The sequence below is a fragment of the Mycobacterium sp. ZZG genome, assembly GCF_054786995.1.
Map to the genome: position 1 here is coordinate 1 of NZ_JBTBFV010000012.1, position 56,631 is coordinate 56,631.

Sequence of the window (56,631 nt, forward strand, 5' to 3'; positions counted from 1 at the left end):
GGCCGGCGGCGCCGCCGGAGCGGGCGGCAGGCCGAACGGAGCCGCGGGCGCCGGGGCGGGTGCGGGGGGCGCCGGGGCGGGTGCGGGGGGCGCCGCGGGCGGGAGGTCTTTGATGCAGAACACCGCGCACTCGGGCGCTCGCTGCTGTGGCTGCTGAATCCACGGCGGCACCCATGCCGGCGGCGGTGGGGCCACCGGTTCGGGCAACGCCTGCGGCGCCGGTCCGGGCAGCGGGCCGAGGCTTTGGCCCGGCACGAAGCCCGGCACGTTCTGGTTGATCTGGCTGGCCACATCGGTGCGGCTCATCAGGGGGATCAATGCCAGCGGATCGTTGGCGGGCAGGCCGGTCGCGTTGAGCGGAAGGCCCGGGCCGATGCCCTCTCGCCGGTCGAGGTGGCTGTTGGTGGTGGCCGCGGTGCTCAGCTCGGGAACCTCACCGGTGATCGGCGGTAGGTCGACCGGAACGACGCCGGTCGCGTATGCCGCGGCCCAGCTCAGCACGTTCTGGGCGTAGGCCATCGAGTTGTTGTAGCGCAGGATCGCGGCGATGACGTCGGGCTGATTGCGCAGGTTCATGTTGCCGCTGCACAGGTAGCGGGCCGCGGCCAGTGAGGCGTCGTACAGATTCTGGACGTCGGCCTTACCGTCGCCGTCACCATCGGAGGCATACCGTGACCACGTTCCGGGCAGGAACTGCATCGGCCCCATGGCCCGGGCGTAGATCACGCGATCGGCCGACCGGCTCTGCACGATGACCTCGTTGCCGGGCAGTGTGCCGTCCAGCGCGGGCCCGTAAATCGGCCGCACCGCGGTGCCGCGGGCGTCGGTGGCGCCGCCGTAGGCGTGCATCGACTCGATGCGCCCGATGCCGGCCAGCAAGTTCCAGCTCAGCCCGCAGCCGGGGTAGGCCGCCGCCATCATGGTCTCGGCGTTGCGGTAGGCGGCCAGCGCCGTCGACGGAATGCGAAGTGTGCCAGGCGAAGTGACGACCAGTGGCGGCGGGGGAGCCGACGAGCTGTTGGCCACGGTGCGCAACGGGGCCGGGGTCTTGGTGACAGCGACGACCGACGGGCCGGAACGGTCCGGTGCCGACGGGGCGACCGCGGCCAGTGGCATCACCGCCGAGTCGCGGCCGGGCTGGGTCGCCTGGGGAGCAGACGCGCCGACGGCTCCGGCGAGCACCAGTGGTGTGAGTACCGCGGCGACGCCGAATGCCGGCATCCGGACGAACTGCCCCGCGCGCCGCCGGGCCGCTGTGAGGGCCGGTCCTCCCCCTATGTGCACTCGACCGTCCTAGCTGTCAGATCACCTGTGAATCAAGTCACCATACCTATTGGGCAACGTTGGTGTTACAGCAATGGGCGTGAGTGTCTCAGCCGGATTTCTTGGTCCTGCGTTCACCTGCGTCTTGTTTGCCGCTCTCGGGTCTGCCGGCGTCGGCGCGGGCGTGCAGATCCTGGATCAGCTCGCGGATCTCCTCCAGTTCGCGGCGCAGGTAGTCGCGGGTGGCGACCTCGCCGACGGCCAACCGCAGCGCCGCGAGCTCGCGGGCCAGGAACTCGGTGTCGGCCTTGGTCTGTTCGGCGCGTCGGCGATCCTCCTCCAGAGCGACCCGGTCGCGGTTCTCCTGGCGGTTCTGGGCGAGCAGGATCAGCGGCGCCGCATAAGCCGCCTGGGTGGAGAAGGCCAGGTTGAGGAGGATGAACGGGTACGGGTCCCATTGCCAGGCGAACGCGCCGAGGTTGAGCAGGATCCACACGATCACGACGATGGTCTGGATCGCGAGATAGCGGCCGGTGCCCAGGAACCGGGCGATCCGTTCGCTGAACCGGCCCACGGCCTCGACGTCCAGCCGGGGCGCCAGGCTCCGCGAGATCCTGGGGGTGTCCAGGCGCTGACGCGACGATGCGTCGCTCATGTGGCCTTCTCGGCGGTCACGATCACGGGCTCGGCCTCTCGTTCACGCCAGTCGTCGGGCAGCAGATGGTCCAGGACGTCGTCGACCGACACGGCCCCCAGCAGGTGGTTCTCCTCGTCCACCACCGGGCCGCACACCAGGTTGTAGGCCGCGAAATACCGGGTCACCGCGCCGAGCGAGTCCTCCGGGCCCAGCGTCGGCAGATCGGTGTCGATGATGCCGCTGACCAGCGCGGCGGGCGGCTCGCGGAGCAGCCGCTGGAGGTGCACGCACCCCAGGTAGCGTCCGGTCGGGGTGGCGGTCGGCGGCCGCACCACGAACACCAACGACGCCAGCGCCGGGGTCAGATCCGGGTCGCGGACCCGCGCCAGCGCCTCGGCGACGGTGGTGTCCGGGGCGAGTGCCACCGGTTCGGAGGTCATCAGACCGCCCGCGGTGTTCGGTGAGTGGCTCAGCAGCCGGCGGACGTCCTCGGAGTCCTCCGGATCCATCCGGCGCAGGAACTGTTCGGCGTCGGCGGGCGTCATCGTGCCCAGCAGATCGGCGGCGTCGTCGGGGTCCATCGCCTCGAGCACGTCGGCCGCCCGGTCGGTCTTGAGTTGGCGGAGCAGGGCCACCTGCTGGTCCACCGGCAGTTCCTGCAGCACATCGGCGAGGCGCTCGTCGTCGAAGGCATTGATCACCTCGTAGCGCCGCTTGGCGGGCAGTTCCCGGATCGCGTCGGCCACCTCGACGGCGCGCTGGCCCTCGAACTGCTCCAGCAGCTGGGCCACTCCCTGATCGGGCATCGCCAGACCGGACGGGGTGAGGCCCTGCACGTTCTGCCAGTCGACGGTGTAGACGTTGCTCCGCCGGCCCAGCCGGCGCTGCTGGCGCACCGCGACCTTGGTGACCATCCAGTCGCGGGTGCGGGTCTGTTCGATGGCGAGGTCGACGACCACGACGTCCACCCCGGCCAGTTCCGGCAGGTCCGGATCGTCGACGCGGACCCGGGTCTCGATCACCTGCCCGAGCACCAGCACCTCACCGGGCCGCTGGGAGAAGCGCCGCAGCGAGACGTTGCCCGTCGACAGTGTGACCGCGCCCGGCTCGATGGCCGTGACGCGCAAGATCGGCACGAAAATTCTTCTGCGGGTGAGCAATTCGATGACGAGGCCGAGCACACGGGGTTGTTGGCGTACGACGCTGATGCCGACGACCACGTCACGGACACGGCCGATGGATTCGCCGTCGGGTCCGAGTACGACCATGCCCGCGAGACGAGCCGCATAGACCCTGTTGACCGACGCCATGGTTGTAAAGGGTAGAGAGTGTTGTTGTGGAAAACCGGTATCGACCCCGTCGGACGTGCCTGTCCGTGCCGGGCAGCAGCGCGAAGATGATCCAGAAGGCCAAGACCCTTCCCGCCGATCAGGTGTTCCTCGACCTTGAGGACGCCGTCGCCCCGGAGGCCAAGGCGCAGGCGCGCGAGCAGGTTGCCGCGGCGCTGGCCGAGCCGGGGTGGTCCGGAGCGCTGCGCGGGGTGCGCGTCAACGACTGGACCACCCCGTGGACGCATGCCGACATCATCGAGGTGGTCGCCAGGGCTGGGACCGCGCTGGACGTCGTGGTGCTGCCCAAGGTGACCGACGTGTCACACGTGTACGCCCTCGATCTCCTGCTCGGCCAGCTGGAGGCCACGCACGATCTGCCATTGGGGCACATCGGTATCGAGGCCCAGATCGAGGACGCCAAGGGGCTGACGAACGTCGACCTCATCGCCGCGGCACCCCGGGTCCAGGCCCTGGTGCTCGGTCCCGCTGATCTGATGGCGAGCCTGAACATGCGGACTCTGGAAGTCGGGGAGCAGCCCGAAGGGTACGGCGAGGGCGACGCCTATCACCACGTGTTGATGCGGATCCTGGTGGCGGCACGCGCCAACGGCATCGCCGCCATCGACGGCCCGTATCTGAAGGTGCGGGACGTCGAAGCGTTCCGGCGGGTCGCGGGCCGCTCGGCGGCGCTGGGCTACGACGGCAAGTGGGTGCTGCATCCCGACCAGATCGAGGCGGGCAACGAAATCTACAGCCCCCGTCAGGAGGCCTACGACCATGCCGAATTGATCCTGGAAGCCTACGAGTGGCACACCTCGAAGGCCGGCGGCGCCAGGGGAGCGGCGATGCTCGGCGACGAGATGATCGACGAGGCCAGCCGCAAGATGGCGCTGGTGATCGCGGGCAAGGGCAGGGCCGCGGGTATGCAGCGCAAGGGCGAGAGGTTCCAGCCGCCGAGCTAAGTGGTCCCGCGGGTCAGGAGCCCGAGCCGATGATGGCCAGGGTGGCGATGCCGCTGATCAGAAGGGTGAGCACACCGACGACGATGCCGGCGATCGCCAGCCCGTTGCCGTCCTGGTGGGTCTGCTTGATCTGGCCCATCGCCACGATGCCGAGCACGATCCCGACGATGGACCCCAGGCAACAGAACAGGCCGACGCACGAGGCCACCAGGGAGCCGATCGCCATGGTGTTGGTGCCCTGCGGGGGCGGCGGCCCGTAACCGAACTCGGCCCCGGTCCACCCGCCGGCGGGCGGATATCCGCCGGGTACGGCGCCGTACGGCGGCGGCGGGTAGGACGGGCCACCGAAATCCGGGGGCGGGTATCCCGGTGGGGCGTAGCCGGGGCCCGGGTAGGGCGCGGGCGGGCCGGCGTCGGGGTAGGGCGGCGGGTAACCGGCGGGCGGCGGATAGTCCGGCGCCGCGAAACCCCCGGGCGGCGGGTAGCCGGTGGTCGGCGTGTACGCCGGAGGCTGGTCGTACCCCGAGACCGGCGGCGGGTTGTATGCCGGCGGGTAGTTCTGCGGCTGCTCGGCCGCGGTGCCCTGGGTGTGCTCGATCGGAGGCGCTTCATAACCGGCCGAGGAAGGTTCGGACCCTCCCGTGGGGGAGTCGGACGATTCGCTACGGCCTGCGTCGTTGTCCGAATTTGTCATGCTGATCAACCTAGCCTAGCCGTGGGAAACCCGAGGTGAGCGCCGCGGCGGCACCTTCCGGGGGTGCCGCTCGTTGATCAGGGGACTAGCGTTACGTGGGCGTAGCGAAGGAGTGACGAGATGACCAGCCCGTTTCAGCCAGGACAGAATCCCGCTGCGGCGCCCGGCGGCCCGGCCACGGGACGTGGTCGCCCGGTAGGCCTTCCGACCCCGCCCAAGGGTTGGCCGATCGGTTCGTATCCCACCTATGCGGAGGCGCAGCGCGCCGTGGACTACCTGTCCGACCAAGAGTTTCCGGTCCAGCAGGTCACCATCGTCGGCGTGGACCTGATGCAGGTCGAGCGCGTCACAGGACGGTTGACGTGGCCGAAGGTGCTCGGCGGCGGGGTGCTCACCGGCGCCTGGCTGGGCCTGTTCATCGGTTTGATTCTCGGGTTCTTCAGCCCCAACCCGTGGAGTGCGCTCGTCACCGGGTTGATCGCCGGTGTGTTCTTCGGCCTGATCACCTCGGCGATCCCGTATGCGATGGCGCGCGGGACAAGAGATTTCAGTTCGACGCTGCAGCTGGTGGCCGGACGCTACGACGTGCTCTGCGACCCGCAGAACGCCGAGCGCGGCCGGGATCTGCTCGCCCGCCTGACCATCTGACTCCTGCGTCGTGCACCGCGGCGGCCTGCGGTGACGATGTTGCACTCGGCGACGCGTTGGCCCTAGTTTTGCCCCGCGGGACAATCCCGTCGCAGGGGCGGGTATCGGTGTGATGCCCGGGCCCGTGCGGTGAGAGGGAGCCGATGGCTGAGATCGTTTTGGACGGGGTGACCAAGAGTTACCCCGACGGCACGGCGGCTGTGCGCGACCTGTCGATCACGGTCGCCGACGGCGAATTCGTGATCCTGGTCGGGCCGTCGGGTTGCGGTAAGTCCACCACGCTCAACATGATCGCCGGACTCGAAGAGATCACCTCTGGCGAGTTGCGTATCGACGGTGAGCGGGTCAACGAGCGGTCGGTCAAAGACCGCGACATCGCGATGGTGTTCCAGTCGTATGCTCTCTACCCGCACATGACGGTGGGCGAGAACATCGCGTTCCCGCTGACCCTGGCCAAGCTGAACAGGTACGAGATCGCGCAGAAGGTCGAGCAGACGGCGAAAACCCTTGACCTGACTGCCGTGCTGGACCGTAAGCCGAGCCAGCTCTCGGGGGGTCAGCGCCAGCGGGTCGCGATGGGGCGCGCCATCGTACGGAATCCCAAGGCCTTCCTGCTGGACGAGCCGTTGTCGAATCTCGATGCGAAGCTGAGGGGGCAGATGCGCACCGAGATCGCGCGTCTGCAGAAGCGGCTCGGGACGACGACGCTCTATGTGACCCATGACCAGACCGAGGCCATGACGCTCGGTGACCGGGTGGTGGTGATGTCGAGTGGCGCTGTGCAGCAGATCGGCACCCCCGAGGAGTTGTACCGCTCACCTGTCAACCTTTTCGTGGCGGGGTTCATCGGTTCCCCGGCGATGAACTTCTTCCCGGCCGCGCTGACCGAGCTCGGTATCCGGTTGCCTTTCGGTGAGATCCCGTTGACCGGAGCCGTCTACGAGCGGCTCAGGGATCACCGCTTCGCCGATGACCTGATCGCGGGGATCCGTCCGGAACACCTCGAGGACGCGGCCGTCATCGACGCCTATGCCAAGATCGGCGCCCTGGTGTTCGAGGTCACCGTCGAGATGGTGGAGACGCTGGGCGCCGACAAGTACGTCTACTTCGGGGTAGACGGCCCCGCGGCGCAGGCGGTGCAGCTGGCCGAGGTCGCCGCGGAGTCGGCGGCCGGTGAGAACGAGTTCGTCGCACGGTTTCCGGTGCATTCGGCGGCCAAGCCCGGGTCGACCGTGCAGCTGGCGTTGAATCCGGCCAACGTGCAGCTGTTCGATCCCCGTACCGGAAGCAACCTGTCCCTGCCGGAAGTGCGCGCATGACCGAGGTTCTCGACCTGGTTCGTGCGCATGTGCGGGATCACTTCGCCCGCAACGGCATCACCGCCGAGCCGGGCATTGCCAGCGTCACCTTCCTCGGCACCGAACGCATCGACGTGCTGCGCTTCGCCGGGCCGGGAGACGCTGCGGTGCAGTATGTTTCGCTGGGGTGCTCGCGGCATCCGATGGTCGACCCGACCGACATGGTGGCCGATCCGGTGCAGGGTCCCCGTGCGGAGGTCGTGGTCGCGTTGCGCGGCCCCTCGCCTGCCGGGTTGTCGCGCTCGGTCGCGATCGTCGCGGCGGCCCCCGCGGTCGAGGGTCTGGTTCTGGCGCCGGACGCGCTGGTCGACCTCGAGACGCCGTTGTGGGAAGGTGCGCCGTTCACGGCATTTCTGTTGGGCCACAGCGATATCGACGACGTCGTGTTGCCCGAGCCGTTGTCGCCGGTGACGCTGCTCTCGGCGGTGCCGATCACCCCGACGGAGGCGGCGTGGGTGCGACTCAAGGGTGCGGAGGCGATGAGGGAGGCGTGGGTGCAGGACGGGGTCGATCCGACGGACCCACGGCGGCGAGCCGCCAATCCAACCTGAGCGGCGAGCCGCCAATCCAACCTGAGCGGCGAGCCGCCCCTGATTCGGCCGAGATTGCAGTCAGCGCGGGATCACCGCGAGATTCTGCGCGTGGAATGCGATTTCGACGAGAATCAGAGCCAGTTGTTGCGCCGGAAGTTGCGGTACAGCAGCACGCACACCGTGGCCATCACCAGCAGGATCATCGGATAGCCGAATTCCCAGTGCAATTCAGGCATCGCATCGAAGTTCATGCCGTAGATGCCGGCCATCGCGGTGGGTACGGCGGCGATGGCGACCCAGGCCGAGATCTTGCGCATGTCGACGTTCTGCTGCATCGCGACTTTACCGAGCGCGGCCTGCACCATCGAGCTCAGCATCTCGTCGAAGCTGGCGATGCGGTCGGCGGCTTTGATGGTGTGGTCGAGGACGTCGCGCATGTAGCGGCGGATCTCGGCGTCGACCAGGTCGGCGTGGTCGCTGCCGATGCTCTGCAGATCGGTGGCCAGCGGGCTGACGGCCCGCCGCAGTTCGACGACCTCACGTTTGAGCAGGTAGATGCTCTCGATGTCGGTGCGCGCCTGCGGCGAGAAGATGTCCTCTTCCATGGCGTCGATGTCGTTCTCGATCAGATCGGTCACGTCGAGGTAGGTGTCGACGACCTGATCGGCGATCGCGTGCATCACCGCGTGCGGGCCGAGCCTCAGATTCGCCGGTGAGCTCTCCAGGCGTTTGCGCACCCCCGCGAGCCCGCCGTGTTCACCGTGGCGCACGGTGACGACGTAGTCCTTGCCGACGAAGATCATGACCTCGCCGGTCTCGACGATCTCCCGGGCCTTGGCCATCGAGTCGTGCTCGACATAGGTGACGGTCTTGAGGACCAAAAACAGCATGTCGTCGTAGCGCTCGAGTTTCGGGCGCTGGTGGGCGTGTACGGCGTCCTCGACGGCCAGTTCGTGCAGGCCGAAGACGTCGGCGACGGTCTGCATCTGTTGTTCGTCGGGTTCGTGCAGACCGATCCAGACGAAGGCCGCTTTCCCTTCGGCTTCGAGGTCGTGCACCTTGGCCAGCGCGGCGGCGTGGGTGTACTTGCCGGGCAACCGCTGGCCTTCGGAGTAGACGCCGCAGTCGACCATCGCCTGCGAAACCGGGAGGTGGATTCGTCTCGCGTCCGGACCGTCCTGACCTGCACCGCGCGCCTTGCCGGTAGGACGGCCCATCGACGGCGGCAACGCACGGAACGCCGGCATGTGCGACCTCCCCTCGTCAGGGCGCAGGGCTCGGACCTGCCCTTCGGGCACCGGCGAGAATCGTACGCGCCGGTGCTGCGCCGTCGGCCTCACCGCGGGGGAACCCGTTCCGGTGAGTTCACGGGGTGGACTACCCTGACGCCCGTGTCGGAATCAGTGGGATCGGTCGAGCGCACGCCGCAGGTCGTCATCGAGGACAGCGAGATCTTCGAGGCTCACGAGGGCGGCAAGCTCTCGGTCGAACTGAAGTCGCCGCTGGACACCCAGCGGGCGCTGTCGATCGCATACACCCCGGGTGTGGCCCAGGTCAGCCGGGCGATCGCGGCGGACAAGACGCTGGCCGCGAAGTACACGTGGGCGAACCGGCTGGTCGCGGTCGTCAGTGACGGCAGCGCGGTGCTGGGACTCGGGGACATCGGTGCGGCGGCGTCGCTGCCGGTGATGGAGGGCAAGAGCGCCCTGTTCAAGACGTTCGGCGGGCTGGACTCGATCCCGATCGTGCTGGACACCAACGATCCCGACGAGATCGTCGAGACGCTGATCCGGCTGCGGCCCAGCTTCGGCGCGGTGAATCTGGAGGACATCTCCGCCCCGCGCTGTTTCGAGATCGAGCGGCGTGTCATCGAGGCCCTGGATTGCCCGGTGATGCACGACGACCAGCACGGCACCGCGATCGTGGTGCTCGCCGCGCTGCACGGTGCGGCGAAGGTGCTCGACCGCGACATGAATACGCTGCGCGTGGTGATCTCCGGTGCCGGCGCCGCCGGGGTGGCGTGCGCGAACATTCTGCTGGCCAAGGGCATCGCCGACGTCACGGTGCTCGATTCCAAGGGGATCGTCCACACCGGCCGTGATGACCTGAACCCGTTCAAGGCCGCGCTTGCCGAGCGCACCAACCCGGCCGGCCGTACCGGGGGGATCGCCGAGGCGCTCGACGGCGCCGACATGTTCCTTGGTCTGTCGGCGGGTCTGGTCCCGGAGAACATCATCGCGACGATGGCGCCCAACGGGATCGTGTTCGCACTGTCGAATCCCGATCCCGAGATCCATCCGGACGCAGCCCGCAAATACGCGGCCGTGGTGGCGACCGGCCGCAGCGATTTCCCGAACCAGATCAACAACGTGCTGGCTTTCCCCGGGGTGTTCCGTGGGGCGCTGGATGCCGGCGCCCGGCGCATCACCGAGAAGATGAAGGTCGCTGCGGCCGAGGCGATCTTCTCGGTCGTCGGCGACGATCTCGCCGTCGACCATATCGTCCCGAGCGCGCTGGATCCGCGGGTGGGCCCCGCGGTGGCCGCCGCGGTTGCCGCCGCCTCTGAGGACTAGTCGACTGAGCCGCAACAGTTTTCGGGGCCCCTTGCTGCGGCTGGCGGCCGTGGTGATGGCCGGTGGGATACTGGCCGGGTGCGGTGGCCAGTCGTCGCCCCCGTCGATCCCGGTCGGCTCGCCGGCCGATCCGGAATCGCAGCTGATCGCCCACCTGTATGCGGCGGCGCTGCGTTATTACGGGAACCCGGCACACGTGACGGTGGCCGATGACCCGCTCGAATCGCTCGACCGGGACGAGGTGCAGGTGGCTCCCGGGTTCACCGGAACGCTGCTGGCGCGGTTCGCGCCCGACTCCGCGGCGCGGTCGGATGTGCAGGTCTACCGCACTCTGTTGTCGGTGCTGCCCGAGGGGGTCGCCGCCGGCGACTACACCACCTCGGCCGAGGACAAGCCGGCCGTGGCGGTCACCGAACAGACGGCGGACGACTGGGGCGGTCGCGACGTCGGCGCGATGGCCCGCCGCTGCGAGGGAATCTCGCTCGGCGCGGTCGCCGCGGTGCCGCACCCGTCGACGGTGGGGACGTGCTCCTTGGCACCGGCGCGGTCCTTCGCCGACGACGACGCCATGTTCGCCGCGCTCCGGGCCGGGGAGATCGACGCGGCGTGGACGACGACGGCGGCTCCCGATGTGCCCTCGCAGGTCGTGGTGCTGTCGGACAAGACGGCGTTGATCCGCGCCGAGAACCTGGTCCCGCTGTATCGGCGCAACGAGCTGACCGAGTCTCAGGTGCTGGCACTCAACGAGATCGCCGGTGTGCTGGACACCGGTTCGCTGGCGGACATGCGACGCATGGTCGCCGAGGGCACCGACCCGGGTCTGGTGGCCGGGCAGTGGCTCGACGCCCACCCACTCGGCATCGGCAACTGAGCCTGGCCCTCACCGCGACCGTGCGTGTCTGCGGCGGACACGCCGTCGAGATCAGGCACTTTCCGCACGCTCGTCGCGCCGGCTCCGCACGCTCGAGAGGGCGAGCGGGCTACTTCGTCTTCGGTGTCAGCCGGGCCACGGCCTTGGGGAACAGGCTCTGGTATCCGGCGCCGACGACGCGGATGACGATCTCGAACATCTTCGCGTCGTTGCCCACCAAAATGCGGGCCTTGTTCTTGCGCACGCCGTCGAGGATGATCTTGGCGGCTTTCTCCGGGGTCGTGCTGGCGAGTTTCTTGTCGAAGGTCTTGGCCAGTTCCTCGGCGTCGAGCCCCTCGGCGGCGGTGGCGTTGCGTGCGATCGCGGTCTTGATGCCGCCGGGGTGCACACACGACACCTTGACCGGATGTCCGGCCAGTGCCATCTCCTGACGCAGTGCTTCGGTGAAGCCGCGAACGGCGAACTTCGCGGAGTTGTACGCCGCCTGGCCGGGCACCGAGAACAGGCCGAAGACGCTCGAGACGTTGACGACGTGTCCGTCGCCGGAGGCGATCAGGTGCGGCAGGAACGCCTTGGTGCCGTTGACCACACCCCAGTAGTCGACGTCCATCACCCGTTCCATGTCCTTGAACTGGCTGACCTCGATGTCGCCGGTGAACGCGATGCCGGCGTTGTTGTAGATCTGGTTGACCTTGCCGAAGTGCTCGGCGACGCTGTCGGCGTAGAGCAGGAACGCTTCGCGTTCGCTCACATTGAGGCGGTCGGCCTTCACCTGGGCGCCGATCGCCTTGAGCCGCTCCTCGGTGACCGCCAGGCCCTCGGTGTCGACGTCGCTGATCGCCACGTGCGCGCCGGAGCGCCCCAGTTCGATCGCCAGCGCCTGACCGATACCCGATCCGGCGCCGGTCACGACGACGACCTTTCCGGCAAAGCCCTCCATGTCAACTCCCTCGTGGTGTTCTACGCGTGTTGAGTTGGTGCGAGCTTACCGGTACCGCGGGTACCGATGCGGAATGGGTCACGGCGGTAATGACCGGAGCCGTCGCGACGACAGTCCGGGTATGAAGTTGACCTACCCGGCCGTCGCAGCGCTGTGCGCGTCGGCCGCCGCGGCCGCGACGCTCACCGCGGCCCCGGTCCACGCCGACACCGCGAACGACGTCTTCCTGTCGACGTTGCAGCACTACCGCCTCGGCGACATCGATCCGGCCACCGCGATGCGAGTCGGCCAGTCGGTGTGCCCGATGCTCGCCGAACCGGGGCAGAACGCGGCGAATGTGGCGGCCGACGTCGCCGACGCGCTCGGGCGCCCGCTGGGGCCCGCGACCATGTTCACCGGCTTGGCCATTCAGATCTTCTGCCCGCGCGCGGTCAATGCGCTCACCGACGGTGTGCCGTTCTCGTTCTTCCGCTGAGAGAACATCGGCGGCCCGTCCGGCCGCGCCCGCAGCCGACCGTGACCGTGCGCAAAGTGCGCACGATCCACGGCGTGTCGGCTGCAAACACGCACGCTCGCCGGAAGAAGCGCGCCGGGGCAGGAGGCGGCCCTCGGTCCTTACGCGAACGCTTCGTCGATGATCTCCTGCTGCTCGACTGCGTGCACCTTCGACGAACCCGACGACGGCGCCGACATCGCGCGCCGTGAGATCCGCTTGATGCCGGCGAACTTCTCCGGCAGCACCTCGGGCAGCGTCAACCCCAGCGTCGGCCAGGCGCCCTGGTTGGCAGGCTCCTCCTGCACCCAGAACTTCTCCTCGATGTTCGGGTACCGGTCCAGAGTCTCGGCCAGCCGTCGCTTCGGCAGTGGTGCCAGCTGCTCCAGGCGCACGATCGCCACGTCGTCGCGCTCCTGCTTGGCCTTGCGGGCCGCCAGCTCGTAGTACAGCTTTCCGCTGGTCAGCAGCAGCCGCTTGACCTTCGACCGGTCGCCGGTGCCCTCGGTGTAGGTGGGCTCCTCCAGCACCGACCGGAACTTGGCCTCGGTGAAGTCCCGCAGGTCGCTGACGGCGGCCTTGTTACGCAGCATCGACTTCGGCGTGAACACGATCAGCGGGCGGCGGATCCCGTCCAGGCCGTGGCGGCGCAGCAGGTGGAAGTAGTTCGCCGGTGTCGAGGGCACCGCGATCGTCATCGACCCTTCGGCCCACAGCTGCAGGAACCGCTCGATGCGGCCCGACGTGTGGTCAGGTCCCTGGCCCTCGTGGCCGTGCGGCAGGAGCAGCACCACGTCGGAGAGCTGGCCCCACTTGGCCTCGCCGGAGGAGATGAACTCGTCGATGATCGACTGCGCACCGTTGACGAAGTCGCCGAACTGGGCCTCCCACAGCACCAGCGCGTCGGGGTTGCCGACGGAGTAGCCGTACTCGAAACCGACGGCCGCGTACTCCGACAGCGCCGAGTCGTAGACCATGAACCGGCCGCCCGTCGGGTTGCCGTCGGCATCGACGGTCAGCAGCTCCAGCGGCGTGAACTCCCGGCCGGTCTTGCGGTCGATGATCACCGAGTGACGCTGGGTGAACGTGCCGCGCCGCGTGTCCTGGCCGGTCAGCCGGATGGTCTTGCCCTCGGCCAGGAACGAGCCCAGCGCCAGCAGCTCGGCGAACGCCCAGTCGACCTTGCCCTCGTAGGCCATCTCCCGGCGCTTCTCCAGCACCGGCTTGACGCGCGGATGCACGTTGAAGTCGTCGCCGAACGCCAGGTGCGCGTCACCGATGCGGGCCAGCAGGGACTTGTCGACGGCCGTGGTCATGCCGGCGGGCACCATCTGGTCGGACTCCACGGACTCACTCGGAGCGATCGTGTGTTTCTCCAGCTCACGGACCTCGTTGAACACCCGCTCGAGCTGGCCCTGGTAGTCGCGCAGCGCGTCTTCGGCTTCCTTCATCGAGATGTCGCCGCGGCCGATCAGCGCCTCGGTGTAGGACTTGCGGACACCGCGCTTGGTGTCGATCACGTCGTACATGTTCGGCTGGGTCATCGACGGGTCGTCGCCCTCGTTGTGGCCACGCCTGCGGTAGCACAACATGTCGATGACGACGTCCTTCTTGAACTTCTGCCGGAAATCGACGGCCAGCTTGGCCACCCACACCGCGGCTTCGGGGTCGTCGCCGTTGACGTGGAAGATCGGCGCGCCGATCATCTTCGCGACGTCCGTGCAGTACTCCGAGGAGCGGGAGTCGCTCGGCGAGGTGGTGAAGCCGATCTGGTTGTTGACGATGATGTGGAGCGTGCCGCCGGTGCGGTAGCCGCGTAGCAGCGCCAGGTTCAGCGTCTCGGCGACCACGCCCTGCCCGGCGAACGCGGCGTCGCCGTGCAGCATCATCGGCACGACCGAGAACTGCTCGGTGCCGTCGACCTCCTCGCCGACGTTCATCAGGTCCTGCTTGGCGCGGACGATGCCCTCCAGCACCGGGGCGACGGCTTCGAGGTGGCTGGGGTTGGCCACCAGCGAGACGTCGATGTCGTTGTCTCCGAACATCTGGATGTAGGTGCCGTTGGCGCCGAGGTGGTACTTCACATCGCCGGAGCCGTGCGCCTGCGACGGGTTCAGGTTGCCCTCGAACTCGGTGAAGATCTGGGAGTACGGCTTGCCGACGATGTTGGCCAGCACGTTGAGCCGGCCGCGGTGCGGCATCCCGATCACGACCTCGTCGAGTCCGTGCTCGGCACACTGGTCGATGGCCGCATCCATCATCGGGATGACGGTTTCGGCGCCCTCTAGCGAGAACCGTTTCTGCCCAACGTATTTGGTCTGCAGGAAGGTCTCGAACGCCTCGGCGGCGTTGAGCTTGCTCAGGATGTACTTCTGCTCGGCAACCGTCGGCTTCTCGTGCTTGACCTCGATGCGCTCCTGCAACCACTGCTGCTGCTCGGGCTCGAGGATGTGGGTGTACTCCACGCCGATGTGGCGGCAGTAGGCGTCCCGCAGCAGGCCGAGGATGTCGCGCAGCTTCTTGTGGGTCGCCCCGGCGAAGCCGTTCACCTTGAACTCGCGGTCGAGGTCCCACAGGGTCAGGCCGTGAGTGTTGACGTCGAGGTCGGGGTGGCTGCGGAATCGGGTCTTGTCCAGCCGCAGCGGGTCGATGTCGGCCATCAGGTGGCCGCGGTTGCGGTAGGCCGCGATCAGCTCGATGACGCGGGCGTTCTTGTCCTCGATGGAGTCCGGGTTGTCGATACGCCAGCGGACGGGCTCGTAGGGGATGCCCAGAGCGCGGAAGATCTCGTCGTAGAACTCGTCGTCGAGCAGCAGCTGGTGGATCGTGCGCAGGAAGTCGCCCGATTCGGCGCCCTGGATGATGCGGTGGTCGTAGGTCGACGTCAGCGTCATCAGCTTGCCGACGCCCAGCTCGGCGATGCGCTCCTCGCTCGCGCCCTGGAACTCGGCCGGGTACTCCATCGCGCCCGCGCCGATGATCGCACCCTGGCCCTGCATCAGGCGCGGCACCGAGTGCACGGTGCCGATGGTGCCGGGGTTGGTCAGCGAAATCGTCACGCCCGCAAAGTCTTCGGCGGTGAGCTTGCCGTCGCGGGCACGCCGCACGACGTCCTCGTAGGCGGCGATGAACTGCCCGAAGTGCATATTCTCGGTGTTCTTGATCGCGGCGACGACCAGGGAGCGCTTACCGTCCTTGCCCTGCAGGTCGATGGCCAGGCCCAGGTTGGTGTGCGCGGGTGTGACGGCAGTCGGCTTGCCGTCGGTCTCGGCGAAATGCCGATTCATGTTCGGGAACTTCTTGACCGCCTGCACGATCGCGTAGCCCAGCAGGTGGGTGAACGAGATCTTGCCGCCGCGCGTGCGCTTGAGGTGGTTGTTGATGACGATGCGGTTGTCGATCATCGCCTTGGCCGGGATGGCGCGCACGCTCGTCGCGGTCGGGACCTCCAGCGAGGCGGACATGTTCTTGGCCACGGCCGCGGCGGCGCCGCGCAGGACCTGGGTCTCGTCGTCCCCGGAGGTGGCCGCGGCCTTGGGCTTCGGCGCGGGCGAGGATTTGGCGTCGGACTTGTCGGTCCGGTCGGTCCTGTCGGTCCCGGTGCCCGACTTCGCGGGGGCTTTGTCCGTGGGTTTGGTGTCGCTCTTGGCGGGGGTCTTGTCCGCGGGTTTGGTCTTCGCTTTGTCGCTGGGCTTGGGTGTGTCGGTCCTGGTCGGCTGCCGACCGTTGGCGGTTTCCGGCGCCGGAGCCGGCGCGGGCTCCGGGGGAGCGGTCGGCCTGCCGTTGCTGCCGACAGACGACCCGCTTCCGCCGGGGGCGGGAGCGTCGTGCATGGGCTCGGGAGAGTAGTCGACGAGGAACTCGTGCCAACTCGGGTCAACCGATGACGGATCCTCGCGGAACTTGCGGTACATCTCTTCGACCAACCACTCGTTCTGACCGAATGGTGAAGGTGAGCTCACGGCTGCTTTTCGCCTCAATTCTTCGCTTCGGGCCAGCACCCCGCGGCAGCCGGCCACCCCTTTTCGACCCGGTGTGCGGTTACCCGCGTTTCAGCCGCCTCAAGGCTAGCGCTTCCGTCACCGACCCGACCAGGCAACGTACTTATGGTCATTGCGGTCACGCAGCGAGGACCGGCTGCGGCGAGTCGGATGCCCGCCGGGGCGCGCTACGAACGTTGTGGGGGCAGCAGATGCAGCAGGGAGGGCCAGCGGGTCGGCGGCTCGCCGAACGCCTTGTGCGCGTTGCCGACGATCCTCTTGCCCATCAACCGGTTGCCGACACCGCCGACGACGGCGCCGATCCCGACGGGCAGCATCTTGCCGAACGCCAACGCGCCGCGCTTGAGCGTGTAGCGCTTGACGAAATACCGCAGCAGCCGTGAGTTCAGCGTGGACAGGGCAGGCAGCGGCAGCGTCGCAGCGCCGTCGGACACCCACGCTCCGCTGGTGCGACGCGGACCGATGAGGTCGGCCACCGCGCGCTTGCTGTCCTCGCCGACGAGCACCGACAGCACGAGCGCGCGGCGGCGCTCGCGGTGTTCGGCGGGGATGCCGTGCACCTCGGCGACGGCGAGCACATACAGCGCCGTCGCCTCGAGGAAGACCACGGTCTCGCCGGCCACGGCCGACATCGCGACCAAGGTGCCGATGCCGGGATACGCGGCGGCGGACCCGACCGCCGCGCCGCTGGCCGTCACCGTCGCCATGTACTGCTTGTCCAGCCTGGCGATGATCTCGGCGGGGCCGGCTCCGGGATCGCTGTGCCGCAACCTCTCCACGTAGGCCTTGACGGCCGGCCCCTGCACGCGGGCTCCGCGCTCGATGATCTGGGAGAGCGCCTTGGCGGCGACGCCCGGATCCTCGTCGACGACCGCGGGCGGATTCTTGGCTCGTGACTTGGCACTCATGGGTGCGTCCTCCCTGTGAACCTGATCTCAGGCTAACGCGTAGACAACGAACGGCGACGGCGGCCACGTGCCCGGATGTGATCGCGGTCTCGGTCGGCGATCCGGGGAAGAAATTATTGGGAAGTGTCGCTAACCAAACAGTGGCAATATCCCCGGACGTGGATGTGAGGCAAACCGTGCTCGAAGCTCCGCCGAACCGCACCCGGATGATCGTGGTGCTCGGACTACTCGTGGCGTTGGGCCCGCTGACCATCGACATGTATCTGCCGGCCCTGCCGAGGATCGGTGAGGAGCTCTCGGTGTCCTCGTCGGTCACCCAGCTCACGCTGACCGGCACACTGGCGGGCCTGGCGATCGGGCAGCTGGTCATCGGTCCGCTGTCGGACTCGCTGGGCCGCCGCAGGCCGCTGTTCGCCGGCATCGTGGTGCACATGGCCGCCTCGCTGCTGTGCCTGTTCGCGACCAACATCACCGTGCTCGGCATCGCCCGCGGACTGCAGGGCATGGGTGCCGCGGCCGGCATGGTGGTCGCGATCGCGGTCGTCGGTGACCTCTACAAGGACAACGCCGCCGCGACGGTCATGTCGAGGTTGATGCTGGTGCTGGGTGTCGCGCCGGTGCTGGCGCCGTCGCTGGGCGCCGCGGTACTGCTGCACGGCTCGTGGCACTGGGTGTTCGCCGCGCTCGTGGTCATCGCCGGCGCGCTGCTGGTGATGGCGGTGCTGGGGTTGCCCGAGACACTTCCGGTCGACCACCGCCGTCCGCTCAAGGTGCGCGGCATCGCGATGACGTACCTGGAACTGCTCCGCGACGTGCGGTTCGTGATCCTGATGATGGTCGGCGCGCTGGGCATGTCGGGCCTGTTCGCCTACATCGCCGGTGCCTCGTTCGTGCTGCAGGGCCGGTTCGGCCTGGGACAGACCGCGTTCGCGCTGGTGTTCGGCGCCGGTGCGATCGCGCTGATCGGCACCACCCAGTGCAACGTCGTACTGCTCAAAAGGTTCACCCCGCAGCAGATCATGCTGTGGGCGCTGGTCGCGGCTTCGGTGTCCGGCGCGGTGTTCGTCGCGCTGGCCGCCGCGCACGTCGGCGGGCTGTTCGGTTTCGTGATCCCCGTGTGGGCCATCCTGGCCGCGATGGGCCTGGTGATCCCGAACGCGCCCGCAGTCGCTCTGATGCGCCACCCCGATGCCGCGGGCACCGCCGCAGCGCTGCTCGGCGCCGTGCAGTTCGGGATGGGAGCGGCGATCGCGCCGGTGGTCGGGGTGCTGGGCAACGACGAGCTCGCGATGGCCGTCGTGATGGCCGCCGGTGTCCTCGTCGCATTGACCGCGCTGCTGCTGACCGGCGTGCACCGCAACCCGTCACCGGCCGCCGTCACCGAGGAGGCGGTCGCCGAGTCCGCCTGAGCGCGCGGGCGTCCGCGCGCTGACTTGTCGGGGCTTCCGCCGGACCGTAGCGTCAGGCGCGACGATCATCTCCCCCCGAGTGAATTCTGGCTGACTGCACCATGTTCGAAACCGTGACGCCGCGTGCCAGGGGTGCCAACCCCTGGCACGCGTTGTGGGCACTGCTGGTCGGGTTCTTCATGATCCTGGTCGACGCGACGATCGTGCCCGTCGCCAATCCGGCGATCATGGCCCAGTTGAACGTCGACTACGACGCGGTGATCTGGGTGACCAGCGCCTACCTGCTGGCCTACGCCGTGCCGCTGCTGGTCGCCGGCCGGCTCGGGGACCGGTACGGGCCCAAGACCATGTACCTGCTCGGTCTGGCGGTGTTCACGGTCGCATCGCTGTGGTGCGGGCTTTCGGACAGCATCGCCATGCTGGTCGCCGCCCGGGTGCTACAGGGCGTGGGCGCGGCGCTGCTCACCCCGCAGACACTGACGGTGATCACCCGCACCTTCCCGGCGCACAACCGCGGCGTGGCGATGAGCGTGTGGGGCGCCACCGCCGGAGTCGCGACGCTGGCCGGACCGCTGGCCGGCGGGGTGCTGGTGGACACGCTGGGCTGGCAGTGGATCTTCATCGTCAACGTGCCGGTGGGCATCGTGGGCTTGGCCCTGGCGGTGTATCTGGTGCCGTCGCTGCCGACTCAGCGCCGGCAGCGCCTCGATCTGCCCGGGGTGGTGCTGTCCGGGGTCGGCATGTTCCTGATCGTGTTCGCGCTGCAGGAAGGCCAGGCCCACCACTGGGCCGCCTGGATCTGGGCCACCGTCGCCGTCGGTGTCGCGGTGATGGTGGTGTTCGTGTACTGGCAGTCGATCAACACCGGCGAACCGCTGATACCGCTGATCATCTTCCGGGACCGGAACTTCTCGATGTCCAACCTCGGGGTGGCGACGATCGGGTTCGTCGCCACCGGGATGATCCTGCCGCTGATGTTCTACGCGCAGGCGGTATGTGGCCTGACCCCGACGCAGGCGGCGGTGCTGACCGCGCCGATGGCCGTCGCGACCGGTGTGCTGGCGCCGGTGGTGGGCCGCATCGTCGACCGGGCCCATCCGCGCTCGGTGGTCGGGTTCGGCTTCTCCCTGATGGCGATCGGCCTGACGTGGCTGTCCATCGAGATGACGCCCACCACCCCGATCTGGCGGCTGGTGCTGCCGCTGACGGCGATGGGCGTGGCGATGGCGTTCATCTGGTCGCCGCTGGCGGCGACGGCGACCAGGAATCTGCCCCCGCAGCTGGCCGGTGCCGGTTCCGGTGTCTACAACACCACCCGGCAGGTGGGTTCGGTGCTGGGCAGTGCGGGCATGGCGGCGCTGATGGCCTCCGAGCTGTCGGCCAAGCTCCCGGGCGGCGCAGGCGGGCCCCCGCAGGGTGAGGGCCAGGTGGCGCGGTTGCCCGAGTTCCTGCACGCGCCGTTCGCCGCGGCGATGTCGCAGTCGATGCTGCTGCCGGCGTTCGTCGCGCTCTTCGGCGTCGTCGCGGCGCTGTTCCTGATGGACCTGATCCGGTCGGTGTCGCAGGCCGCTGCCGAGTCCGTCACCGAACCGGACCCGCAGTCCGATCCGGGCCCGGGGTACGACCCGGACCACGAGCTGTATTGGGCCGACGGCGAAGACGACTACATCGAGTACGAGGTGCCCTGGGAGGAGCGCAGCGGTGTGGTGGCCGACACCGACGTGCTGCGCCCGGTTGCCATTCCCGATCCGGACCGGGAATGGCGCAGCATCCTCGATCAGCTGATGGTCGACGACGAGCCGGACCGTAATGGCCGCAACGGCTTTCATCTTCCACACGACGGCGACGGCGACGGGGCGAGCGGCGCGCGGGGCAAGCACGCGCGCGGCTAGCCGCTCATCAGTCCGATCAGCTGTTCGTTGGTCTTGCGCAGCGCCACGGCGAGGGCGCCCAGCGCCTTGTCGCGCACCCGTTCCTTGCCCGGCGGGAACACCGGGAACAGGTCGCGCGCGGCGTTGAGGCGCGCCGACTTCAACCACTCCATCAGATCCTGGTCGTGCAACCAGCGCAACTGAGCGGCGTTGTCGGCCAACGTGTGCCGAAGCCAGTCGATCGGCGCGTCGGGGTGCGGGACCGGCACACACAACTCGTTGCGGGTGGCGTCGTCGGGGTAGGCGGCCTCTACGTGGGCGATGAACGCCGAGCTGAACACCTGCTGGCAGCTGCGCACGCTCTGCAGTGTGATGTGGTCGCCGTCGAACACCGGCACCGACGGAGGCCGGGGCAGCCCCTGGGTCGTGCAGTCCACATACAACGAGGGTGCGGGCACCGTCACCGTGCCCTCGCGCAACCGGATGTGGTCGTGGTCGACGTGATCGATGTGGCCGAGACGCACCACATCGCCGATTAGGCGCAGGTGCTCCAGTTCGCGTTCCGACACGATCGCGCAGTGGTACATGGTGGGGGTTATCGCGGGGTCGAGACGCAGCAGGATCCGGGCGTCCTCGAGCCCGGCGAAAAGATCGTCGAGCGAGCCCGCGTCGGCGATCACCTGCATCCGCACCGCGACGGAGTCGCGCAGCGCCTTGACGAACCGCGGCCCCGGCTGGATGTTGGCCCGGTTCAGCAGCCACGACTCGCGGGGCCTGACCCAGCGCACCTGCTCGGGTGGTACCCCGTTGCGCAGCAGCCACAGGCAGCAGTCCATCCCGGTCTTGCCGCCACCCACGATCGTGAAGTGCTCGTGGGCCGGCGCGCGGCGCGGCAGGTCGTTGGGGGCGGCCACGTCGATTCCGTCGGCGGCCGAGAACGGCGCCGCGCGCATCGACTGCACGACGGTCAGCAGATAGGTGGCGTCGACGGTCCGGCGCCGCACCGTCACGCGGCGCTGTTCTCCGTCGAGGGTGCGGAAGGTGTTGTCGCCCAGATACCGCGCCATCGGAAAGTAGGTGAGCCGTCCGGTGGGCAGCATGTGGTTGCGCATCACCTGGTCGTAGTAGGCGCACACCTCGTGGCCGGTGGCCAGTTCGAAGAAGCCCTCGTTCAGACCGCTGCGGTCCACCTCGTCCTCGTTGCCCAGCGACTGTGAGTTCACGCCGTAGTAGGCCGACGGCTGGTGCAGCCGCACGAACGGATATACCGAGTTCCAGTGCCCGCCGGGCTGGTGGTTCTCGTCGACGAGCGCGATCGTCGCGTCCGTCTCGCTCAGCAGTGTGTCGACGAACGCCATCCCCATGGCGCCCGCCCCTACGACAAGGTAATCAGCCTCGATCCCGGCCATCCTGTGCCAAGGTACCGGTCAGGAGAACAGCACCGCGGGATTCAGATAGCCGGTGGGGTCGAAGGCGGCCTTGACCGCGCGCATCGCGGCGATGTCCGCCTCGGTCCGCGCCATCGCCAGATAGTCGCGCTTACGGGTCCCCACGCCGTGTTCGGAGCTGACGTTGCCGCCGTGACGGGCGATCAGCGCCATCATCGCCGAGTACAGGTCGCGCTCCCGGTCATCGTGGAGGTTGCAGCGCACGATGTTCAGGTGCAGGTTGCCCTCGCCGATGTGGCCGAACAGCACCGGGATGGCCTCGGGCGCATGCTCGGCGATCAGGGCTGCGGCCTCGTCGGCGAACCCGCGGATAGCTGAAAGCGGAAGCGACACATCGAACTTCAGGGGCGGACCGTAGACGCCGAGCACCTCGGCCACGGCCTCGCGGACCTGCCACAGCCGCTGCTGGGCATTCGTGTCGACCCCGACGGCCGGCTCGTCGGCCAGCTCGGCGTCCTCCAGCGCGTCGGCCAGCCGGTCGGTGAGATCGGTGACGCCGGCCAGTTCGATCAGCAACTGCCACGCGCCAAGGACCGGCGCGGCGACCCCGGCATGCTCGGCGGTCAGCGCGCTGGCTCTGGCGTCGATCAGCTCCAGCGCGGCGATCCCCTCCATGTCGCGGAACACCCGGCCCGTCGCGATCAGGGCCTCCAGGTCGTCGAAACCGCAGATCGCGGTGACGCGCTGCCGGGGTGTCGGGTGCAACCGCAGGTCCAGCGCGGTGATCACCCCGAGCGTGCCCTCGGCGCCGACGAACAGCGACGCCAGGTCGTAGCCGGTGTTGTCGCTGCGGACCTGGCTGTGCCGGTGCACCACGGTGCCGTCGGGAAGCACCACGTCGAGCCCGAGGACCTGTTCACCCATGTTGCCGTAGCAGACCGTGCGCAGTCCCCCGGCGTTGGTGGAGGCCATCCCCCCGACGGTGGCCGAATCCCGCGCGGCGAGATCGACGCCGAACACCAAGCCCGCCGTCCCGGCCGCGCGCTGCACCTCGGCCAGTGTCACCCCCGCGCCGACGCGGACCCGGCGCTCGAGGACGTCGACCTCGCCGATGTCGCGCAACCGCTCGGTCGAGAGCAGCACGTCGTCGTGTTCGGGCACCGTGCCGGCGACCAACGAGGTGCGTCCGCCCTGCACGGTCACGCTCACACCGGCGTCGCGGCACGCCCGCAGCACGGCGGCCACCTCGTCGGTGGAACCCGGACGCACCAGCAGCGACGCCCGGCCCCGGTACCGCCCGGTGTGGTCGACGCTGCGTCCGGCGAGCACGTCGGGATCGGTGCTCACGTGGGTGGCCCCGACGATCGCGGTGAGCCGGTCGGACAGCGCTTCGGTCACTCCGTGGGTGTATCACATGCCGACAGCGACAGGAACGCGCCCAACTCGCTGAGGCGTTCCGGCGTGCCGGGCAGATATTCGGTGAGGTGGCGCGAGCGCACGATCACGGCAAGGTATTTCGCGCGGCTGACCGCGACGTTGAGGCGATTCCTGTTGAGCAGGAAGGCGATCCCGCGGGGCACGTCGTCCACCGAGGAGGCGGTCATCGACATGAACACCACCGGGGCCTGCTGACCCTGGAACTTGTCGACGGTCCCCGCCCGTACCTCGGTGAGCCCCACCGCATCGAGGTGGCGGCGGACCAGCGTCACCTGCGCGTTGTACGGAGTGACGACGAGGATGTCGCGCTGGGCCAGCGGCCCGGCGCCGTCCTCGTCGGACCATTCGGTACCGAGCAGTCCGGTGATCTCGGCGACGATGGCGGCGGCTTCCTCCGGGCTCTCGGTCGCGTTGCCGAGGTGGTCCAGGGCCAGTGTCCGCACACCCGGCGCGACGCCGGCCAGGCGGCGCGCGGCGGTGACGCTCTCCGCCGACAGCAGCCGTCCGTCGTAGGACAGCCGGGACACGGCCCGGCACACACCGGGATGCATGCGGTAGGAGCGGTCCAGGAAATAGCCCCGCTCGGGCGGCAGGGTGTGGTGGCCGTCGACCAGCCAGCCCAGCGCCGATCCGTCGACTGGTTCGGGATGGGTGCCCTGGCTGACTTGCGGGAGTTGCTGCGGGTCGCCGAGCAGCAGCACGTTGCGCGCCGACTGCGCCACCGCGACGGTGTTGGCCAGGCTGAATTGCCCGGCCTCCTCGATCACCAGCAGATCGAGGCTGTCGCGGGCGATCTTGGCGGCGTTGGCGAAATCCCACGCGGTGCCGCCGACGACGCAGCCGTCCTGGCACAGGAACTGCGCGTAGTCGTCGCGGTCCAGTGCGGTCCACCCGGTGGTGACGGTGTGCAGTTTCTTGCCGACCCGGGCGCCGTCCACGCCGGCCTTCATCACGTCGCCGAACAAGTTCTCCACCACCGCATGCGACTGCGCCACCACCCCGACCCGCCAGCCGTGCCGGTCGACCAGGGTCGCGATCACCTTGCCGGAGGTGTGCGTCTTGCCGGTGCCGGGCGGGCCGTGCACGGCCAGGTACGACGAGTCCAGGTCCAGCAGTGCTGCGGTGATGTCCGCGACGGCATCACCGGTGCGCGGCAGTGCCGAGCCGCTGCGCATCCGGGGCGGCCGGCGCAGCAGGATGTCGGTGAGTGCGTCGGCGGGCAGGTTCGGCAATCCGGCGGCCACCAGTTCCGCGGTCCGGGCGATCGAGTCCTGCAGCTGGGTGGTGCCGATCGGCGGTCCTGGGGTCAGCGCGAACGGCACCTGCGTGAACACCTCGCCGTTCTTGGGCTGCCGCTCGACGACGAGGACCTCGGTCGGCGCTTCCGGGTCGTCGCATTCGGTGACCTTCACCGCGCCGAACGCACGCCGGTCCGGGTCGTCGGACAGCCCGGCCGGCGACGGTGGGTCGTACAGCGCGTACATCTCTGCGGCGATCTCGCCGGCCGCGATCTCGCCGAACAACCGGACGTGCCGCTGCGGCTTGCGCGCCCTCGGCGGCGTGTGCCAGTCGGCAACGATCTCGTGGCGATCGGCGATGAAAACCCCGCTGTCGTCCGCCCATTCGTCGACCGGATTGTTCACCCGGTCGAAGTGCGCCCACCAGAACGGCTTGTCTTCGCGCTTGTGGAAACCCTTGGCAGCGGCGACCATCGCGACCGCGGCCTGCGCCGGGCTGCGGACCTCGATGCCGTCGCCGGCGAACTTGAGCAGTGTGCGCTCGACCCGGTCGGGCGCGGAGTCCGCGGCTTCGCGGCTGCCGGTGGTGGCCGACACCGGCGTCGGCCCCCGTGGCGGCACGCCCGACTCGATGGCGCGGGCCATCAGCCAGTCCCGGAGGCGCCGTGTCGAGCGGCAGTCGTAGCGGTTGTACTCCTCGATCTCCTTGAGCACGGTGGCGGCCTCGTCGGTGCGGCCCTCGTCGCGCAGCTCGCAGTAGCGGGCGTACTCGGTGATCGAGGCGGTGGCATTGGTGACCTCGCCGTCGCGCAGCTCGTTGCCCATGTAGAGCGGCTCCAACGACTTGATGCTGTAGTTCTCGGTGCCCACCCGGATGGTCTTGCGCACCAAGGGGTACAGGTCGACGAGCACACCGTCGCGCAGCAGTTCGTCGATCTCGCGCTCACCTTCGCCGTAACGCCCCGCCAGCCGCAGCAGCGTGCTCTTCTCGTAGGCGGCGTAGTGGTAGATGTGCATACCCGGGTGGCGGCGTCTTCGCTTGCGCACCATGGCGAGGAAATCCTTGAGCGCCTGACGTTCGTCGGGGCGGTTGTGCGCCCAGAACGGATGGAACTCGTCGTTGACCGTCAGCACGCCCCACAGGTACTCAAGCCCCCACTCACGGCCGTCGCCGGTCCACAGCGGGTCGCCCTCGAAATCGAAGAACAGGTCACCCCGGTCGACGTCGGGCAGCACCATCAGCGGCTGCGCGTCGACCAGTTCATACGGCGGCTTGCCGTCCACCCGGTCGGCGAGCTGAAGCCGGGCTTGCGCCGTCAGCGCCGTAACGGTACGAGCGGACAGCTCGGGCACCGGGCCGCGGTGGGCGGCCAGTTCCCGCATGGTGGTGATGTCCGCGTCGAGCAGCCGGGCCCGCTGGCTGACCCGCATTCCGGCGACGAGCAGCAGATCGTCGTGTGCGCGCACCTGCGGCTCACATTCGGAGCACCGGAAGCAGGCCCGGATGTGTTGGTCCTGCCAGCTCACCGGCCGCCCGCCGGACAGGTGGTCGTCGAGCAGCCGCTGCAGCGCGTCCCGCCGCGGCCGGTAGACCGGCAGCAGCTCGTCGACCGGGTAGCTGACGGTGGTGCCGTCGCCGAGCACCAGGTCTACTTCGTCGGCGACGGGAACGCCTGCGGCGGTGAGGGTTTCGGCGTAGGCTGCCATCTGCAGCAGCGCCTCGACCTTGACCGAGCGGGCCAGTTTGGTGTCGCGCAGGCGGTAACGCGGCCGGCCGGGGGTCCTGCCGGGGCCTTGCGGGTCCTCCAGGATCAAAAAGTCGGCGAACCCGACAAACCGGCCATCGAACATCGCGGCCTGATAGATGACCGGTGCCCGGCGTTCGATCGCCTGTCTGGTCTGCTCGGCGGCGGCCGTCAGTCCGGCGACCGTGTACTTGGGCCTGCCGATGATCGCGACGTCGGCCTCGTGCCGGAGGGCATCGAGGTGGCGCTGTTCGTGCTCGTCGCCGAGAGTTGCGGTGCGAGCCAGCAATTCGTCGTCGCCGGACACGGCGGGACCCCATCCCAGCCGCGCGTCGAACGAACGAAGCAGCGCGTACTCACAACGCGCCGCGGCGGCGAGGTCGGAGGCGCTGTAGACGACTCGGACCTCGTCAGCGTCGGTGGCGACGAACACGCAGTCACTGTAGGTGACGCCTCCGACAGCTCGCGGTCCCGCGAAACCGCCACCACGGTAGCGCGTGGCACCGATTCACTACGCTGTGTGCGCTTTCGCGAAACAGCCGCGACAAGCTAGCCGGGCGTGTTGCCGATCAGCTCGACCCCGCTGCCGTTCCACCGAAACTTCACCACGCTGTCCAGCCCGGGCACCCCGCCGGAGTACTTCAGCGCGACGGTGTCACCGGTGCTCTGGGTGGAGTCCAGGCCGTTGAACCCGTAGGTGTCGGGCACCCCGGTCGGGATGAACTTGCCCTGGTGGAACAGCAGCGCGCGGGTGTTCGGGTTCTCCGCGTTGGTGTTGGCTTTGATGATCACCGCGGACAGCTGCGCGCACTCGTTGTAGTTGCCCGCCAACGGCTCGGGGCTCCAGCCCTGGCTGCTGCGCGGGTCGCGTGGCAGCTCGTTGACAGCCCTGGCGATCTCGGGTGCGGCCAGATCGGTCGCGCACGGATCGTCGGCGGGCGCCGGGCCCGGCGGCGGACCGGACGGGGCCGGCGCAGCGGTCGTCGACACCGCGGCGGACGCTCCGGCGCTGGGCTCAGGAGTCTTGGAGACCGTGGAATCCCCGGAGCTGCAGGCGGTGGCGGTCAGCACTGCTGCCCCCAGCAGGAGGGAGCCGATGGTCGCCGCCCTTTTCACAGTTGCGCACCGTACCGGGCCGGGCCCGGGTGCAGGGGAAGGCGCGCAGGGGCGGGAACACCTCGCGACAAGCACTAGACTTCCACCACGATGACGTCGACGAATGCGGAGCCAGAGCCCGCGGACCTGACCTTTGCCGACCTGCGGATACACCCTTCGGTGCTGCAGGCGGTCGCCGACGTCGGCTATGAATCGCCTTCGCCGATCCAGGCGGCCACCATCCCGGCGATGCTGGAAGGGTCCGATGTCGTCGGGCTGGCCCAGACCGGGACGGGCAAGACCGCGGCGTTCGCGATCCCGATCCTGTCCAAGATCGACACCGACAGCCGCCATACCCAGGCCTTGGTCCTGGCCCCCACCCGTGAGCTCGCGCTGCAGGTCGCCGAGGCTTTCGGCCGGTACGGAGCTCACCTGCGGGTCAACGTGCTGCCGGTCTACGGCGGGTCGTCCTACGTGCCGCAGCTGGCGGGTCTCAAGCGCGGCGCCCAGGTCGTCGTGGGCACCCCGGGCCGAGTGATCGACCACCTGGAGAAGGGGAGTCTGGACCTTTCGCACCTGGACTATCTGGTGCTCGACGAGGCCGACGAGATGCTGCAGATGGGCTTCGCCGAGGACGTGGAGCGCATCCTCGCCGACACCCCCGAGTACAAGCAGGTCGCCCTGTTCTCGGCGACGATGCCACCGGCGATCAAGAAGATCACCGCCAAGTATCTGCACGACCCGGTCGAGGTGACGGTCAAGTCGAAGACGCAGACCGCCGAGAACATCACGCAGCGGTACTTCCTGGTGTCGTATCCGCGCAAGATGGACGCGCTGACCCGCCTGCTGGAGACCGAGCAGGGCGACGCGATGATCGTGTTCGTTCGCACCAAGCAGGCCACCGAGGAGGTGGCCGAGAAGCTGAGGGCCCGCGGTTTCGCGGCGGCGGCCATCAACGGCGACATCCCGCAAGCGGTCCGCGAGCGGACCATCTCGCAGCTCAAAGATGGGACCATCGACATCCTGGTCGCCACCGACGTCGCGGCCCGCGGCCTCGACGTCGAACGCATCTCGCATGTGGTGAACTTCGACATCCCGCACGACCCGGAGTCCTATGTGCACCGTATCGGGCGCACCGGACGCGCGGGCAGGTCGGGCACCGCGCTGCTGTTCGTGACGCCGCGGGAACGGCACCTGCTCGGCGCGATCGAGCGGGTGACCCGGCAGAAGCTCGTCGAGTCCGAGCTCCCGTCGGTGGAGGATGTCAACGAGAAGCGGGTCGCGAAGTTCCGTGACTCGATCACCGACGCGCTGGACAAGCCGGGCATCGACCTGTTCCGCACGCTGATCGAGGGCTACGAGCGCGATCACGACGTCCCGATGGCCGACATCGCCGCGGCGCTGGCCCTGCAGAGCCGTGACGGGGCGGAGTTCCTGATGACAGAACCCCCGCCGGAGAAGCGGCGAGAACGACGCGAGCGCGACGGTGAGGATCGGGCACCGCGTAAACCGCGCGAGCGGCGCAGCGACCTGGCGACGTACCGGATCGCGGTCGGCAAGCGGCACAAGGTCGCCCCGGGAGCGATCGTCGGAGCGATCGCCAACGAGGGCGGTCTGCACCGTAGCGATTTCGGGCACATCACCATCAACGTCGACCACTCGCTGGTCGAACTGCCGGCCAAACTGTCGCCCAAGACGCTGAAAGCGCTGGAGAACACCAGGATCCAAGGTCAGCTGATCAGTCTCCAACCCGACCGCGGGCCGAAACCGCATCGGGGGAAGCCCAAGTCCAAGTGACCCTGTCCGACCGGGACCGCCTGTCCCTCGGCGACGACGACGTCGGTGGGCTGGAGTCGGTCACGACGACCGGGCGCGTCGCGTCCCTGACGGGAATCCGCGCGGTCGCAGCGCTGCTGGTGGTGCTCACCCACGCGGCCTACACGACGGGCAAGTACCCGCAGGGCTTTGTGGGCCTGGTGTATTCGCGCATGGAGATCGGGGTGCCGATCTTCTTCGTGCTGTCGGGCTTCCTGTTGTTCCTGCCCTGGGTGAAGGCGGCACACGCCGGTGATGCGCCTCCGTCGGTGCGCCGCTACGCCTGGCACCGAGTTCGGCGGATCATGCCCGCCTACGTCGTCACCGTCCTGGCCGCGTACCTGGTCTATCACTTCCGCACGGCGGGCCCGAATCCCGGACACACCTGGGAGGGCCTGTTCCGCAACCTCACCCTGACCCAGATTTACACCGACAACTATCTGTATTCCTTTCTGCATCAAGGCCTTACCCAGATGTGGAGTCTGGCCGTCGAGGTCGCGTTCTACGTGGCGCTCCCGGTGCTGGCCTACCTGCTGCTGGTGGTGCTGTGCCGGCGGCGGTGGCGTCCGGGCCTGTTGCTGACCGGCCTCGCGGCACTGGCTTTGGTGTCGCCGGCGTGGATGTGGTTGGTGCACAGCACGACGTTCCTGCCCGACGGGGCCAAACTGTGGCTGCCCGGATACCTGGCGTGGTTCGTCGGCGGCATGGTGTTGGCGGCGCTGCAGCCGTTGGGGGTCCGGGCTTACGCGCTGGCGTGTGTGCCGCTGGCGTTGATCTGCTACCTGATCGCGTCGACCCCGATCGCCGGTGAACCCACGACCTCGCCGGCGGAGTTGCGGGAGGCCTTGGCCAAGACGGTGTTCTACGCCGTGATCGCCACTCTGGTGGTGGCACCGCTGGCGCTGACCGACCGGGGCTGGTACCCGCGCCTGATGGCCAGCCGGCCGATGGTGTTCCTCGGTGAGATCTCCTACGAGATCTTCCTGATCCACCTCGTCACCATGGAACTGGTCATGGTGGAGATCCTGCGCTACCCGATCTACACCGGGTCGGTGTGGTTGCTGTTCTTCGGCACGCTCGCGGTGACGATCCCGCCGGCGTGGCTGTTGCACCGTTTCACCCGCGTCCGGTCTTGAGGAAGGGCCGGGCTCACCGATCAAGTTAGGTTACGCTTACCTGACACAGGGATCGAGGGGTGACGAGTCCATGACGGACACCAGGAAGTCGCGCGGATTCGCGGGCGCGGTGCTCAAGCTGTTGCGCGCCGGGGACTATGAGCTCACGGTCACCGGGCGGACCCAGGTCAGCCCGCATTACCTGCGGCTGAGTTTCCAGGCCGGCGGCCTGCTCACGGACCGTGCGCTGCACCCGACGATGTGGGTCCGGATGTGGTTCTCCGACGGCGACAAGCTGCATCAGCGGGGGTACACCCTGGTCAACCCCGATCCGCAGCACGACACCGTCGACGTCGAGTTCGCGCTGCACGACGGCGTCGCATCCCGCTGGGCCGAACAGGCCCAGCCGGGCGACACCATCGAGGTCACCGTGCTGGGCAGCAACTTCGCGCTGCCCGACCCGCGCCCGGCCGGCTATGTGATCGTCGGCGACACCGCGTCGCTGCCGGCGGTCAACTCGCTGCTCGACGCGATCGGCGACGCGCCCGCCCAGATCTTCCTGGAGGCTGCGCACGACGACGACCGGCAGCTCCCGGTGCGGCGCAGCGCCGACGTGACGTGGGTGGACCGCAAGAACGACGGCGAGGCGCTGGTGTCGGCGGTGGCCGCCTCGGCGTTCGACGCCTCCGACCGCTTCGGCTGGGTGGCCTGCGACAACCGCACCACCCGAGCGGTGGCCAAGCTGCTGCGGGAGGACTACAAGATTGCGCGCAAATCCATCAAGGCGCAGGCCTACTGGGTGGCGTGAGCTGTCGATGACCAGCTGGTGACGGCCTGTCGGCGAAGACGTCAATACCGGGCGTCGGCCGCCGCCGCGCCTTACGCTGACGCTGCGGAGAACCCAAGAAGCGTGGTTCCAGGACGGAGGGCAGCCTTGTCCGATTCAGTAGCGGATCCGGTGCGGCGGGACATCCTGCCGATCCCGGATCCTCATCATGTCGGATTGACGACATATGACGCCAAGGATCCGGACACCACCTATCCGCCGATCACGACGCTGCGGCCGCCCGAAGGCGCGCCCAATGTGCTGATCGTCCTGCTGGATGACGTCGGTTTCGGCGCAAGCTCGGCGTTCGGTGGGCCGTGCCAGACCCCGACCGCCGAGCGGTTGGCGGCGAACGGTCTCAAGCTCAACAGGTTCCACACCACCGCTTTGTGTTCTCCGACGCGTCAGGCCCTGCTCACGGGTCGCAATCACCACTCCGTCGGCATGGGTGGTGTCACCGAGATCGCCACGTCGGCGCCGGGCTACTCCAGTATCCGGCCCAAGGACAAGGCTCCGGTGGCGGAAACACTTCGGCTCAATGGCTATTCGACCAGTCAGTTCGGCAAGTGCCACGAGGTGCCGGTTTGGGAGGTGTCGCCGGTCGGGCCGTTCCACCAGTGGCCGACCGGATCAGGGTTCGAGCACTTCTACGGGTTCATCGGGGGAGAGGCCAACCAGTACTACCCCGGACTGTACGAAGGCACCAAGCCGGTCGAACCCGAGAAGACTCCAGAACAGGGTTACACCCTCACCGAGGACCTGGCCGATCGCGCGATCACTTGGGTGCGCCAGCAGCAGGCGCTCACACCGGACAAGCCGTTCTTCATGTACTTCGCCCCCGGCGCCACGCACGCTCCGCACCACGTACCCCGGCAATGGTCCGACAAGTACAAGGGGAAATTCGACGACGGCTGGGACGTGTTGCGGGAGAACATGCTCGTCAACCAGAAAGCGCTCGGCGTCGTCCCCGACGACGCGGTGTTGACTGCGCGCCACGACGAGATACCCGCGTGGGACGACATGCCCGCCGAGCTCAAACCGGTGCTCGCGCGGCAGATGGAGATCTACGCCGGCTTCCTCGAACAGACTGACCACGAGGTCGGCCGGCTGATCGACGCGATCGACGAACTCGGCGCGCTCGACAACACGCTGATCTACTACATCATCGGTGACAACGGGGCCTCGGCCGAGGGCACGCCGAACGGCTGCTTCAACGAGATGTGCACCCTCAACGGGCTGGCCGGCATCGAGACGCCGGAGTTCCTGTTGTCGAAGATCGACGACTTCGGCACCCCCGACGCCTACAACCACTACGCCGTCGGTTGGGCGCATGCGTTGTGTGGACCGTATCAATGGACCAAGCAGGTGGCGTCGCACTGGGGCGGCACCCGCAACGGGACCATCGTGGTTTGGCCGAACGGGATTGCGGCCAAAGGAGAGACCCGAGATCAGTTCCACCATGTGATCGACGTGGTGCCGACGATCCTTGAGGCCGCAAAACTCCCGGCGCCGACAGTGGTGAACAGCATCCAGCAGGCCCCGCTCGAGGGGGTCAGCATGATGTCCACGCTGCGGGATCGCGACGCCGCGGAGACGCACACCGTGCAGTATTTCGAGATGTTCGGCAACCGCGGGATCTACCACAAGGGCTGGACAGCGGTGACCAAGCACCGGACCCCGTGGATGGCCGACCAGCCGTCGCTCGACGAGGACATCTGGGAGCTCTACGCTCCGCAAGACTGGACCCAGGCACACGACCTGGCAGCGGAGCAACCGGAGAGACTTGCCGCGCTGCAACGTCTTTGGCTGATCGAAGCTGTCAAGTACAACGTCGTGCCTCTGGACGACCGGTCGTTCGAACGGTTCAATCCGGACATCGCCGGGCGCCCGCAGTTGATCAAGGGCACGACCCAGACGCTGTTCGCCGGAATGCGGCTGCTGGAGAACTGCGTACTGAACATCAAGAACAAGTCGCATGCGGTAACCGCGGTGATCTCCGTGCCGGACGGAGGGGCCGAAGGTGTCATCGTCAGTCAGGGTGGCGGCGTGGGCGGTTGGTGCATGTACGCCCACGAGAAGCGGCTGAAGTACTGCTACAACTTTTTCGGTATCGAGTACTTCTACGTGACCGCGGACAGTCCCATTCCGCCGGGCCGGCATCACGTCGGATTCGAGTTCGTCTACGACGGAGGAGGTCTCGGTAAGGGCGGAAGCGTCACCCTCTACTGCGACGAAAAGCCGGTCGGGAGCGGACGAGTCGAGCGGACCGAGCCCTTGGCGTTCTCGGCCGACGAGGCCTGTGATGTCGGCTCCGACACCGGCTCACCGACGTCCCCGGATTATGGCCCGCAGGGTAATGGATTCAACGGTCGCATCGATTGGGTGAAGATCGACATCGGCCCGGACAGCCACGACCATCTCATCACCGCCCAGGACAGGTTCACCATCTCGATGGCGCGGCAATAGCCGGATTCACTGCGTGGCCTGAGCCGGCAGCACGATCGGCACCACGAACTCCTCGAGCATGCTGCGCTCGTCGGCCTCATCGCGGCCGGGGAACACCAGCAGCGACGTCATCACGCGCACCAGCCACCGCGCCCGGTGCGCGACCAGATGTGATTCGTCGGGCCCGAGCGAGATCACGAACGCCTCGGTGAGTGCTTTGATCACCTCGGACTGTTCGGCCATCTCTCCGCCGATGGGGCGCTGGGCGGTGGCGAACCACGATGCCAGAGCTGGACTCTGGCGTACGTTCTGCAGCGAGGCCAGCATGCCCTCGATCAGCCGTTCCCGCGGATCGGTGAAGGACATGACGTGGTCGGTCATCTCGCGGTAGAGCCGGTAGGCCTCACGGTGTACGTAGGCGGTGTAGAGCGCCTCGCGATTTTCGAAGTAGCGATACAGCGTGGCTCGGGAACATCCTGCCGCCGAGGCGATTTCATGCATACCGACCGTGGCTGCCGGTTGTTCGGCGAACAGTTCGCCGGCCGCGTCCAGGATGCGGTCGGCGGCCACCTCGGTGCGGCGGGCCGCCAGCCAGTCTCCAGCCATCAGCCCGTTACCGTGAACGGCACCGACAGGGGCCGTCGGACGTAAGAACCGCCGGCCCAGGTGATCCCAGACTCGTCGACCTCGAACTCCGGGATTCGGGTCAGCAACTCGGTCAGCGCCACCCGCGACTGCATCCGCGCCGCGGCGGCGCCCAGGCAATGGTGTGCCCCATGGCTGAAGGTCAGGATGTTGCGGGGCCGGCGGGTGACGTCGAGTTCACCGGCGTCGTCGCCGTACTGGCGTTCGTCGCGGTTGCCCGACCCGTACAGGAACATCACCCGACGGCCTTCCGGAATCGTGACGTCGCCGATCGTGACCTCACGCGTCACCGTGCGGCCCAGCATCTGTACCGGGGAGGTCAGCCGGAGGAACTCGTCGATGGCGTCGGGGATCAGGGTGGGGTCGCCGCTGAGCAGGGCGCGCTGGTCGGGGCGCTGGTGCAGCAGTTGCACCGATCCGCCCAGCATGCCGGTGGTGGTGTCGTTGCCGCCGGTGACCATCGTGAACGTGAACGCCAGAATCGACAGCACCCCGGAGATGTCGCCGTCGGAGCCGACACCGGCGGCCACCAGATGCGACACCGTGTCGTCCTCGGGGTCGGTGCGGCGCCGTTCGATGAGTGCGGTGAAATAGGCCATCATCTCGCCGAGTGCGTCCCCGACCGTCTCCAGCGCTCCAGCAAGACCGCCCACGCTGGTGTTGGCCGCCACGATGGCGTCGGTCCAGCCGTCGAACTTGGCCCGATCCTCGTCCGGCACACCGAGATAGTGGGCGACGACCATCGACGGCAGCGGCTTGAACAGCTCGGCGACGATGTCTCCACCGCCGTTGGCCTTGAGGCGTTCGATCCGTTCGACGACGTACGCGCGGACCTTGGGCTCGACCGCCTCGACCTGGCGCGGAGTGAAGCCCCGCGCAACCAGCTTGCGGAACTCGGTGTGCACCGGCGGATCCTGCATCACCATCGGCGGGTTGTCGGCCAGCCCGATCAGGTCCAGCTCGCCGTAGTTGACGGTCAGCCCGAGCGCCGAGGAGAACGTCTGGTGGTCGCGGGCGGCGGCCCAGATGTCGGCATGCCGGGACAGGACGTAATAGTCACCCGGTTCGGCAGCGTCCAGGCGGTCCTGCGGGACGACGTGGTGCACCGGGTCGCGATCGCGCAGCGCCCGGTACATCGGCCATGGATTCTGCCAGCTGTCCGCGTCGGCGAGCACGAACCGGGCAGGGGAGTTCTGAGACAAAGTCGCAGTCATGTCTTATGGGTACGACAATTGCCAGTGAATGTCAACTATCGCCGGCGTATCCGATCGCGTCGGTGTGGCGCGGCGCGGCGACGGAAATGCGTCGACGTCTCAGATCGCCGCGCCGGGGTTGAGGATGCCGTCGGGATCCAACGCCTGCTTGATGCGGCGGTTGAGCTCCATCACCTCGGGGCCGAGCTGACCGGCCAGCCACGGCCGCTTCAACCTGCCCACGCCATGCTCGCCGGTGATCGTGCCGCCCAGGCTGACCGCCAGATCCATGATCTCGCCGAACGCCTGCTGGGCCCGCTGCTCCATGGCCGCGTCGCTGGGGTCGAACACGATCAGCGGGTGGGTGTTGCCGTCGCCGGCGTGCGCGATCACCGAGATCATCAGGTCGTGCACGCCCGCGATCTTCTCGATGCCGCCGACCAACTCGGCCAGTGCCGGCAGTGGGACGCCGACATCCTCCAGCAGCAGCGTGCCCTTGGCCTCGACCGCCGGGATCGCGAACCGCCGGGCGACGACGAACGCCTCACCCTCGTCCGGGTCCGACGTCGAAAACACTTCCTTGGCACCGTGTTTGGTAAAGACCTCGGCCATGAACTCGGCGTCCTGCGCGCCGGAGGGTCCGCGGTCGTCGCTGGCGGCGACCATCATCGCCGCCGCGTCACGGTCCAGCCCCATCTTGAGCTTGTCCTCGACGGCGTTGATCGCCGCCGAGTCCATGAACTCCAGCATCGACGGCCGGATCCTGCCCGTGATGGTGACCACAGCGTCGGCGGCGTCCTCGACCGAGTCGAACGTCGCCACCACCGTGCAGGCGCCGCTCTGGGCGGGCAGCAGTTTGAGGGTCACCTCGGTGACAACGCCGAGCGTGCCTTCACTGCCGACGAACAACTTCGTCAGTGATAGTCCGGCAACGTCTTTGAGGCGGGGCCCGCCGAGCCGCAGGGCCGTGCCGTCGGCCAGCACCACCTGCAGGCCGAGCACGTAGTCGGTGGTCACCCCGTACTTCACGCAACACAGCCCACCGGCGTTAGTGGCGATGTTGCCGCCGATGCTGCAGATCTCGAACGACGACGGGTCCGGCGGGTACCACAGCCCGTACTCGGCGACGGCCTTCTTCACCTCGGCGTTGAGCAGCCCGGGCTGGGCGACCGCAGTCCGGGTGACGGGATCGACGGTGATGTCACGCATCCTCTCGGTGGACAACACAATGCCGCCGTCGAGAGCCGTTGCGCCGCCGGACAATCCGGTGCCCATACCGCGCGGGACCACCGCGATCCGGTGGGCGGTGGCCCACCGCAGCACGGCCTGGACCTCCTCGGTGCGCCGGGGCCGCACCACCGCCAGCGGGGTACCCGCGCCCGGGTCGGCGGCGCGGTCCTGGCGGTAGGACTGCAGAATGTCGGGATCGGTCACGACCGTGCCCTCGGGCAGTTCGGCGATCAGGCTTGCCAGCGGTTGCACAGCCGCCAGTGTAGGTCTGCCCCGGACGCGGCCACGGCAAAGTCAGGCAATGCCCGAATCCGGTCTGGGCTCCAGATCCAGCTCGCGCAACGCCGGCAGGAACACCGCCACGACGCCAAGCGCCAGCATCGGCAACGACAGCGCGAGGAACGTGGTGTGCAGACCGGCCGCGTCGGCCAGCGGACCCGCCAGGATCAGCCCCAGCGGTCCGGCCGCGTAGGCCAGCGATCCCATCACCCCGACCACGCGGCCGCGCAGGTGTTGCGGGGCGCGGGTCTGCATCACGTAGTTGTAGATCGGTGCGATCGGGCCGTAGACGAACCCGACGACCGCGCACAGCACCAGGATCACCGGCAGCGGCGGCAGGAACGCGATCACGGTCATGGCCGCTCCCAGCGTCAGCACCGCGGCCAGCATCACGGTGCGCCGCCGCAGGTAGCGCGACATCACCGCATAGCCGAGGGCCCCGACGAGCCCACCGACGCTCAGCGCCATCAGCACCCACCCCAGTTGTGCGGGTTCATTGCGGTCTGTGAAGTACTTCGGGAACAGCACGCTCTCCATCGGCATGTACAGGCCGGTCGCCGCGAGGTCCACGAAGGCCAGCGTGCGCAAGACCTTGTTCTCCCACACGAAGCGCAGACCCTCGACGATGCCGGCCCACACCCCACCGGACATCGCCGACGGGTCGGGCCGCCCGGCGCCTTCCAGCTTCAGCGCGGCGATCGCGACCATCGACAGGACGAACGCCCCCGCGGTCACCCACATCGTGTCGATGCCGCCGAGGGTGGCGATCAGCAGTCCGCCGATGCCGGGCCCGACGATGTAGGCCAGGTTGAACACCGCCTCGAAGACGCTGTTGGCGTGGTCGAGGGTCCACCCGGCGCGCCGCGCCGCCTCGGGGAGCATCGTCTCGCGGGCCGTCATCCCGGCGGGGTCGAAGAACGCACCGAGCGCGGCGAGCGCCGCCAGCACCCCGACGTTGACGGCGTCGGCGCCGAACAGCAGCGCCAGCACCGGCACGGCGGCCACCGACACCGCCGACAGCGCGTCGGAGATCATCGACACCCGCCGGCGGCCGAGGTAGTCGACCGCCGCCCCGGCCAGCAGGGTAGCGGCCAGCAGCGGCAGCGTCCCCGCCATCGCGACGATCGACGCGTCGAGCGCAGAACCGGTGCGCTGCAACACCAGCCACGGGAACGCCACGATCGAGATGCCGTTGCCCGCGCCGGCCATCAGCGCCGCGAACAGGATCAGCAGCAGCGGGCCGCGCCTACTGGGCGCTCGGGTGGGCGTCATGGGTTATCGCCGGGAATCTAACAGCGCCGCGCCCCGCCGGCCACGGAATTTACTGCAGAAGGCTCGGTTTCGCGGCTACCACGTCGCCTCGACGTTGGTGGCGATCTGTTCGGCGATCCGCACCGCGGAGTCACCCGGATCGGCGCTGCACGTGTTGACGTCGACGATCACGTTATTGCGGTGCACCAGCGCCCGCCCGCACCCCCAGCCCGGCGCCGCGGCGTCCTGCTGCATCGCCACGGTGCTCAACGTGCGCTCGCGCTCGGTGATCTGACCGACCTTCCACTGCGTGCCGCTCTGGGTGTGGGTGTACTCATGGCAGGCCGGCCACTGCCGGACCGAGGCGTCGAAAAACTCGGCGGCCTTCTCCAGGTACGGGAAGAGCACCACCGACTGCTTGACGTAGTTCTTCCACGTGCTCTCGGCGCTGCCGTCGTTGAGGCTCTGATCGCGCTCGGCCTGGAACCCGCTGGCGGCGTAGACCCCCCACTCGGCCGCGCCGTCTACGGCGAGGCATTCCGGCGGCGACATGATCGCGCTGTGGTCGGCCATCGTCGCGCGTGACTCCGTCACCGTCATCGCCGGCACGCCCATCGCGGCGGCGGCGTCCTGCGGGCTGAGCAGCAGACCGCCCAGCTCGCGTTCGACCAGCGGCCGCGGAATCATTGTGCGGGTCGGGGTGGCCGACTCCGCGCTGCTGATCGTGTTCGCGCATCCGGTGACCACGATGCAGATGCCCAGGATCGCCGCTTTCGCCCGTCGCATAGTGTCCCCCAATCGAAACGCTGCGCGACCAATGGTGCGGGAGTAGCGATCGCCCGCGTGTGAGGGAAGCGGTGTTTCGTGATAACGATGAACGGTGCTTTCTGGTAACGAATGACGCGGCCCGGTAACGAATGATGCGTCCCTCGCAGCAACGGCTGCCGCACCCGCGCACCGGTGAACTGTTCACCTCGCCGGTGCGGCCGGGTAGCGGCTGGCCGGGTGACCCCGCGACGCGACGGACAGCGGTGGCGGCCACGCCGGCCGATGTGGCGGCGATCGCGGAGGCGGCCACGAGCCTCAAGCAGGTCGACGCCGGGATCTCGGTGTGCCGGGCCTGCCCGCGGCTGGTGCGTTGGCGGGAGGAGGTCGCCGTCGAGAAGCGCAGATCGTATGCCGACGAGCCGTACTGGGGACGGCCGGCGACGGGACTGGGGCCGGCGCGGCCCCGCATCTTCGTCGTCGGTCTCGCCCCGGCCGCGCACGGGGCCAACCGGACCGGGCGGGTGTTCACCGGGGATCGCTCTGGCGACTTCCTGTTCGCCTCGCTGTACCGCAGTGGTCTGGCCAACCAGCCGACGGCCACCGACAGCGGGGACGGGCTGGAGCTCATCGACGTCCGCGTGGCGGCCGCCGTACGGTGCGCGCCGCCGGGCAACGCGCCGGCTCCGGCCGAGCGCAGCACGTGCGCGCCGTGGCTGGACGCCGAGTGGCGGCTGGCCGGCGCCGGCGTGGGGGTGATCGTCGCGCTGGGCGGGTTCGCATGGCAGGCGGCGCTGGCGATGCTGCGCCGGGCGGGCGCGTCGGCCGGAACACCCGCGCCGAAGTTCGGGCACGGCGCCACGGCCGCGGTGCGGACGCCCCGCGGGGACGTCACGCTGCTGGGCTGCTATCACCCAAGCCAGCAGAACACCTTCACCGGCCGGCTGACCCCACAGATGATGGACGACATCTTCGCCACCGCCCGTGAGATATCGGCGTGACCGTCCTCGCTCAGCGACCCTCGCTCAGCGACAGAGTCCACGTCGAAATTCCGCCGGAAACCAGGGACGGAAACAGGGAACGGACCGGTACCGCGGGGCGTTGAATTGGGAATGCGGCTCTCAGTTCTCGACCTCGTACCCGTGCGCTCGGACCAGAGCACCTCCGACGCGATCGCCGCGTCGACGCTGCTGGCCCAGACCGCCGACCGGCTGGGATACACCCGCTACTGGGTCGCCGAACACCACAACATGCCATCGGTCGCGGCCACCAGCCCTCCGGTGCTGATCGCCCACCTGGCCGCGCACACGTCGACGGTGCGACTGGGTTCCGGCGGCGTGATGCTGCCCAACCACGCGCCGCTGGCGGTCGCCGAACAGTTCGCCCTGTTGGAAGCGGCCCACCCCGGACGCATCGACCTCGGCATCGGACGGGCCCCGGGCTCGGATCCGGTGACGTCGCTGGCGCTGCGCGGGGCGGCCGGCCGCGACGAACGCGACATCGAGGCGTTCCCCGAGTACCTCGACGACGTGGCCGCGCTGATGAGCAGCGAGGGAGTACGGGTGTCGCTGCCGCGCGACCTGATGCGCGACAACTACATCCTCAAGGCCACTCCTGCCGCGGTCACCGAACCGCGGCTGTGGCTACTGGGTTCGTCGATGTACTCCGCGCGTCTGGCCGCCGCCAAGGGCCTGCCGTACGTGTTCGCACACCACTTCGCCGACCACGGCACCGAGGAGGCGATGCAGTACTACCGCGACAACTTCCGGCCCAGCGAGCTGACTCCGGAGCCGGTCACGTTCCTGACGGTCAACGCCGTCGTCGCCGAAACCCGGGACGAGGCCATGCGCTTGATCCTGCCCAACCTGCAGATGATGGCGCGGCTTCGGACAGGGCAGCCGCTGGTGCCGATCGACCTCGTCGAGGACGCCGAAGCCCGGGACGTCGATCCGCGGGCCCGCGCCGTCATGGACGCCGGGCTGCGTCAGGCCGTGGTGGGCTCGCCAGCCGACGCGGCCGGCCAGGTGCACGAGCTGGCTGAGAAGTTCGGCGTCGACGAGGTGATGGTGCATCCGGTGGCGTCGGCGTACCGCGGGGTCGACCCGGCGACCGCGCCGGCGCGCGAGACCACGCTGGAACTGCTGGCCAGGGAGATCTTTTAGCTCTTCGGTGTGAGCCGGACCAGCGGGATGCTGCGCGAGGTCCGTTTCTGATAGCCCTCGTAGCGGTTCGAGTTCCCGTCGTTGACCATCTTCCACAGCCGCGGATAGTCCGGATCGCCGGCGAGCACCGGGGTGGCGGTCACGGCCAAACGCCTTGGTCCGATGTTGATCTCGATATCCGGGTCAGCCTTCAGGTTGTGATACCAGCCGGGGGACTTCGGGTCACCGCCTTTGGAGGCGACGACGTAGTAGCTTGCGCCGTCGGGGAAGTACGACAGCGTGTTGGTGCGCGGCTTCCCGGTCTTGGCGCCCACGGTGTGCAGCAGCAGCGACGGCGCAACGCCGGGCAGCGGGATGCGATGGCCGATGCGCCCGCCGGTGCTCTTGTACAGCTTGTCGTGCAGCATCAGCAGCCGAGTGCCGATGTTCTGTTCCACCCACTGCGCAATGCCCATGGGTCATTCTTTCTCGGCGGCATCGAGTTGCGCCAGTGCTTCGCGCAGCAGCCGTCCGGTCTCCTCGCGGTCGGGGTCGCGGCGTATCAGCATGCCCTTGGCGAACTTCACCTTGTCGCCGTCGCGCCGCGGCACCACGTGCAGGTGGACATGGAACACCGTCTGGAACGCGGCCTTGCCGTCGTTGACGGCGATGTTGTTGCCGTCGGCGTGTAGTCCCGACGCGCGGGCCGCCTTCGCGATGCGCTGACCCAACATCGCCATTGCGGCCAGCGTCTGGGGCGGGGTGTCGGTCAGATCGACGGTGTGCGCCTTCGGGAACACCAGTGTGTGTCCGCGGGTGAACGGCCGGATGTCGAGGATGGCGAGAAAGTCGTCGTCCTCGTGGATGCGGATGGCGGGGGCCTCACCGGCGACGATGGCGCAGAAGACGCAGGACATCCCGTGAGGTTAACGCCTACCCGTGCCGTGTGGCTCGATCGTTGAGGCGGCGGTCGCGCTCGTCGGCGGACATGTCCTCGATGCGGACCATGTCGGTGATCTGGCGCCAGGCGTCCAGTTTGCGGTCGAAGGACATGGTCTGCGCCGGGCTGGTCGACGGCAGCCGGCGGTAGCGCAGGGTGTCCCGCGCGCCGACGAGCCGGCCGTAGTTCTTCTCGGCGGCGGCGCCGTTGAAGTACACGTGGGTGATTTCGGGGTGCGCGGCGTAGAACCCGTCGAAGTCGTTGGGCGCCATGCTGTCCGGCTCGACGGCCGAGTCGAGGCTGCCGATCCTGCGGCAGTGTTTGAGCACATCCCACACCGCGACCCCGGCACCCGTCAGCGTGGCAACGCGGTGCTCGTACGGGCCTGCGGGGTCGAATCCGAACAGCTCGCCCATGATGGCCCAGAACGCATTGCGCGTGTAGGCGTAGTAGCGCTGCGCCTGCAGTGACGCGACACCGGGCATGTTGCCCAGAACCAGGATGCGGGCACCGGCCGCGGCGAGCGGCGGGAAGCTCTGCAGCGTCGGGGAGGTCATGTGCCCGACTATGCCGTATACGTTGGGCGGGTGGCCGAACACCTCGATCTGGAGACATCCGGGCTGCTCGATGGGCTCGAAGGCGCCGCGCGGGCCGAGCGTGCGGAGTTGATCCGCTGGCTGGCCGAACGTGGGGTCGGCCTCGATCAGATCCGCGGTAACCCGGCGCCCATGCTGCTGGCGTCGCGGCGGGTCATCGGTGACGACGGCCGGTACGTGTCGGCGCGGCAGGCCGCGTCGCAGGCCCGCGTCGACCTGGCGCTGTTCGAGCGGATTCAGCGCGCCATGGGACTGCCGCGAGTGGACGATCCCGACGCCGAGGTGTTTCTGCGTGCCGATGCCGAGGCGGCGAAGTTCACCCGTGATTTCCTCGACGTCGGGATCGATCCCGATGAGCTGGTGCAGATCACCAGGCTCCTCGGTGACGGGTTGTCCCGGGCGGCCGAGGCGATGCGCCATGCCGCGTTGGCCGCCGTGATACGCCCGGGCGCCACCGAATTGGAGATCGCGCAGGCGTCCGAGAGCCTCGTGGCGAACGTGGCGCCACTGCTCGGTCCGATGATCCAGGAGGTCCTGCTGCTGCAGCTGCGCCACGCGATCGAGACCGAGGCCGTCAACGCGACCGAACGTGCTGAGGGACAACATCTGCCGGGTGCGCGGCTGGTGACGATCGGGTTCGCCGACCTGGTCGGGTTCACCAGGCTGGGCGAGGCGGTTCAGCCTGAGGAGCTGGAGCACCTGTCGCAGCGCCTGGCGGACATGACGCGCGAATTCGCGCTTGCCCCGGTGCGATTCGTGAAGACGATCGGTGACGAGGTGATGCTGGTCAGCCCGGAGCCGGCGCCGCTGCTGGAGACGATGCTGCGCCTGGTCGAGGAGACCGAGGACGAGGACGACTTCCCGCGGTTGCGCGCCGGTGTCGCGACCGGCATGGCGGTCAGCCGCGCCGGGGACTGGTTCGGCAGCCCGGTCAATCTCGCCGCCCGGGTCACCGGTGCGGCGCGGCCGGGGTCGGTACTGGTGGCCGAATCGGCCCGGGAAGCGATCGGCGACGACGAGCGGTTCACCTGGTCGTTCGCCGGGGCCAAGCACTTGAAGGGGATCAAATCGGATGTGAAAGCCTTCCGGGTACGTCGGCAGAGCTCTGAGAAACGCTGAAAACTCTTCTGCCACTTTGGTTTCTCTGGTCACGTGGCGGCATGGATCTGTCGGTGGTTCGAACTAGTGTTCGATGTATGGAGTTGGTGTCGGAGGCGGTGGGGGCGATCGTCGAGCAGATCGGTGTGCTGTCCAAGGCCGCCGATGAGCTCTCGCACCGCGAGTTGGTCGGGCTGCTGGCCGAGCTGACCACGGTGTTGCGCAGCGTGCCGGCGCTCGAGCACAAGGTGTTGGCCCGGTTGATCGAGGAGACCGAGCCGCATCGGCTCGGGGAATCGTCGTGGAAGGGCGTTCTGACCACCTCGCTGCGGGTCAGTGGCGCCGAAGCGGGGCGGCGGCTGCGACGGGCCAAAATGCTCGGGCCGCGGCGGGCGATGACGGGCCAGCCTCTTGCGCCGGTGTGGGAAGCCACCGCCGCCGCCCAGGCTCAGGGCGTGCTGGATGACGAGTACATCACGGTGATCGCGAAGTTCCACCAGAAGCTACCCGCCTGGGTGGATGTGGACACCCGCGCGGCCGCCGATGCCCACCTGGCCGCCCTGGGCTCGGGTCTGGGTCCCGACGAGCTCGATGCGGCCGCGGGGCGGTTGTTGATGATGATCGATCAGGACGGCCCCGAACCCGCCGACGACGAGGTGGCCCGGAAACGCTGGGTGAAGATCGGCAAGCAGCAGCGCGACGGGTTTCGCACAATCTCGGGCTACCTCGACGCCGAAACCCTGCCTACCTGGAGGCGACCCTGGCCAAGGAGGCCGCCCCCGGGGCCAACATGCCCGACCCGCAGCCCGGTGAGGAGCCGGCCGAGTCATCCGCCGGGGCGGGCCCGGAGACGGGTCGGGATACCCGCACCGAAGGGCAGCGCAATCACGACGGCCTCAAAGCCCTGCTGCGCCGCACCCTCGAATCCGGACAGCTGGGCAGCCATAACGGGTTACCGGTGACGGTGATCGTCTCGACCAGCTTGCAGGAGCTGGAAAAGGGTGCCGGGGTGGCGGTCACCGGCGGCGGCTCGCTGCTGCCGATGCCCGATCTGATCCGGATGGCCGCCCGCGCCCACCACTACCTCTACGTCTACGACGAACACACCGGTCAAAGCCTCTACCTCGGCCGGGCCCAACGGCTGGCCAACGCCGCCCAGCGGATCGTCCTGCACGCCCGTGATCGTGGCTGCACCCGGCCCGGCTGCACCGTGCCGGGGTACTGGTGCCAGGTCCACCACGCGGCCGCGGACTGGAAAAACGACGGCCAGACCGACATCGACGACCTCACCCTGGCCTGCGGACCGCACAACCGGATGATCGAGAACACCGGCTGGACCACCACCAAAAACGCCAAGAACCAGACCGAATGGCACCCGCCACCCGAACTCGACGCGGGCCAACACCGCACGCAGCTGATCAATGGCTACCACCACCCCGAACGCCACCTACTCCCCGACAACGAGGACGACGACGATCCGTGATCAGCGGGACGGCGTGAACGCGCGCAGCCGAAGGCTGTTGCTGACCACGAACACAGAACTGAAAGCCATCGCGGCGCCTGCGATCATCGGGTTGAGCAGCCCGGCAGCGGCCAACGGCAGCGCCGCGATGTTGTAGGCGAACGCCCAGAACAGGTTGCCCTTGATCGTGCTCAACGTCCTGCGGGACAACCGGATCGCGTCCGGCACCGCCCTCAGGTCGTTGCTGACCAGCGTCAGGTCACTGGCTTCGATCGCGACGTCGGTGCCGCTGCCCATCGCCAACCCGAGGTCGGCTTGCGCCAGCGCCGCTGCGTCGTTGACGCCGTCGCCGACCATCGCGACCACCTTGCCGCTGTCCTGGAGGCGTCTGACGGTGTCGACCTTGTCCTGTGGCAGCACGCCGGCGACCACCTCGTCGATGCCGACCTCGGCGGCGACCGCGCGTGCGACCGCCTCGTTGTCACCTGTCACCATGATCGGCGTCAATCCCAGCTGCTTCAGCAGCGAAATCCCCTCGGCGGAACTGGGTTTGATCGCGTCGGCAACCATCAGCACGCCGCGGGCGCGACCGTCCCAGCTCACCACGACCGCTGTCTGGCCGTCAGCTTCGGCGCGTGCCACCACGGCGTGGACGTCGTCGGGGATGTCGGCCGAGTGCTCCACCAGCAGGCGGGACCGGCCCAGCAGGACCGTCCGGCCGTCCACCTCACCGGACACCCCGAGGCCCCGCAGGTTGGTGAACGCCGCGACCTCGGGCAACTCGCCGAGCTTTTCGCGTGCGCCGGTGGCGATGGCACGGGCGATCGGATGCTCCGACGGGTTCTCCACCGCGCCGGCGATCCGCAGCACCTCGTCGGGCTGCTCCCCGTCGGCGGCGAACACGTCAACCAGCGTCATGTTGCCCGTCGTCACCGTGCCGGTCTTGTCGACGATCACCGTGTCCACCCGGCGGGTGTCCTCGAGCACCTCGGGACCCTTGATCAGGATGCCGAGTTGGGCCCCGCGGCCCGTGCCGACCATCAGCGCCGTCGGCGTCGCGAGGCCCAGTGCGCACGGGCACGCGATGATCAACACCGCGACCGCTGCGGTGAACGCCGCGGCCGGTGAGAACCCGCTGCCGATCCAGAAGCCCAGGGTGGCCACCGACAACGCGATCACGATCGGGACGAACACCCCGGAGATCCGGTCGGCCAGCCGCTGCGCCTGCGCCTTGCCGTTCTGTGCGTCCTCGACAAGGCGTGCCATCTGCGCGAGCTGCGTGTCGGCGCCCACACGTTCGGCACGCACCACCAGACGGCCGTCGACGTTCACCGTCGCTCCGACCACCTGGTCGCCGGGGGCCACCTCCGCCGGCACCGATTCGCCGGTCAGCATGGACGCATCGACCGCCGAGGCGCCCTCCAGCACCACGCCGTCGGCGGCGATCTTCTCGCCCGGCCGCACCACGAACTCGTCGCCGATCGCCAACTGGTCGATCGGAATGCGTTGCTCTGCACCGGCTCTGCGGACGGTGACCTCGCGGACGCCGAGCTCCAGCAGCGCCCGCAGCGCGGCTCCGGCACGTCGTTTGGCCCGCGCCTCGAAGTAGCGGCCCGCCAGGATGAACGTCGTCACCCCGGCGGCGGCTTCGAGGTAGATGTTGGCGCTGCCGTCGGTGCGGGCAATGGTCAGCTCGAACGGGTGCGTCATCCCCGGTACACCCGCCGTGCCCCAGAACAGCGCATAGACCGACCAGCCGAACGCGGCGAGCGTGCCGATCGAGACCAGCGTGTCCATCGTGGCGGCCCCGTGGCGCAGATTCGTCCACGCCGCCTGATGGAACGGCCAGGCGCCCCACACCACCACCGGCGCGGCCAGCGTCAGCGACAGCCACTGCCAGGAGGTGAACTGCAGCGCCGGCACCATCGCCATCGCGATCACCGGGATCGAGAGGACAACGCAGATCAGCAAGCGGCGCTTCAGCGCATCCGCCGGATCGTCGGGATCTGCGGCGGCATCTGCCGATTCGGCCGGGGGCTGCGGCAGCGCAGCCCGGTATCCGGCGGATTCGACCGCCGTGACCAGCTGTTCGGGGGTGATCTGCTGGTCGTATTCGACGCGCGCCTTCTCGGTCGCGAAGTTCACCGTGGCGCTGACGCCGTCGAGCTTGTTCAGCTTCTTCTCGACCCGCGCCGCGCAGGACGCGCAGGTCATCCCGCCGATGGTCAGTTCGACCGTGTTCATCGATGCACGCCTCCGTGATGGTCGCTCGTCGCGGGGGCCACGCCGTCGGGCGCCGGTCCGAAGGTATGGCCCACCCACAGCGATGCCGCGAACACCACGGCGAGCATGGCGAGGAAGGTGGCGATCTTCACCGGGGTGGTCATCACGGTCAGCTCGCCAGCGAGTAGCCGGCCTCTTCGACCGCCGCGCGGATGACCGAGGGGTCGACCGGGTCGTCACTGTCGATCGTGACCGTACCGTTGGTGACGTCGACGTCGACCCCGACAACGCCGGGGATGTGGACGAGCTCGGCGCGCACGGAGTTGGCGCACCCCCCGCAGCTCATTCCCTCGACGGTGATGGTGGTGGTGCTCATCGGGCTCCTCCCGCATTGTCGGAACTTTATGTACCATACCCCCCTAGGGTATCGAAGTCACACGAAGGGAGCGCAAGTTGCTAGCGAAACGCAGTCTGCAGGTCGGGGCGGGCGCAATGGGGGCCACCGTCGCTCTGCTGTTGTCCGGCTGCAGCGATGTGGGAACGCAGACCGCCGAAGATGACCACGCGACCCACGCACACGAGACGACCTCCCAGGCGGCCGCAGGTGAGCACGGCCACAACGAGGCCGATACGGCGTTCGCGCGCGACATGATCCCGCATCACGAACAGGCCATCGTGATGAGCGACATCATCCTGGCCAAACAGGGCATCGACCCCCGGGTGACGGAACTGGCCGCGCAGATCAAGGCCGCTCAGGGTCCGGAGATCGACACGATGCGTCAGTGGCTGAACCAGTGGGGCGCCCCTGCGGCCTCTGGCCACGAGGGCCACGACATGGGCGGCGACATGGATCACGCCGCGATGGGGATGATGACCGACGCGCAGCTGGAGCAGTTGCGTCAGGCGCAGGGCGTCGACGCCGCCCGTCAGTTCCTGACCGGGATGATCGCCCACCACGAAGGCGCGGTCAGGATGGCCCAGACCCAGGTGGACACCGGGCAGTCCGCGGACGCCACGCACCTGGCGCACGAGATCATCGACACCCAGCAGCGGGAGATCGCCACCATGAAGGAGATCCTGGGCTCCCTGTAGGTTCACCGGATGCGCATCCTCGTCCAGCGGGTGACCTCGGCTCGGGTGACGGTGGCCGGCGAGACTGTCGGCGAGATCCATCCACAACATCAGGGTCTGCTCGCGCTCGTCGGCGTCACGCACGACGACGACCCCGCCAAGGCCCGCCGGATGGCCGAAAAGCTGTGGTGGCTGAGGATTCTCGACGACGAGATGTCGGCCGCCGATGTCGGGGCGCCGATCTTAGTGGTCAGCCAGTTCACCCTTTACGGCAATACGGCCAAGGGGCGACGGCCGACGTGGAACGCCGCGGCGCCGGGTTCGGTCGCAGAGCCGTTGGTCGATGCGTTCGCCGCGGCGCTGGCCGACCTCGGCGCCGAGGTGACCTGTGGCGTCTTCGGCGCCGACATGCAGGTCGAGCTCGTCAACGACGGGCCGGTCACCGTGATGCTCGAACTGTGACCTACTGCGGGGTGGTGACCGGAATCCCTTCGGAGGGTTGGACGATCACGAACCCGTTGCCGTAGAACGACACCTGCATCGCCTCACCCGAGCCCCGGCCGATCAGCGCCCCGGCCTTGAAGCTGGTCTTGAGCTGCGTCTGCAGGTTCGCCGACCACGCGACCACGGCGTTGGTGTCGGCGAACGTCGGGGCCTCGGCGGCGTTGAGCACCACGGGCGGGCCGTCGGTGGTCAACGCCACCCATCCGGTGCCGCGCAGCATGGTGTTGAACAGTCCGCCTGCGACCATGCTGCCGCCCTTGACCCGCTCGATGTTCCAATCCAGGCTCGTAGAGAAGGCCAGCACGTTCTTGCCGCTGATCGACAGGCCGGAGTTGGTCAGGTTGAGCAGGTGCACGTCGTAGGCGCGGTCGGCCAGAAACACGTCCCCCTGCCCCTGGCACCGCATCAGCGGAAGGCCCTCGCCGGTCAGCGCCTTCTTCAGGAACTTCGAGGCGCCACCGCCCTCGAACGCGAAATCCACGTTGCCCTGGTAGGCGACCATCGAGCCCTGCCGGGCCATGAAGGGCTCGCCGAGTCGCACCCGGAGCAGTTTGGTGTTCTGGTTCGCGATCGGTTTGGCTTCCTTCTCGCTGAAGCGCCCGTCGACGAGATCGCCGCTGATCCCGGCGAATCCGTCCGCTCCGCCAGGAACCGCCTGCGCCTGATGCTGTCCGGGATGTTGCTGCGGCGCCTGTGGACCGGGTTGTTGCTGGGGCGCCCCCGGTCCGGGGGCGCCGCCCAGCGGCGCGCGCTGCAGTTGTCCGTGATGAGAGACCTGGTCCGTCCACTGCCGTCCGTCATGCCACCGGTAGTCGAACCGGCCCTCGGGATCGGGCTGCCAACTGCCTTGTCCGGGTCCTGTCATCGCCGCCTCCTCGGGTGGGTCGTCTTGGTTTCACCCTATGACCGTCGCGGCGGTGCTCAGCTGGCATTCTGGCGATATGGCCAAGGAAATCGACCGCCGGCGCGCCCAGGGCGCCTTGGCTGTCATCAAGGAGCATCCGGCGATGGTGTTGTTCGCGCTGTCACCGGCGCTGGCGGCGCTCGGGCTGGTGTGGTGGTTGCTGGGGGCGGGATGGGCGAGTGCGCTGTTCGTCGTTCTGGCTGTCGGCGGGGGTGTCCTCGTGCTCGGTAAGCGCTGACCTGCTGATTCAGCTCTCGGCGAACCCGGAACCGTCGCGCCTTTAACGGTGTAAGCATGTAATCATGCGACATCATCCTCATGGCCGACGCGCCGGCCGCTCCGGCGGCTGGCAGCAGGCCGATCAACCCGATGCGGCGGACGCCGGCGAATGGTTCGCCGGACGCCTGCCCGACGACTGGTTCGCCGGTGACCCCGAGGTCGTCGTCGACCGCGAGGAGATCACCGTCATCGGTCGTCTCCCTGAATCCGACAACCCCGAGAGCGAAGCCCGCGCCTCCGGTCGTGCCGCCCGCTTCCGCGAGCAGACCCGCGCCGAACGCATGCAGATCGCTGACGAAGCCGAGGCCCGGTACGGGCGCAAGGTGTCGTGGGGCGTCGAGATTCCCGGTGACGGTCAGCCGGAGCGAATCCTGTTCACCCACCTCGCGGTTCCTGTGATGACGCGGCTGCGGCAGCCTGAGCGCCGGGTGCTCGACACGCTCGTCGACGCGGGCGTCGCCCGGTCCCGCTCCGATGCCCTCGCGTGGTCGGTGCGGCTGGTCGGCGAGCACGCCGACGAGTGGCTGGGCAAACTCCGCGCCGCCATGCGCGAGGTCGACGACCTGCGGGCCGAGGGGCCGCAACTCTAGGCGCCCCGCCAGCCGGGGGTGACCGCCACGTACGTGGAGTTCAGCGCCGCGGTCTGCGACAGCGGGTCCACCGGCGTGCCGTCGACGAGCAGGTTGCGGTTGACGCCGTGGACTTCTGGTTCCGACTCCCCGCGGGGGTCGAAAACCTTTGAGCCCCAACCGTGATCGATGACGACGACGCCCCGCCGCGGTAGGTCGCTGACCGACGCGGTCACGCGGATCGCGCCGACGGGGGAGCGCACCGTGACGAGATCACCGTCACCGATCCCGAGCGCTTCCGCGTCGTCGGGATGGATGACGACCTCACTGCCTTTGCCCGACGGGTGCAGACCCGGCAGCTCGTTGAGCCATGAGTTCATCGAGTGCCGGTGGCGGCGGTTGCCGAGCTGGAACGGGTAGTCGGGCGGGGGCTGGGGTACCGGCGCGGCGAGCAGCTCACGGGTGCGGGCCACCAGCTGCGCCGGCGCGATCCGCACCTTCTTGTCCGGGGTGCGCAGCGCCTCGCGGAAGTGCCCGAACTCCCGCGGGCCGAGCACCCAGCCGTGCGGGTGTGCCACGACGTCGCGCCACCGGATCCGGCGGCCGCCGACCCTGCGGCTGGTCGCCACCAGCAGCCGGTCGACCCAACCGGGCCCGAATTTCAGTCCGGGTCTGCCGGTCAGGCGTGCAAGACGCCTGCTGGCGGTGACGAGAAGGTTCAGGCCCGGCGCCCCGAACAGCGGGCGGCCCATCGCCAGCGCCAGATCGACGAAGATGCGCCACTCCTGCCTGGCCAGCGGCGGCGGATCGACCGCCCGCACGCCGTAGTGAAGATACGGCTCGTCGTGCAGGTTGCTGGTGAACGCCAGCAGATCCTCGCGCTCCAGCCAGTGCACGGCCGGCAGCAGCCAGTGCGCATGGCGGTGACTCTCGCGCTGCACGAAATCGATCGCCACGAGCAGGTCGAGCTGGGCCAGGGCACGGTCGAGCTTTGCGCCGTCGGGTCCGGAGACCACCGGATTGCCGCTGTTGATCACCAGCGCCCGGATCTGGCCCCGCCCCGGCGTGGTGATCTCGTCGGGCAGCTCGCTCAACGCATGCGCGCCCGCCACCAGCGGCCGGCCCCGCAGCCGGCTGGTGTGCGGTTTCGTGCCCGCCAGGTTCGCCAGCCGTAACGCGTCGACATATCCCGGCTCGAACCGCCGCCCGCCCGGCCGGTCCATCCGGCCGGTGATCACATTCAGCACGTGGCCCAGCCATTCGGCGACGGTGCCTGCCAGGTGCAGCGAGACCCCGGTCCGGGTCACCACCATCGCCCGCGGCGCCGACGCGAACGCCGTTGCGACATCGGTGATTCGCCGCAACGGCAGACCGCAGCGGGCGGCCAGATCGTCGAGATCGGCATCCGCGACCAGCGCGCGCAGCGCGTCCATGCCCGCGGCCAGACCGGTGCAGTCGGCGCGGTGTTCCCGACCCGCGTCGAGGATGACCTTGACCATCGCCAGCAGCAGCGCCCAGTCCTGGCCCGGCCGCACCGGCAGGTGCACGTCGGCCTTGTCGGCGGACTCCGTGCGCAGCGGATCGACGACGACGATGGTGGCGCCCGGCTGTTGACGCGCCAGCGCGCGGCGCCATCCGCCCGGTACCGATTCCAGCCAGTTCCAGGCGCTCACAGCGGGATTGGCGCCGACCAGCAGGAAGTAATCACAGCTGTCGATGTCTGACACCGGTGCCAGCAGCGCCGAGCCGTACATCTGCTCGGCGACGACGTGCATGGCGTTCTGGTCGACCGACCCGACGGCGTACCGGTTGAACGTCCCGATCGCGTCGAGCCAGCCGTTCATGAACATCAGGTTCGACGACGAGTAGCCGGCCGGGTTCCCGTAGTAGGCGCCGACCGCGTCGGGGCAGTCGGCGTCGATCACCTCGTTGCACCGGGCGGCGATGTCGGCGATGGCCTCGTCCCAGCCGGTTTCGACGTAGTGGTCACCCACCCGCTTCATCGGCGCCAGGATCCGCCGGGGGTGTTCGACGACCTGATGGGCGGTGCGCCCTTTGGCGCAGAAGTCCCGCCAGCTGTGCGGGTTCTGCTTGTCCGCCGAGATCTTCACCACCCGGTTGCCCTCGACCGTGACCTCGACACCACACGAGGCCAGGCAGTACCGGCAGAAGGTGTGCACGGTCGGGCTCATGCCGCCCATGGTGCCCGAGCCGCGTGCGCCCGTCCCGCGAATGAGATTGAGCACAACGCTCACTCGTCAGCGGCCGGCCATCGTCCAGTACTCGCCGTGCCGGGCCATCAACTCGTCGTGGGTGCCGCGTTCGACGATCCTGCCCGCCTCCATGACCAGGATCGTGTCCGCATCCCGGATGGTGGAGAGCCGGTGCGCGATGATGAAGCTCGTCCGGTCCCGCCGCAGCCGGCTCATCGCCCGCTGGATCAGCACCTCGGTGCGGGTGTCCACCGAGCTGGTCGCCTCGTCGAGGATCAGCAGCCGCGGTTGCGCCAGCACCGCGCGGGCGATCGTGATGAGCTGCTTCTCCCCGGCGCTGATGTTGGTGCCGCTATCGTTGATCCGCGTGCCGTAGCCGTCGGGCAGGGTCTGCACGAAACGATCGACGTAGGCGGTCCGGGCCGCTTCGAGGACTTCGTCGTGGCCGGCCCCGGGACGGCCGTAGGCGATGTTCTCGTAGATCGTGCCGGCGAACAGCCAGGTGTCCTGCAGCACCATGCCGATGCGTGACCGCAGCGACTCGCGGCTCACCGAGGTGATGTCCACGCCGTCGAGCAGAATACGGCCGGCGTCGACGTCGTAGAACCTCATCAGCAGGTTCACCAGTGTGGTCTTGCCTGCGCCGGTCGGCCCGACGATCGCGACGGTGGTGCCGGGGTCGACGACAAGGGAGAGATCTTCGATCACCGGGACGTCGGCCCGGTAGCCGAACCGCACCCGGTCGAACTCCACCCGCCCGGTGCGTCCGTCGTCACCGGCCGGCAACGTGACCGGCGCATCCGGGGGCTCCTCCTCGGCGTCGAGGAGGTCGAAAACCCGTTCGGCGCTGGCGATCCCGGACTGCAGCGTGTTGTACATCCCGGCGATCTGGGTGAGCGGCTGGTTGAACTGGCGGACGTACTGGATGAACGCCTGGATACCGCCGAGCGTGATCTGCCCGGTGGCCACCTGGACCCCGCCGAGCACCGCGACCGCGACATAGCTCAGGTTGCCGATGAAGATCGTGGCCGGCGACACCAGCCCCGACAAGAACTGGGCCCCGAAGCTGGCGCGATAGACATCGTCGTTGAGTTCGGTGAACTGCTCCTCGGCCCGGGCGCGGTGGCCGAAGGTCTTGACGACGGTGAACCCGCTGTAGGTCTCCTCGATGTGCGCATTCAGCCGGCCGGTATTGGTCCACTGCGCGACGAACAGCGTGCGGGACCGCCGGGCGATCGAACGAGTCACCCACAGCGACAGCGGCACCGTGACCACCGTGAGCAGCGTCAGCAGCGGCGAGATCGTCAGCATCATCACCAGCACACCGATCACCGTCAGCACCGAGGTCAGCAGCTGGGTGATCGACATCGTCAGGGACTGCTGCAGGTTGTCGACGTCGTTGGTGACCCGGCTGAGCACCTCGCCGCGCTGCCGAGAGTCGAAATACCGCAGCGGCAGCCGGTGCAGCTTGTCCTCGACATCGGAGCGCAACATCACCATGGTGCGTTGAACCACCACGTTGAGCAGCCTGGCCTGCACCCAGACCATCAGGGCGGCAACCAGATACAAGCCCAGCGCCAACGCCAGCGTGCGCGCCACAGCAGCGAAATCCACCCCCTGCCCGGGCACGACGTCCATACCCGAGAGCAGGTCGGCGAACGTGCCGTCACCGCGAGCCCTGGCGGCCTCGACGGCCTGCTCCTTGGTCTGGCCCGTCGGCAGCTGCCGGCCGATGACGCCGTTGAACAACAGGTCGGTCGCGTGCCCGAGGATGCGCGGGCCGATCACCCCGACGGCGATGCCGCCGATTCCGAGCAGCATCACCGCGACGGTCAGTCGGCGGTGTGGTGTCAGTCGTCGCAACAGCCGCAGCGCCGACCCCTTGAAGTCCCGGGACCGGGTCTGCGGGGGCTCGTTCATCCGCATCGGGCGTGCCAGCGGGCCGCTCACCGCTCACCTGCCGGCACCGCTTGCGAGTCCGCGAACTCCCGGTAGGGCTGGCAGGTGCCGAGCAGGTGCTCGTGGGTGCCGGCGCCCACCACCCGCCCGTCATCGACGACGACGATCAGGTCGGCCGCGGAGACGGTCGAAATCCGTTGCGACACGATGATGACGGTGGCGGAGGCGGAGACCCCGCGCAGGTGGTCGCGGACCCGCGCGTCGGTGTGCACGTCCAGTGCGGAGAACGCGTCGTCGAACAGATAGATCGCCGGATCGCGAATCACCGCACGGGCGATGGCCAGCCGCTGCCGCTGACCGCCGGAGAAGTTCATCCCGCCCTGGGCCACCGGCATCGACAGCCCGTCGGGATGGGCGGCGACGAAGTCGTCGGCGCACGCGACGCGCAGCGCCGCCCACATCTGGTCGTCGGTCACGACCCGTCCCGGGGGCGCACCCAGGGCCAGATTGTCGGCGACGGTGCCGGAGAACAGGTAGCCGCGCTGGGGCACCAAGCCGATTGCCGCCCAGAGGTGTTCGATGTCCAGGTCGCGCACATCGACGCCGTCGACGCGCACCGCACCCGCGGTGACGTCGTAGAGCCGGCAGATCAGCGACACCAGGGTCGACTTCCCCGAACCGGTGGATCCGACGATCGCGGTGGTGGTCCCGGGCCGGGCCGTGAACGTGATGTCCTGCAGCACCGGACGGTCAGCGCCGGCGTAGCTGAACGTCGCGGCATCGAACCGGATTTCGCCGGCGATCGGTGCCGACGTCGTCGCGGCGGGGGAGTTGGTGATCGCCGGTTCGGTCGCCAGCACCTCAGTGATCCGCTCGGCGCACACCGACGCGCGCGGAAGGATCACCAGGATGAACGTCGCCATCAGCACCGCCATCAGGATCTGCATGAAGTAGGACAGGAACGCGATCAGCGAACCGACCTGCATCTGACCGGCGTCGATGCGCATGCCGCCGAACCAGATCAGGGCCACGCTCGACACGTTGATCACCAGGGTGGTGGTCGGCAGCATCAGCGCCTGCCAGCGGCCCGCCTCCAGCACACTGTCGGACAGCGCCGTATTGGCCTCGGCGAATCGGTTGCGCTCGAACGGTTCCCGGGCGAACGCGCGAACCACGCGCAGACCGGTCAGCTGCTCGCGCATCACCCGGTTGATCCCGTCGATCTGGCCCTGCACGCGGCGGAAGATGGGTAGCAGGTGCGACACGATCCAGTAGTTGGCCAGCGCCAGCACCGGCACGCTGACCACCAGCAGCCACGACAGTCCCGCATCCTGGTGGATCGCCATCACGATGCCGCCGACGCTCATGATCGGCGCGGTGACCAGCATCGTGCACGTCAGCTGAACCAGCAGCTGGATCTGTTGCACGTCGTTGGTGGTGCGTGTGAGCAGGGAAGGGGCGCCGAAGCGGGCCGTCTCCTCCGCGGAAAAGCCCGTGACGTGGTGGAACATCGCCGAGCGCAGATCGCGGCCCACCCCCGTGCCCGCGCGCGACCCGAAATACACCGCGCCCACCGCGCACACCACCTGCAGCGCGGTCACGGCGAGCATGACAAAGCCGAGTTCGACGATGCGGCGCAGGTTTCCCTGAGCCACACCGTCGTCGATGATCGCGGCGTTGACCGTTGGCAGGTACAGCGTGGCCAGTGTGCTGACCACTTGAAGCGCCGCGACGATCGTCAGCAGGCGGCGGTAGGGCCGTGCGTACCGGCGG

47 protein-coding genes and 1 pseudogene (1 of these 48 only partly in view) are annotated in these 56,631 nt (G+C 68.6%); 21 read left to right on the plus strand and 27 right to left on the minus strand.

Annotation, left to right across the window (positions count from 1 at the left end; genetic code table 11):
* The 3 genes from ACXMYJ_RS09640 to ACXMYJ_RS09650 all read right to left on the minus strand — a co-directional run.
* On the minus strand, window positions 1–1,221 hold a 1,221-nt coding region (locus ACXMYJ_RS09640), incomplete at its 3' end, for a lytic transglycosylase domain-containing protein (protein ID WP_460355726.1).
* A gap of 151 nt (window positions 1,222–1,372) precedes the next feature.
* Window positions 1,373–1,918 carry a DUF1003 domain-containing protein gene (locus ACXMYJ_RS09645; RefSeq protein WP_260754722.1) on the minus strand — a complete coding sequence of 182 codons (546 nt, stop codon included), beginning with the start codon at window positions 1,916–1,918 and terminating at the stop codon, window positions 1,373–1,375.
* Window positions 1,915–3,210 carry a magnesium transporter MgtE N-terminal domain-containing protein gene (locus ACXMYJ_RS09650; RefSeq protein ID WP_260754721.1) on the minus strand — a complete coding sequence of 432 codons (1,296 nt, stop codon included), beginning with the start codon at window positions 3,208–3,210 and terminating at the stop codon, window positions 1,915–1,917. The genes ACXMYJ_RS09645 and ACXMYJ_RS09650 overlap by 4 nt, the downstream gene beginning before the upstream one ends.
* A 26-nt stretch (window positions 3,211–3,236) precedes the next feature.
* On the opposite strand from ACXMYJ_RS09650, the gene ACXMYJ_RS09655 reads away from it, so the two are divergent.
* A complete protein-coding gene (locus tag ACXMYJ_RS09655; RefSeq protein WP_260754720.1) occupies window positions 3,237–4,193 on the plus strand; it encodes an HpcH/HpaI aldolase/citrate lyase family protein in 957 nt (318 codons plus the stop codon).
* A 13-nt stretch (window positions 4,194–4,206) separates the two neighbouring features.
* Here ACXMYJ_RS09655 and ACXMYJ_RS09660 read toward each other — a convergent pair whose 3' ends face one another.
* The gene (locus ACXMYJ_RS09660) at window positions 4,207–4,887 is read right to left on the minus strand and encodes a DUF4190 domain-containing protein (RefSeq protein WP_260754719.1); all 681 of its coding nucleotides are present in this window, start codon (window positions 4,885–4,887) and stop codon (window positions 4,207–4,209) included.
* A gap of 120 nt (window positions 4,888–5,007) precedes the next feature.
* Between ACXMYJ_RS09660 and ACXMYJ_RS09665 the strand changes: the two genes are divergently transcribed.
* The 3 genes from ACXMYJ_RS09665 to ACXMYJ_RS09675 all read left to right on the plus strand — a co-directional run bounded on the left by ACXMYJ_RS09665 (window position 5,008) and on the right by ACXMYJ_RS09675 (window position 7,444).
* Window positions 5,008–5,535, plus strand: a complete 528-nt coding sequence (locus tag ACXMYJ_RS09665) for a YflT domain-containing protein (RefSeq protein WP_260754718.1) — start codon at window positions 5,008–5,010, stop codon at window positions 5,533–5,535.
* Window positions 5,536–5,678: 143 nt separating this feature from the next.
* Complete coding sequence (locus ACXMYJ_RS09670; RefSeq protein WP_260754717.1) at window positions 5,679–6,854, plus strand: ABC transporter ATP-binding protein; 1,176 nt, start codon at window positions 5,679–5,681, stop codon at window positions 6,852–6,854.
* Window positions 6,851–7,444: a suppressor of fused domain protein gene (locus ACXMYJ_RS09675; protein WP_260754716.1), complete on the plus strand. Its 594-nt coding sequence runs from the start codon at window positions 6,851–6,853 to the stop codon at window positions 7,442–7,444. Before ACXMYJ_RS09670 ends, ACXMYJ_RS09675 begins: the two co-directional genes overlap by 4 nt.
* A gap of 113 nt (window positions 7,445–7,557) precedes the next feature.
* Here ACXMYJ_RS09675 and corA read toward each other — a convergent pair whose 3' ends face one another.
* The gene (corA, locus tag ACXMYJ_RS09680; RefSeq protein WP_260754715.1) at window positions 7,558–8,673 is read right to left on the minus strand and encodes a magnesium/cobalt transporter CorA; all 1,116 of its coding nucleotides are present in this window, start codon (window positions 8,671–8,673) and stop codon (window positions 7,558–7,560) included.
* 144 nt (window positions 8,674–8,817) lie between these two features.
* Between corA and ACXMYJ_RS09685 the strand changes: the two genes are divergently transcribed.
* Window positions 8,818–9,999, plus strand: a complete 1,182-nt coding sequence (locus ACXMYJ_RS09685) for an NAD(P)-dependent malic enzyme (RefSeq protein WP_443187133.1) — start codon at window positions 8,818–8,820, stop codon at window positions 9,997–9,999.
* 55 nt (window positions 10,000–10,054) lie between these two features.
* On the plus strand, window positions 10,055–10,870 hold the full coding sequence (locus tag ACXMYJ_RS09690) for a glycine betaine ABC transporter substrate-binding protein (RefSeq protein ID WP_460355842.1): 816 nt from the start codon (window positions 10,055–10,057) through the stop codon (window positions 10,868–10,870).
* A 109-nt stretch (window positions 10,871–10,979) separates the two neighbouring features.
* Here ACXMYJ_RS09690 and ACXMYJ_RS09695 read toward each other — a convergent pair whose 3' ends face one another.
* A complete protein-coding gene (locus tag ACXMYJ_RS09695) occupies window positions 10,980–11,810 on the minus strand; it encodes an SDR family NAD(P)-dependent oxidoreductase (protein WP_443187134.1) in 831 nt (276 codons plus the stop codon).
* A gap of 121 nt (window positions 11,811–11,931) precedes the next feature.
* Here ACXMYJ_RS09695 and ACXMYJ_RS09700 point away from each other — a divergent pair, with 121 nt between their 5' ends.
* On the plus strand, window positions 11,932–12,285 hold the full coding sequence (locus ACXMYJ_RS09700; protein WP_260754713.1) for a DUF732 domain-containing protein: 354 nt from the start codon (window positions 11,932–11,934) through the stop codon (window positions 12,283–12,285).
* Window positions 12,286–12,425: 140 nt separating this feature from the next.
* On the opposite strand, the gene ACXMYJ_RS09705 is transcribed toward ACXMYJ_RS09700, so the two are convergent.
* Entirely contained in the window at window positions 12,426–16,217 is a 3,792-nt protein-coding gene (locus ACXMYJ_RS09705) for a multifunctional oxoglutarate decarboxylase/oxoglutarate dehydrogenase thiamine pyrophosphate-binding subunit/dihydrolipoyllysine-residue succinyltransferase subunit (RefSeq protein WP_260758231.1), read from the minus strand.
* A gap of 254 nt (window positions 16,218–16,471) precedes the next feature.
* The gene (locus tag ACXMYJ_RS09710) at window positions 16,472–17,212 is read right to left on the minus strand and encodes a hypothetical protein (protein ID WP_260754712.1); all 741 of its coding nucleotides are present in this window, start codon (window positions 17,210–17,212) and stop codon (window positions 16,472–16,474) included.
* Between the two features lie 140 nt (window positions 17,213–17,352).
* Between ACXMYJ_RS09710 and ACXMYJ_RS09715 the strand changes: the two genes are divergently transcribed.
* Window positions 17,353–18,621 carry a multidrug effflux MFS transporter gene (locus ACXMYJ_RS09715; RefSeq protein ID WP_396884615.1) on the plus strand — a complete coding sequence of 423 codons (1,269 nt, stop codon included), beginning with the start codon at window positions 17,353–17,355 and terminating at the stop codon, window positions 18,619–18,621.
* Window positions 18,622–18,722: 101 nt separating this feature from the next.
* Entirely contained in the window at window positions 18,723–20,513 is a 1,791-nt protein-coding gene (locus ACXMYJ_RS09720) for an MFS transporter (protein WP_260754711.1), read from the plus strand.
* On the opposite strand, the gene ACXMYJ_RS09725 is transcribed toward ACXMYJ_RS09720, so the two are convergent.
* The 4 genes from ACXMYJ_RS09725 to ACXMYJ_RS09740 all read right to left on the minus strand — a co-directional run bounded on the left by ACXMYJ_RS09725 (window position 20,510) and on the right by ACXMYJ_RS09740 (window position 27,416).
* A complete protein-coding gene (locus ACXMYJ_RS09725) occupies window positions 20,510–21,901 on the minus strand; it encodes an NAD(P)/FAD-dependent oxidoreductase (RefSeq protein WP_260754710.1) in 1,392 nt (463 codons plus the stop codon). The genes ACXMYJ_RS09720 and ACXMYJ_RS09725 overlap by 4 nt on opposite strands.
* An 18-nt stretch (window positions 21,902–21,919) precedes the next feature.
* Entirely contained in the window at window positions 21,920–23,266 is a 1,347-nt protein-coding gene (locus ACXMYJ_RS09730; RefSeq protein WP_260758229.1) for an FAD-binding oxidoreductase, read from the minus strand.
* An 8-nt stretch (window positions 23,267–23,274) separates the two neighbouring features.
* Window positions 23,275–26,733: a TM0106 family RecB-like putative nuclease gene (locus ACXMYJ_RS09735; RefSeq protein WP_260754709.1), complete on the minus strand. Its 3,459-nt coding sequence runs from the start codon at window positions 26,731–26,733 to the stop codon at window positions 23,275–23,277.
* 116 nt (window positions 26,734–26,849) lie between these two features.
* Complete coding sequence (locus ACXMYJ_RS09740; RefSeq protein ID WP_460355736.1) at window positions 26,850–27,416, minus strand: LppP/LprE family lipoprotein; 567 nt, start codon at window positions 27,414–27,416, stop codon at window positions 26,850–26,852.
* 90 nt (window positions 27,417–27,506) lie between these two features.
* Between ACXMYJ_RS09740 and ACXMYJ_RS09745 the strand changes: the two genes are divergently transcribed.
* The 4 genes from ACXMYJ_RS09745 (at window position 27,507) to ACXMYJ_RS09760 (ending at window position 33,617) form a co-directional block, all read left to right on the plus strand.
* Window positions 27,507–29,192 (plus strand): DEAD/DEAH box helicase, encoded by a 1,686-nt coding sequence (locus ACXMYJ_RS09745; RefSeq protein WP_260754707.1) that lies wholly within the window; start codon window positions 27,507–27,509, stop codon window positions 29,190–29,192.
* A gap of 20 nt (window positions 29,193–29,212) precedes the next feature.
* On the plus strand, window positions 29,213–30,346 hold the full coding sequence (locus tag ACXMYJ_RS09750) for an acyltransferase family protein (protein WP_460355847.1): 1,134 nt from the start codon (window positions 29,213–29,215) through the stop codon (window positions 30,344–30,346).
* Between the two features lie 70 nt (window positions 30,347–30,416).
* Window positions 30,417–31,133: a siderophore-interacting protein gene (locus ACXMYJ_RS09755; protein WP_443187137.1), complete on the plus strand. Its 717-nt coding sequence runs from the start codon at window positions 30,417–30,419 to the stop codon at window positions 31,131–31,133.
* A gap of 126 nt (window positions 31,134–31,259) precedes the next feature.
* Window positions 31,260–33,617, plus strand: coding sequence for an arylsulfatase (locus ACXMYJ_RS09760; protein WP_460355739.1), 2,358 nt, complete (start codon window positions 31,260–31,262; stop codon window positions 33,615–33,617).
* 6 nt (window positions 33,618–33,623) lie between these two features.
* Here ACXMYJ_RS09760 and ACXMYJ_RS09765 read toward each other — a convergent pair whose 3' ends face one another.
* The 5 genes from ACXMYJ_RS09765 to ACXMYJ_RS09785 form a co-directional block, all read right to left on the minus strand.
* Window positions 33,624–34,202 carry a TetR/AcrR family transcriptional regulator gene (locus ACXMYJ_RS09765; protein ID WP_260754704.1) on the minus strand — a complete coding sequence of 193 codons (579 nt, stop codon included), beginning with the start codon at window positions 34,200–34,202 and terminating at the stop codon, window positions 33,624–33,626.
* Window positions 34,202–35,455 carry a cytochrome P450 gene (locus tag ACXMYJ_RS09770; RefSeq protein ID WP_443187139.1) on the minus strand — a complete coding sequence of 418 codons (1,254 nt, stop codon included), beginning with the start codon at window positions 35,453–35,455 and terminating at the stop codon, window positions 34,202–34,204. The genes ACXMYJ_RS09765 and ACXMYJ_RS09770 overlap by 1 nt, the downstream gene beginning before the upstream one ends.
* Before the next feature lie 99 nt (window positions 35,456–35,554).
* Entirely contained in the window at window positions 35,555–36,916 is a 1,362-nt protein-coding gene (locus ACXMYJ_RS09775; protein WP_260754702.1) for an FAD-binding oxidoreductase, read from the minus strand.
* 42 nt (window positions 36,917–36,958) lie between these two features.
* Entirely contained in the window at window positions 36,959–38,215 is a 1,257-nt protein-coding gene (gene tap, locus ACXMYJ_RS09780; protein ID WP_260754701.1) for a multidrug efflux MFS transporter Tap, read from the minus strand.
* 75 nt (window positions 38,216–38,290) lie between these two features.
* On the minus strand, window positions 38,291–38,980 hold the full coding sequence (locus tag ACXMYJ_RS09785; protein ID WP_460355743.1) for a sensor domain-containing protein: 690 nt from the start codon (window positions 38,978–38,980) through the stop codon (window positions 38,291–38,293).
* Between the two features lie 131 nt (window positions 38,981–39,111).
* On the opposite strand from ACXMYJ_RS09785, the gene ACXMYJ_RS09790 reads away from it, so the two are divergent.
* A complete protein-coding gene (locus ACXMYJ_RS09790; protein ID WP_260754699.1) occupies window positions 39,112–39,960 on the plus strand; it encodes a uracil-DNA glycosylase in 849 nt (282 codons plus the stop codon).
* A gap of 111 nt (window positions 39,961–40,071) precedes the next feature.
* A complete protein-coding gene (locus ACXMYJ_RS09795; protein ID WP_260754698.1) occupies window positions 40,072–41,121 on the plus strand; it encodes an LLM class flavin-dependent oxidoreductase in 1,050 nt (349 codons plus the stop codon).
* Here ACXMYJ_RS09795 and ACXMYJ_RS09800 read toward each other — a convergent pair.
* The 3 genes from ACXMYJ_RS09800 to ACXMYJ_RS09810 are packed head-to-tail and all read right to left on the minus strand — an operon-like array spanning window position 41,118 to window position 42,597.
* Window positions 41,118–41,576 (minus strand): nitroreductase family deazaflavin-dependent oxidoreductase, encoded by a 459-nt coding sequence (locus ACXMYJ_RS09800; RefSeq protein WP_260754697.1) that lies wholly within the window; start codon window positions 41,574–41,576, stop codon window positions 41,118–41,120. The genes ACXMYJ_RS09795 and ACXMYJ_RS09800 overlap by 4 nt on opposite strands.
* 3 nt (window positions 41,577–41,579) lie before the next feature.
* On the minus strand, window positions 41,580–42,017 hold the full coding sequence (locus ACXMYJ_RS09805; protein ID WP_260754696.1) for an HIT family protein: 438 nt from the start codon (window positions 42,015–42,017) through the stop codon (window positions 41,580–41,582).
* A gap of 16 nt (window positions 42,018–42,033) precedes the next feature.
* Complete coding sequence (locus ACXMYJ_RS09810) at window positions 42,034–42,597, minus strand: DNA-deoxyinosine glycosylase (RefSeq protein WP_460355749.1); 564 nt, start codon at window positions 42,595–42,597, stop codon at window positions 42,034–42,036.
* Window positions 42,598–42,627: 30 nt separating this feature from the next.
* Here ACXMYJ_RS09810 and ACXMYJ_RS09815 point away from each other — a divergent pair, with 30 nt between their 5' ends.
* A complete protein-coding gene (locus ACXMYJ_RS09815) occupies window positions 42,628–43,755 on the plus strand; it encodes an adenylate/guanylate cyclase domain-containing protein (RefSeq protein ID WP_260758227.1) in 1,128 nt (375 codons plus the stop codon).
* A 77-nt stretch (window positions 43,756–43,832) separates the two neighbouring features.
* Window positions 43,833–45,217: pseudogene (locus ACXMYJ_RS09820) on the plus strand (HNH endonuclease signature motif containing protein).
* Here ACXMYJ_RS09820 and ACXMYJ_RS09825 read toward each other — a convergent pair.
* From ACXMYJ_RS09825 to ACXMYJ_RS09835, 3 genes are read right to left on the minus strand one after another with little or no spacing between them, the layout of a single operon-like run.
* Window positions 45,218–47,440 carry a heavy metal translocating P-type ATPase gene (locus ACXMYJ_RS09825; RefSeq protein ID WP_443187157.1) on the minus strand — a complete coding sequence of 741 codons (2,223 nt, stop codon included), beginning with the start codon at window positions 47,438–47,440 and terminating at the stop codon, window positions 45,218–45,220.
* Window positions 47,437–47,583, minus strand: coding sequence for a hypothetical protein (locus ACXMYJ_RS09830; RefSeq protein ID WP_260754692.1), 147 nt, complete (start codon window positions 47,581–47,583; stop codon window positions 47,437–47,439). Before ACXMYJ_RS09830 ends, ACXMYJ_RS09825 begins: the two co-directional genes overlap by 4 nt.
* A gap of 5 nt (window positions 47,584–47,588) precedes the next feature.
* Window positions 47,589–47,795 carry a heavy-metal-associated domain-containing protein gene (locus tag ACXMYJ_RS09835; RefSeq protein WP_260754691.1) on the minus strand — a complete coding sequence of 69 codons (207 nt, stop codon included), beginning with the start codon at window positions 47,793–47,795 and terminating at the stop codon, window positions 47,589–47,591.
* Between the two features lie 116 nt (window positions 47,796–47,911).
* Here ACXMYJ_RS09835 and ACXMYJ_RS09840 point away from each other — a divergent pair, with 116 nt between their 5' ends.
* The gene (locus ACXMYJ_RS09840; RefSeq protein WP_460355752.1) at window positions 47,912–48,511 is read left to right on the plus strand and encodes a DUF305 domain-containing protein; all 600 of its coding nucleotides are present in this window, start codon (window positions 47,912–47,914) and stop codon (window positions 48,509–48,511) included.
* A gap of 9 nt (window positions 48,512–48,520) precedes the next feature.
* Window positions 48,521–48,952, plus strand: coding sequence for a D-aminoacyl-tRNA deacylase (gene dtd, locus ACXMYJ_RS09845; RefSeq protein WP_443187159.1), 432 nt, complete (start codon window positions 48,521–48,523; stop codon window positions 48,950–48,952).
* 1 nt (window position 48,953) lies between these two features.
* Here the strand turns inward: dtd and ACXMYJ_RS09850 are convergent, their stop codons facing one another.
* On the minus strand, window positions 48,954–49,859 hold the full coding sequence (locus ACXMYJ_RS09850; RefSeq protein ID WP_260754688.1) for an AIM24 family protein: 906 nt from the start codon (window positions 49,857–49,859) through the stop codon (window positions 48,954–48,956).
* 76 nt (window positions 49,860–49,935) lie between these two features.
* Between ACXMYJ_RS09850 and ACXMYJ_RS09855 the strand changes: the two genes are divergently transcribed.
* On the plus strand, window positions 49,936–50,136 hold the full coding sequence (locus ACXMYJ_RS09855; protein WP_443187160.1) for a hypothetical protein: 201 nt from the start codon (window positions 49,936–49,938) through the stop codon (window positions 50,134–50,136).
* A gap of 64 nt (window positions 50,137–50,200) precedes the next feature.
* The gene (locus ACXMYJ_RS09860) at window positions 50,201–50,767 is read left to right on the plus strand and encodes a hypothetical protein (RefSeq protein WP_260754686.1); all 567 of its coding nucleotides are present in this window, start codon (window positions 50,201–50,203) and stop codon (window positions 50,765–50,767) included.
* On the opposite strand, the gene ACXMYJ_RS09865 is transcribed toward ACXMYJ_RS09860, so the two are convergent.
* The 3 genes from ACXMYJ_RS09865 to ACXMYJ_RS09875 form a co-directional block, all read right to left on the minus strand.
* Window positions 50,764–52,938, minus strand: coding sequence for a molybdopterin-containing oxidoreductase family protein (locus tag ACXMYJ_RS09865; RefSeq protein WP_460355758.1), 2,175 nt, complete (start codon window positions 52,936–52,938; stop codon window positions 50,764–50,766). The two genes, ACXMYJ_RS09860 and ACXMYJ_RS09865, sit on opposite strands and share 4 nt — an antisense overlap.
* A gap of 66 nt (window positions 52,939–53,004) precedes the next feature.
* Entirely contained in the window at window positions 53,005–54,909 is a 1,905-nt protein-coding gene (locus tag ACXMYJ_RS09870; protein WP_443187162.1) for an ABC transporter ATP-binding protein, read from the minus strand.
* Window positions 54,906–56,631, minus strand: partial view of an ABC transporter ATP-binding protein gene (locus ACXMYJ_RS09875; protein ID WP_460355850.1) — the 3' portion only. 17 nt of this gene lie beyond the right edge of the window; only the last 1,726 of its 1,743 coding nucleotides appear in the window; its start codon lies off the right edge, out of view; its stop codon occupies window positions 54,906–54,908. The genes ACXMYJ_RS09870 and ACXMYJ_RS09875 overlap by 4 nt, the downstream gene beginning before the upstream one ends.

Excerpts from the sequence above, each read along its gene's own strand:
- ACXMYJ_RS09645 (WP_260754722.1), bottom strand. The coding sequence starts at position 1,918 with ATGAGCGACGCATCGTCGCGTCAGCGCCTGGACACCCCCAGGATCTCG.
- ACXMYJ_RS09650 (WP_260754721.1), bottom strand. The coding sequence starts at position 3,210 with ATGGCGTCGGTCAACAGGGTCTATGCGGCTCGTCTCGCGGGCATGGTC.
- ACXMYJ_RS09660 (WP_260754719.1), bottom strand. The coding sequence starts at position 4,887 with ATGACAAATTCGGACAACGACGCAGGCCGTAGCGAATCGTCCGACTCC.
- ACXMYJ_RS09665 (WP_260754718.1), top strand. The coding sequence starts at position 5,008 with ATGACCAGCCCGTTTCAGCCAGGACAGAATCCCGCTGCGGCGCCCGGC.
- ACXMYJ_RS09670 (WP_260754717.1), top strand. The coding sequence starts at position 5,679 with ATGGCTGAGATCGTTTTGGACGGGGTGACCAAGAGTTACCCCGACGGC.
- ACXMYJ_RS09675 (WP_260754716.1), top strand. The coding sequence starts at position 6,851 with ATGACCGAGGTTCTCGACCTGGTTCGTGCGCATGTGCGGGATCACTTC.
- corA (WP_260754715.1), bottom strand. The coding sequence starts at position 8,673 with ATGCCGGCGTTCCGTGCGTTGCCGCCGTCGATGGGCCGTCCTACCGGC.
- ACXMYJ_RS09690 (WP_460355842.1), top strand. The coding sequence starts at position 10,055 with ATGGCCGGTGGGATACTGGCCGGGTGCGGTGGCCAGTCGTCGCCCCCG.
- ACXMYJ_RS09695 (WP_443187134.1), bottom strand. The coding sequence starts at position 11,810 with ATGGAGGGCTTTGCCGGAAAGGTCGTCGTCGTGACCGGCGCCGGATCG.
- ACXMYJ_RS09700 (WP_260754713.1), top strand. The coding sequence starts at position 11,932 with ATGAAGTTGACCTACCCGGCCGTCGCAGCGCTGTGCGCGTCGGCCGCC.
- ACXMYJ_RS09705 (WP_260758231.1), bottom strand. The coding sequence starts at position 16,217 with ATGTACCGCAAGTTCCGCGAGGATCCGTCATCGGTTGACCCGAGTTGG.
- ACXMYJ_RS09710 (WP_260754712.1), bottom strand. The coding sequence starts at position 17,212 with ATGAGTGCCAAGTCACGAGCCAAGAATCCGCCCGCGGTCGTCGACGAG.
- ACXMYJ_RS09720 (WP_260754711.1), top strand. The coding sequence starts at position 18,723 with ATGTTCGAAACCGTGACGCCGCGTGCCAGGGGTGCCAACCCCTGGCAC.
- ACXMYJ_RS09725 (WP_260754710.1), bottom strand. The coding sequence starts at position 21,901 with ATGGCCGGGATCGAGGCTGATTACCTTGTCGTAGGGGCGGGCGCCATG.
- ACXMYJ_RS09745 (WP_260754707.1), top strand. The coding sequence starts at position 27,507 with ATGACGTCGACGAATGCGGAGCCAGAGCCCGCGGACCTGACCTTTGCC.
- ACXMYJ_RS09755 (WP_443187137.1), top strand. The coding sequence starts at position 30,417 with ATGACGGACACCAGGAAGTCGCGCGGATTCGCGGGCGCGGTGCTCAAG.
- ACXMYJ_RS09765 (WP_260754704.1), bottom strand. The coding sequence starts at position 34,202 with ATGGCTGGAGACTGGCTGGCGGCCCGCCGCACCGAGGTGGCCGCCGAC.
- ACXMYJ_RS09770 (WP_443187139.1), bottom strand. The coding sequence starts at position 35,455 with ATGACTGCGACTTTGTCTCAGAACTCCCCTGCCCGGTTCGTGCTCGCC.
- tap (WP_260754701.1), bottom strand. The coding sequence starts at position 38,215 with ATGACGCCCACCCGAGCGCCCAGTAGGCGCGGCCCGCTGCTGCTGATC.
- ACXMYJ_RS09785 (WP_460355743.1), bottom strand. The coding sequence starts at position 38,980 with ATGCGACGGGCGAAAGCGGCGATCCTGGGCATCTGCATCGTGGTCACC.
- ACXMYJ_RS09790 (WP_260754699.1), top strand. The coding sequence starts at position 39,112 with ATGATGCGTCCCTCGCAGCAACGGCTGCCGCACCCGCGCACCGGTGAA.
- ACXMYJ_RS09795 (WP_260754698.1), top strand. The coding sequence starts at position 40,072 with ATGCGGCTCTCAGTTCTCGACCTCGTACCCGTGCGCTCGGACCAGAGC.
- ACXMYJ_RS09800 (WP_260754697.1), bottom strand. The coding sequence starts at position 41,576 with ATGGGCATTGCGCAGTGGGTGGAACAGAACATCGGCACTCGGCTGCTG.
- ACXMYJ_RS09805 (WP_260754696.1), bottom strand. The coding sequence starts at position 42,017 with ATGTCCTGCGTCTTCTGCGCCATCGTCGCCGGTGAGGCCCCCGCCATC.
- ACXMYJ_RS09810 (WP_460355749.1), bottom strand. The coding sequence starts at position 42,597 with ATGACCTCCCCGACGCTGCAGAGCTTCCCGCCGCTCGCCGCGGCCGGT.
- ACXMYJ_RS09825 (WP_443187157.1), bottom strand. The coding sequence starts at position 47,440 with ATGAACACGGTCGAACTGACCATCGGCGGGATGACCTGCGCGTCCTGC.
- ACXMYJ_RS09830 (WP_260754692.1), bottom strand. The coding sequence starts at position 47,583 with ATGACCACCCCGGTGAAGATCGCCACCTTCCTCGCCATGCTCGCCGTG.
- ACXMYJ_RS09835 (WP_260754691.1), bottom strand. The coding sequence starts at position 47,795 with ATGAGCACCACCACCATCACCGTCGAGGGAATGAGCTGCGGGGGGTGC.
- ACXMYJ_RS09840 (WP_460355752.1), top strand. The coding sequence starts at position 47,912 with ATGGGGGCCACCGTCGCTCTGCTGTTGTCCGGCTGCAGCGATGTGGGA.
- dtd (WP_443187159.1), top strand. The coding sequence starts at position 48,521 with ATGCGCATCCTCGTCCAGCGGGTGACCTCGGCTCGGGTGACGGTGGCC.
- ACXMYJ_RS09850 (WP_260754688.1), bottom strand. The coding sequence starts at position 49,859 with ATGACAGGACCCGGACAAGGCAGTTGGCAGCCCGATCCCGAGGGCCGG.
- ACXMYJ_RS09855 (WP_443187160.1), top strand. The coding sequence starts at position 49,936 with ATGGCCAAGGAAATCGACCGCCGGCGCGCCCAGGGCGCCTTGGCTGTC.
- ACXMYJ_RS09860 (WP_260754686.1), top strand. The coding sequence starts at position 50,201 with ATGCGACATCATCCTCATGGCCGACGCGCCGGCCGCTCCGGCGGCTGG.
- ACXMYJ_RS09865 (WP_460355758.1), bottom strand. The coding sequence starts at position 52,938 with ATGAGCCCGACCGTGCACACCTTCTGCCGGTACTGCCTGGCCTCGTGT.